Below are 42,487 nucleotides of genomic sequence, written 5' to 3'. Positions count from 1 at the left end.
CGAAGGCCAGCAGCGCCATCGGCATCGACGTGGGAATCACCCGCTTTGCCACGATAAGCGACGGCAGCCATCTGGCGCCGCTCAACAGTTTCAAGAAGCACGAGGCGCGCTTGCGCCGCCACCAGCGTGCGATGAGCCGCAAGGTGAAATTCAGCCAGAACTGGAAGAAAGCCAAGGCCCGAGTCCAGCGTCTGCATGCCCGCATCGGCAACGTCCGACGCGACTACCTGCACCAAGCCACGAGCGTCATCAGCCAGAACCACGCGATGGTGTGCATCGAGGACTTGCAGGTACGCAACATGAGCAAGTCGGCGGCCGGCAGCACCGAGCAGCCGGGCAAGAGCGTTCGGGCCAAGTCGGGACTGAACAAGGCCATCCTCGACCAGGGCTGGTTCGAGTTCCGCCGCCAGCTCGACTACAAGCTGGCCTGGAATGGGGGCCTGCTGATCGCCGTGCTACCGCAGAACACGAGCCGGACCTGTCCGGTTTGCGGTCATGTGTCGGCGGACAACCGACTGACGCAAGCGAAATTCGCGTGCATGCAATGCGGTTACGAGGAAAACGCCGATGTGGTCGGCGCGATGAACATACTGGCGCGGGGACACCGCGTTGCAGCCTGTGGAGAGGCAGTCAGTCAGGCCAGGCCCGCGAGGGCCAGGCGTGCCGCCTCGGCGAAGCAGGAACCCACCGAAGCGACGGAGTCAGGCGCCATGCCCCTCCGCGCTGTAGGAATCCCCTGCCTATAGGCAGGGGAGGATGTCAACAGGTATTCGTAGGCATCGCCCAGCATGTCGGCCTTGTAGAGGTCGGCGTTGCCCAGCCGGTACTGGTTGAAGTGGCGCAGCAGGCGCTGCAGGGTGTGGTCGGACAGCACGCGCTTGTCGCCGTACTGGGTAGCGGTCAGCACATGCTGCAGGTCGGCGCCCTTGACGTTGGCCTCGATGTCGTGGAAGGCCTTGTCCAGCGCCTCGCCGATGTTTTCGGTGCGGGCAACGAGGTGGCCCCAGCGCGCGGTGTAGGGGAAGATGCCCTGGTCTTCGGACACTTCGACCTCGGCCTCGACTCGGCCAAGACCTTCCTCATCCATCAATTTCTGCACGCGCTCCTCGAACACGTCGTTGAAGCGCTTGAGGAACAGCAGGCCGAAGATGTAGTTCTTGAAGTCGGACGAGTCGATGGAGCCGCGCAGGATGTTGGCGGACTCCCAGAGCCAGCTTTCGAGCGTTTCGAGGGTGAGTTGATTGACCATGAGGTCAATTATCCTCACTGGTTAAAACTGGATGACAATTCCGACATGACTCCCTCCCGCCCCACCCTCGTCCTCTACCACGCCGACTGCCCGGACGGCTTCGGCGCCGCCTACTCCGCCTGGCTCGCGCTCGGCGACTCGGCCGACTACCTGCCCTGCAAATACGGCGACCCGGTGCCCGACGTCAGCGGCCGACAGGTCTACATCCTCGACTTCTCCTTCGCGCCCGAGGTGATGGAGCAGATGCGCGGGCAGGCCGAATCCATCACGCTGCTGGACCACCACAAGACGGCGCAGGACCAGCTGCGCTGCCTGAGCTGCGGGCCGAAGTTCTCGCTGCTGTTCGACCTGCAGAAATCGGGCGCGCGACTGGCCTGGGAGCATTTCCACCCCGGTCAGCCTGTTCCCTATCTGATCGCCCGCATCGAGGACCGCGACCTCTGGAACTGGAAGTTCGAGGACAGCCGCGAGCTGCTGTCGGTGCTCGACACGCAGGGCTTCGACTTCCAGGCCTGGCACGCGCTGCGGCTGCGGGCCGAGGACCCGGCGGCGCGGCCTGCGCTGCTGGAACAGGGCCGCGCCCTGCGCCGCCAGTACGAGGGCCTGGTCGCCAGCGTGGCCAAGGGCGCGTTCGAGCTCACGCTGCTCGGGCACCAGACGCTGGCGGTCAACGCGGTGAGCGAGTTCACCAGCGAGCTCGGCAACATCCTGGCCCTGCGCACCGGCACGTTCGCGGTGGTGTTCAAGATCGACAGCGCCCAGTTCGTCAAGGTCAGCCTGCGCTCGCTGCGCAGCTTCGATGTGTCGCCGATCGCGCTGCAGTTCGGCGGTGGCGGCCACCCGCAGGCCAGCGCCTTCAGGCTGCCGATGAGCAGGTTCCCGGAATTCCTGGCGGGTACGCTGGCATGACGCGACGGCTGGCCTGGTCGCGCACGCTGGACTTCCTGGCACGCCAGCTCAAGGGCTGAGCCAGCCGATCAAGTCCTATTCGCCCAGCCCGAGGGATAGCTCAGCGGGCCGGGCCGCGCCGACTGGCAGCTGTGGAGCGTCGATCGCCCGCAGGGCCATCCGGTAGCCCGCCTCGATCAACCGGGCCAGGGTCTTGCCAGAGAAGTCATAACCGCTCGCGGCGGGCTCGCCGGGCACGCTCTCGCGCACGATGCGCGTGATCCGCAAGGGAGCCTGCTGACCCATCAGCTGGATGAAGTTCGGTTGATGCCGGATGCGGTGGGCCGCTGCCGCTGGCAGATCGGCCAGCATGTCCTGCACCAGCTGCTGGAAATCATGCACCAGGGTCTCGGTCTTGAGGTCGTTGCGGATGCGCTCGGCAAACAGGATTTCCTCGCGCCGGGCCATGACCTCGGTCAGATTGGCCGGCAGGGCCTGGGCCTTGTCCGGGTAGAGGTCGACGATGTAGACCTGCTTGCCGGCCGAGCCGCAGCGTTCGACCACCTGCTCCAGCGGCGAGTTGCTCACGATGCCGCCATCCCAGAAATGCCGGCCTCCTATCGTGGTCCAGGGAAACGCCGGCGGCAGGCTGCCGCTGGCCAGGATATGGTCGGCGCCGAGGTCGTCGACATAGCTGTCGAACACCACCAGTTCGCTGGTCTGGACATCCACGGCACTGACGAGCAGCCGGACCGGGCTGGACTTCAGGCGTTCGAAATCGACGTATTTTTCCAGCAGCCGCCGGGCCGGCGACATGTCGTAGAGACTGGTCCAGCGCGAGGGCGATGCATCCTCGCTCCAGAACGGCTTGAGCCAGCCGGGCTGGAAGAACTGCGGGACGCCGAGCAGTGCGACATGCCCGCCCGCGACCATGCGCCGCAACCCTTCGTCGGCCAGTGCCGGTGACTCGGTGCCGAGCTCGCTCCAGAAGGCCTGCAGCTGCTGCGCTGCATGGTCCGGATTGCCCGCGATGATCGCGCTGTTGATCGCACCGATCGAAACGCCGGCCACGACATCGGGACGGATGCCGCGCTCCTGCAAGGCCTGGATCGCACCACATTCGAAAGCGCCGAAGGCACCGCCACCCTGCAGGATGTAGACGGTCTGGTTCGGGATCTGATCGAGCGCGAATCCAGGGTCGGACAGCCGCGGCTTGCTGGAGCGCAGATTGACCCGGTGCTTGATCAGGGTTTCCATCATCCGGGTCTCGTCGGCGGGACGCCCGAGGGAAAACAGGCCCCGCGGCACATCGTCCTGCAGGAAGATCGCGGCGTACGACCCGGCCTCAAGCGAGCCACGGTCTATTCGCTCGTGCCGGGAATCGATGCGCCCGAGCAGATTGAAGCTGAGGTCGAACACATGGCTGTAGAAGTAGCTGACCTCCGAGTAAGGGGTGCGCCGTCCCATCATGTTGCGGGCAGCATGGCGTCCTTGCTTGAAGGCATTGTCCCAGTGCTCGATATGCCGCTGGCAGTTGAAGACGCCATCGAAGAAGTTGCAGACATCTCCGGCCGCATGGATGCCGGGCTGATTGGTTTGCAGAAAGCGATCGACCTGGATCCTGCCCGCGTCAAGCTCGATGCCGCTGCCGCGCAGGAATTGCGTGTTGGGCGTGACCCCCACCCCCAGCACCACCAGGTCGCAGGCCAGGGTCAGGCCACCACTTGTCGTCACGCCCTCGACCCGTGCCTGGCCGTGAAACCGCACCGGCGCGTTGCCCAGCACCACCTCGACGCCATGCCGTTCGAGCGTGGCCCGCAGATGGGATGAGAACTCCGGCAGGGCCAGGCTGTCGAGCAGCCCGCCATGCGCGATCAGCGTGACCGACAGCCCGCGCTGGCGCAAGGCGGCGGCCACTTCGAGTCCGACGAAGCTGCCGCCGATCACCACCGCGCGTCTGGCCATCAGGGCAGTCGCGCGCAAGGCCTGGGCCTCGGCCAGGCTGTGCAGGGTGTGGATGCCAGCCAGCCCCGCGCCAGGAATCTCGAGCCGCTGCGCCGACGCGCCCGTGGCGATCAGCAGTTGGCCATAGGCGAGCTCGTCCTTTGTCCCGACGCAGAGGCGATGGCGTGACGGCTGCACCGAGGTCACGGCAGCGCCTAGCCGGACTTCGATCCCGAGCTTTTCATAGCCGGCCGCGTCCAATACCCAGCGCGCCGATTCGGCGGACGCGCTGGACAGGAAGGTCTTGGACAGCGACCCCCGGTGATAGGGCAGTTGCGGCTCCGCCGCCAGCAGCAGAATGCTGCCCTTGGCCCCTTCGGCGCGCAAGGTCTGGACCGCGCTGGCTCCGGCAACCCCGCCACCGACGATCACATAGTCATAGCTCTGGCTCATGTTCAGATTCTGATAAAAAAGCCCCCTGGCGCCATGCCAGGAGGCTTTAGGGGATCCGGCGCGACCGAGTCGGTCAATCGTGGTGGCGCTCGCCCGGCATCATGCGCGGGCCATGCTGGCGTTGCCCGGCGCTTTCGTCAAGCTTCTTGCGCTGCTCGGGCGTGAGCAGGGCACGCAGCTGGGACTCGGCCTGGGCCTGGCGCAACAGCTGCTGGGCCTGGAGCTGGCCGAGTTGGTCGGCCAGCGGCTTGGCCTTGGCGGCGTCGAAGCCGGGCTCGCGTGCGAGCTGGCGCAGCTCCTCCTGCGCCTTGCGGCCGGCGCGCATCGCCTCGTGCTGCTGGCGCATCTGGCCCTGCATCAGCTCGAAGACCTTGTCGTGCTGCTCATCGCTGAGATTGAGGCTGTGCAGCCCCATTGCGAAGCCGTTATGCCCACCCATGCCGCCCATGCCGGCCATCGGCTGATGGGCTTCCATGCCCGGCATGGCGCCTGGCTCGCAGCCGCCCTGTCGAGGCGCCGCGAAAGCCGACAGGCTCAACGCGGACAGGGTGGCGACGGCGGCGTACTGGAAAGATTTGCGAATGTTCATGGTTGCCATCATAGGGCAGCAATTGCGCAGCGGACCACAGGCCCTATGATCCGATCATGAAACTGCGACACTTCTGCCTGCCCCTCGCGCTCGCCCTGTCCTTCGCTGCCCAGGCGCAGGGTTTCTCCTTCGTCGCGCTCGGCGACCTGCCCTACGGGGCACCGGACAAGTCCTACGCTCCCTACCGGGCGCTGATCGAGCGCATCAACCGGATCGAGCCGGCCTTTTCGGTGCATGTCGGCGACATCAAGTCAGGCTCGACGCGCTGCAGCGACGAGGAATTCTCGGCCCAGCTCGAACACTTCGGCCGCTATGCCGGCGCCGTCGTCTACACCCCGGGCGACAACGAGTGGACCGACTGCCACCGCGCCAACAATGGCGGCTACGATCCGCTTGAGCGCCTGGGCGCGCTGCGCCAGCGCTTCTTCGACGGCCAGCGCTCGCTGGGCCAGCGGCCGATGGCGGTCGAGAGCCAGGCCCGCCTGATGCCCGAGCACGGCGGCTACGTCGAGAACCAGCGCTGGCAGTACCAGGGCGTGCTGTTCGCGACGCTGCACCTGGTGGGCAGCAACAACAACCTCGAGAGCCGCGACCCCCAGGCGAGCGCCGAGTTCTTCGAGCGCGACGCGGCCAACGTGGCCTGGATCAAGGCGGCGTTCGAGCAGGCCGAGCAGCGTCAGGCCAAGGCGCTGGTGCTGGCCTTCCAGGCCGACATGCTGGAGCCGCGGACGGCGTACGAGGATTTCCCCGGTCACTCGGGCTTTCGCCGCAGCGTGGGCCAGACCCTGCTGCCACTGGCCCGGCAATGGGGCAAGCCGGTGCTGCTGATCCACGGCGACAGCCACCGCTTCGTGATCGACCAGCCCTTCACGCTCGACAAGCGGCCGCTGCCCAACGTCACCCGGCTGGAAGTCCCCGGCGCGCAGGATGTGCGCGCGGTGCGCGTCCAGGTCGACGGCGCCAGCTTCGCCTTCGAGCTGGTCGCGCCCTGACGCCCCGAGCCCTTCCCTCGGGCGCTGACCTGGCCGACCGGCCGCCTCAGAAGCGGGCCGCCTTGGAGTTGCGCATGCGCCGCCGCTCGAAATGCTTGAGCGCGACATAGGTCGTCAGGCCGACCAGCGCCGAGCCGACGACGAAACCGCCGTAGGCCACCGGCCAGGGCAGGCCCTGGGTCATCATCGAGAACTCCGACATCCCGCCGATGCCAGCCAGCACGTTGATCGGCATGAAGACCACGCTCAGGATGGTCAGCTGGTTGACTCGCTTGTTCTGGTTGATGTTGATGAAGCCGATGGTGGCATCCATCAGGAAGTTGATCTTGTCGAACAGGAACGCCGTGTGGCTGTTGAGCGAGTCGATGTTGCGCAGGATCTGCTTGGCATCCTCCATCTGCGGCGCGGTCAGCAGCCGGCCGCGCATCAGGAAGTTGAGCGCGCGCTGCGTGTCCAGGATGTTGGAGCGGATGCGGCCGTTCTGATCCTCCTCCTCGGCGATGTCGGACAGGATGGCACCCGCCTGCTCGTCGCTGACCGACTCGTTGAGCACCAGCTTGCCGACCTTGGCCAGGATCGCGTAACTGTTCTCGAGCGAATCGGACGAGCACTCGACATCGGCGCCGTAGAGGTCGAGCAGCACGTCGACCGCATCGGTCACATAGCCCGGCTGGGTCCGGGCCAGGCGGCGCTGCAGCCGGAACACCGGCAGATCCTCCTCGCGCAGCGAGAACAATATGCCCCGATGCAGCACGAAGGCCACCGGCACGCTGCGCGAGTCGCCGGCGCGGTCGAGCAGGAAGTTCGAGTGCAGGTGGATGGCATCGTTGTCCTCGATGTGAAAGCGCGCGCTGACCTCGAGGTCGGTCACGTCGAGCGGGTCGGGCAGCTCGATGCCGAAATGCGCGCCGATGTAGGCCCGCTGGGCCTTGCTGGCGTGGATCAGGTCGACCCAGATCGGACGCACGCCCTCCAGGTCGCGCTTGCCCGCGAATGGCATCTGGCGCAGCTTGCCGTCGACGAGCTCGAAGATGCTGACCTTGCTGCCCTCGATGTCGGGCTCGCGCCCGCCGGCGAGTTCCTGGCGGCGCTCATCCGACAGCTCCCACAGGATGTCGTTGATGCGCGCCTCGGGAATGCGCTGCCAGAGTTCGCGCGCCTGCTCAAGCGTCAGGCCGTCCAGGATCTCGCCGAGCTCGACGGCGGTCTGACCCCTGATCGCATTGGACATCTCGGCCTCGTGCTGCTTGTGCACCAGCACCTCGGCGACCTCGTGCCGCGACATCTTCTGGCTGCGGACGACCTGGTCGACCAGCCGCTGTTTCTCCAGCATTTCCTTGAATTTTTCTATTGACATGGCTCGTGGCGCTTGAGGAGCCGCATGGATGGGGCGGCGCGAAATGACCCAGGACCCGATCGGGCCTGAGCTGGGATTATCGGCTCATGCCGCCGCGATGCAGATCAGCCAGATTGCCAGAGTTCCATGACTGGAACGCGACAGCAGACCCAACGGCCATGACGGCATGGGTCACAATCCGGTGGATTCCGACCTTCCCTCGCCGCATGCCTGAACCGTCCCCAATGCCGCCCGCACCGGCCGCCGCTCCAGCCTCCCTGCTCGCGCTGACCGCCCCGGTCGCGATGGGCTACTTGCCGCTTGGCACCGTCTTCGGCTTCCTGTTCGTGCAGGCTGGCGGCCACTGGTCGCTCGCGCTGCTGTCGAGCCTGCTGGTCTACGCCGGCGCAGCGCAGTACATGATGGTCCCGATGCTGGCCGCTGGCATGCCACTGGCCACGATCGCGCTGGCCACGCTGGTGGTGAACCTGCGCCACCTGTTCTACGGACTGTCGCTGCTTGAGCGGCTGCCAAGGGGAAGGCTGCTGCGCGGCTACCTGGCCTTCGCGCTGACCGACGAGACCTATTCGATCCTGACCACGCTGCCCACCAGCACGCCCGCGCGCCAGATGGCGCTGCTGGCCCTGCTCAACCACGGCTGGTGGATCCTGGGCAGCGCGCTCGGCGCGCTGATCGGCAGCCAGGCCAGGATCGAGCTCGCCGGCCTGGACTTCGTGCTCGCCGCGCTGTTCGCGGTGCTGACCGTCGAGCAGTGGCGCAGCCGGCGCCAGGCCACGCCGGTCTGGGTCGCGCTCGCGTCCTACGCCGTGGCCTGGTCGCTGGCGCCACAGCACGCGCTCGCCATCGCGATCGCGCTGAGCCTGCTCGCCGGCTGCTGGTTCGCGGAGACCCACCATGATTGACACCGGCTACGCACTGGGCGTCATCGCCGCGATGGCGCTGATCACCTTCGCGCTGCGCGCGCTGCCCTTCATCGCCTCGCGCTGGCTGCAGCGCCACGATGTGGTGCGCCGGCTCGGCCGCTTCCTGCCGCTGGCCATCATGACCCTGCTGCTGCTGCACGCCATCGTCGGCTCGGCGCGCGAACATCCAGGCGGCCCCTGGCGCGAGCTGCTCTGCGCGGGGCTGGCGGCGCTGCTGCAGTGGCGCAGCCGCAACCCCCTATTGAGTATCGTGACCGGCACCGGCCTCTATGTGCTGCTGCGCAACCCGAGCCTGTTCTAGTCCCATGACCCAGCGCGGCACCGTTCTCCCCGAGATCGACCTGAAACGCTGCACCGGCTGTGGCTGGTGCGTGGCGGCCTGCCCGCTCGACCTGCTCTCGCTCGAACGCGAGGGCTGGAAGAAGCATTCGGCGCTACACGACGCCGAGCGCTGCACCGGTTGCGCCTACTGCGCGATCCGCTGCCCCTTCGGCGTCATCACCATGCACCCAGCAGCCGGTTCATCAGTAGCTCCGTGAAACCTCCCCCTTCGGGAGGAGGAAAGGAGCGCAGCCGACAGGCTGCACATGGGGTTGAGATTGTTGATATAGTGTGTGCATGAAACGCACACATCTTTTCTTGCCAGAGCCCGTGCTGCTGACTCTGCGCGCCCTGTCCGACAAGACCGGGCTGTCCGTGGCCGAACTGGTCCGTCGCGCCATCGACGAGTACCTCAAGCGCCAATGACCACCCAGGTTTACCGCTACCGCGTCAAGTCCCTCAACGGGCTGCTCAACCAGCAGGCGCGCGCGGTGAACTACGTCTGGAACTTCTGCAATGACACGCAGAAGCACGCGCTCAAGTGGCGCAAGCCTTGGCCCACAGGCTTTGACCTGAACAAGCTGACCAGCGGCAGCAGCAAGGAACTCGGGCTGCACTCGGGCGCCGTGAATGCGGTTTGTGAGCAGTACGCCAAGTCGCGCCAGCAGTTCAACCGTCCGTACCTGCGCTATCGCGGCCGGCGCACGCTGGGCTGGGTGCCGCTCAAGGGTCGGGACTTGAAGCGCGAGGGCGATGCCTTCCGGTTTGCAGGCAACACCTTCCGCGTGTTCAACACTCGCCCGCTGCCCGAGGGCAAGATTAAGGACGGCACCTGCTTCTCGCAGGATCGGCGCGGCAACTGGTTCCTCAACATCGTGGTGGAAGCGGCCGATGTACCGGTTCGCACTCCTGAGCGCGGCGTCGGCATCGACCTCGGCCTGAAGGATCTGGCCACGCTGTCCACGGGGGAGAAGATCGAGCACCCGCGCTGCTTCCGAGAGCTGGAGACCCAGCTCGCCCAGGCCCAGCGGGCGCGCAAGAAGCGGCAAGCGACGAACATCCACGCAAAAATAGCCAACTGCCGGATGGACTTCCTGCACAAGGCCAGCACGGGCATCGTGCGTCGCTTCGACTACATCGCTGTGGGCAACGTCAGCAGCAGCAAACTGGCCAAGACCAAGATGGCCAAAAGCGTCCATGACGCCTCTTGGCATTCCTTCAAGCTGATGCTCGCGTACAAGTCGGTTGCGAATGGCGCGTGGTACGAAGAAGTAAATGAAGCGTTTTCTTCCCAAGTCTGCTCGAACTGTGGCGCTCTGCCCGATTCGAGGCCGAAAGGTATCGCAGACCTTGGAATAAGGCGCTGGACCTGTTCGGCATGTGGCTGTGAGCATGATCGTGATGTGAATGCCGCGAAAAATATCCTGAACAAGTCAAGCGCCCGCTCGGGGCATCGAGCGCCTGCAGAGGGAATCCCCTGTCTTTAGGCAGGGGAGGATGTCAAGAATTCCGGGTTCGGCCTTCGGGACCGGCCTCGACCACCAGCACCGCCTCCAGCATGTCGCCACTGGCGGGATCGAGCGTGCTCAGCGTCATGCCCGCCGCGGACGAAACCTCGTCATCGTCGGGCCAGTCGAGATCCTCGGGTGGACCGTCATACTCGGCCACCAGCTGGTAGAGCTCGCCCACGACCGCCTCGTCGCCAGCGTAGCCCTGGTGATGCAGCGTGAAATTGATGCCGCCCTTGGTGATGACGATGTCGTCCATGTAACGCTCCTTGGGGATCTGTCCCGATGCTTCGCTCATCCTCGAACAAGCGCAAGACGGCGTCAAGCACGGCGGGCACCGGACCACTGGGCTGCAGGGCAGATACCGGCAACACCATCATTTAAATCAGATGATCAAGGGCACCTTATACACATGTCCCACGGCCTGGACCACAAGCGGATAGCGATTTACCCCAATCGGACAAGGAACGATACCCCATCTGCAAGTGGTTGATTGGATTGAACTTTTTTAGATGCCTCTTTTATGGGCAAACCACCTTTGGCGCCTTTTTTCCTAGGGGTGGGACCCAAATCCCACGACTTGCCCACAAATTTATCCACAGAATCTCTGGGCAACTATCGAAACACATGAAAAATCAATGACTTGGAAATAAGTTCGCCATCGGCGCGAAAAGCGGAAAAAAGACCGGCCGGCGCAGGCGGGCACCGGCTGGGGCAAGGCGCAATATCGGGCGACGACCCATGCCAGGCCTGGCCCGCGCCGCCGCGCGCGCCGACATCGGCGTCTATAATGATTTGAATCGGGTGTCACATTGACGAGGCACCCATCAAGCAACCGCGAACCGAACCAGACTAGCCATGGCCAACGAGCTGATCAAACAAGTTACCGACGCAAGTTTCGAAACCGAAGTCATCCAGGCCGGCACCCCGGTGCTGGTCGACTTCTGGGCCGAATGGTGCGGCCCCTGCAAGATGATCGCCCCGATCCTGGACGAAGTCGCCACCGTCTATGCTGGCAAGCTGACGGTAGCCAAGATGAACGTCGACGAGAGCCGCGAAGTGCCGGCCAAGTTCGGCATCCGCGGCATTCCGACGCTGATGGTGTTCAAGGACGGCCAGCTCGCCGCCACCAAGGTCGGCGCGCTGAGCAAGGCCCAGCTGACCGCCTTCATCGACCAGCAACTGGCCTGAGGTCCGACCCCGATCGCTCCGGTGCAACGCCGGAGCGATTTCCTGTCATAATGGCTCATCACAGCGCCTGACAGGCCCTCCCCCTTTCGATGTGACCGCGCCAGCTCAGCCGCGTCGACATCCACCCCCCATCACTTACACGACTCCCGCTGCGGAGTGACGTCCATGCATCTGAACGAACTCAAGGCACTGCACGTGTCTGAAGTGCTCAAGCAAGCCGAAGCCCTGGAAATCGAAAACACCGGACGCATGCGCAAGCAGGAGCTGATGTTTGCGATCATCAAGAAGCGCGCCAAGGCGGGCGAACTGGTGTTCGCCGACGGCGTGCTCGAAGTGCTGCCCGACGGCTTCGGTTTCCTGCGCGCGATGGACACCAGCTTCACCGCCAGCACCGACGACATCTACATCTCGCCCAGCCAGATCCGCCGCTTCAACCTGCACACCGGCGACATGATCGAGGGCGAGGTCCGGATTCCGAAGGACGGCGAGCGCTACTTCGCGCTCAACAAGCTCGACAAGATCAACAGCCTGCCGCCCGAGCAGAACAAGCACAAGATCATGTTCGAGAACCTCACGCCGCTGTTCCCCAAGGAACAGATGAAGCTCGAGCGCGAAATGAAGGGCGAGGAGAACGTGACCGGCCGCGTGATCGACATCATCGCGCCGATCGGCAAGGGCCAGCGCGCGCTGATCGTCGCGCCCCCCAAGAGCGGCAAGACCGTGATGATGCAGCATATCTGCCACGCCATCACCGCCAACCACCCGGAGGTCGAGCTGATCGTGCTGCTGGTCGACGAGCGCCCGGAGGAAGTCACCGAGATGCAGCGCACCGTGCGCGGCGACGTGATCGCATCGACCTTCGACGAGCCGGCCGCGCGCCACGTGCACGTGGCAGAGATGGTGATCGAGCGCGCCAAGCGCCTGGTCGAACTCAAGAAGGACGTGGTGATCCTGCTCGACTCGATCACGCGCCTGGCCCGCGCCTACAACAACGTGCTGCCATCCTCGGGCAAGGTTCTGACCGGCGGCGTCGACGCCAACGCGCTGCAGCGCCCCAAGCGCTTCTTCGGCGCGGCGCGCAATGTCGAGGAAGGCGGCTCGCTGACCATCATCGCCACCGCGCTGGTCGACACCGGCAGCCGCATGGACGAGGTGATCTTCGAGGAATTCAAGGGCACCGGCAACTGCGAGATCCACCTCGACCGCCGCCTGTACGAGAAGCGCGTCTTCCCCTCGATCCAGCTCAACCGCAGCGGAACCCGGCGCGAGGAACTGCTGCTGCAGCCCGAGATCCTGCAAAAGACCCGCATCCTGCGCCAGTTCATGTACAACATGGACGAGGTCGAGTCGATGGAGATGGTGCTCAAGAGCATGAAGCAGACCAAGAACAACCACGAGTTCTTCGACCTCATGCGCCGCGGCGGCTGAGGCTATAATCGAAAGCTTTTGGCGGAAAGTTCATCTGGAATAGGCCGGATGCGGCTGCCGCCGCTGACTACATATCTAGGAAATGCGATGAAAGAAGGCATTCACCCCAACTACCGCGACGTCTGCTTCGTGGACCTGTCCAACGGCTTCAAGTTCGTGACCCGCTCCTGCGCCAACACGAAGGAGATGATCGACATGGAAGACGGCCGCAAGCTGCCGCTGTTCAAGCTGGACACCTCGAGCGAATCGCACCCGTTCTACACCGGCACCCAGAAGTCGGTCGACACCATGGGCGGCCGCGTGGAGAAGTTCCGCAACCGTTTCGCTCGCACCGCCAAGTAATCCTTGGTCGCTGGCGCGCAAGAAGAAAGCAGCCCTCGGGCTGCTTTTTTTCATCCTGGAGCCTTGAGTGTCTGACCTGCAACGCCCCACCCCCGCGATCGTCTCCCAGCTGGCCGCGCGCAGACTGCCGCGCTGGGTGCTGCTGCTGCTCGGCCTGATCTATGTGCTGCCCGGCCTGCTGGGTCGCCAGCCCTGGCGCGGCCCCGACCTGGCCGCCTTCGGCGTCATGCTCGACATGGCGCGGGGTTCGGGCGACTGGCTGCAGCCGCAGCTGCTGGGTGAAGCGGCTGCGGTGCAGGCCTGGTTGCCCTACTGGCTGGGCGCGGCCTTCATCGAGCTGCTGCCCTGGCTGCCGACGGAACTCGCCGCCCGCGTGCCCTACGGCCTGCTGCTGGGGCTGACCCTGGCCTGCACCTGGTACGCGACCTACCACCTCGCGCGCCTGCCCTCGGCGCAGCCGGTCGCCTTCGCCTTCGGCGGCGAGGCCAGCCCGGTCGACTACGCCCGCGCGCTGGCCGACGCGGCGCTGCTCGCGCTGGTCGCCAGCCTGGGGCTGGCCCAGCTGGCGCACGAGACCACGCCCGACGCGGCCCAGCTGGCCTTTGCCTCGCTGTTGCTGTACGCCTGCGCCCGCCTCGCGAGCCCGAACGCGCAATGGCGCTGGCTCAGCGCGTTGGCGTGGTGGCTGGGCGCGGTGGGCCTCGCGCTCAGCGGGGCGCCCTGGATCGGCGCGGTGCTGGGAACGGGTTGGCTGCTGTGGTCGATCTCGGCCTGCCGCCGCCAGCGCCCGGGCACGCGCGACCTGCTGCTGATCGCCTTCTGCGCCTCCGGCACGCTGCTGGCGGGGCTGCTGGCCTGGGAACTCGAACTGCCTCGGCGCCTGGAGCAGCTCAGCGACTGGGCCGCCTGGACCGATCTGGCCCACTGGAGCCGCTTCGGTCGGCTGCTGCTGTGGTTCAGCTGGCCCGCTGGCCTGCTGGCCTTGCTGAGCCTCTGGCGCTGGCGCCGGCGCCTGGGCAACACCCAGCTGCTGCTGCCGATCTGGTTCGCGCTGGTCGGCATGGCTTCTTGCTGGCTGCTCGACGCCAGCGACCGCGCGTTGCTGCTCGCACTGCCGGCGCTGGCCTGTCTGGCCGCTTTCGCACTGCCGACGCTGTCGCGCAGCGTCACGGCACTGGTCGACTGGTTCGCCCTGCTCTTCTTCAGCGGCTGCGCGCTGCTGATCTGGTTCTACTGGGTCGCGATCGAGAGCGGCGTACCGGCCAAGCCGGCCGCCAACGTGCTGCGCCTGCTGCCGGGCTTCAAGCCGGAGCTGGACTGGGCGCTGCTGCTGGCGGCCCTGCTCGGCACGCTGGCCTGGCTGGGGGCGCTGGCCTGGCGCCTCGGGCGCTACCGTCCCGCCCTCTGGAAGGGGCTGGTGCTATCGGCTGGCGGCAGCACGCTGTGCTGGCTGCTGCTGATGACGCTCTGGCTGCCGGCCCTCAACCACGGCCTGGGACAGGAGCCGATCTCGCGCCGCATCGCGGCGCTGACCCCGACCGGCAGCTGCGTGCTGGTGCACGGGCTCAGCCAGTCACAGCTGGCCGGACTGCAACACCATGGCGGCCTCAAGCTGGTACGCGCCCGCCAGGACCAGCGCAGCCAATGCCGGCTGCTGGTGGTGGAGCCACAGGCCGAGGCCACGCTGGCGCGGGCGGTGGATCTGTCGCAATGGCGCGCCCTGCGCAAGGTGCCGCGCCTGCGGGAAAACCGCGACGGCCTGCTGGTCTATCTCAGGCGCTGACGAGCTCCGGCTGAGCCAGGCGGACCCGGCTGGCCGGCAACTCGATGCGGAAGGTCGACCCCTGACCGACCACGCTGTCGATGCGCAACTGGCCGCCGTGGCGCTGCACCACATGCTTGACGATGGCCAGACCCAGCCCGGTGCCGCCGGTCTCGCGCGAGCGGCTGCGGTCCACGCGGTAAAAGCGCTCGGTCAGGCGCGGGACATGCTCAGGCTCGATGCCGGGACCGGTGTCGCTGACCCAGTACTGGGCACCGCCTTGCGGCAGCAGTTGCCAGCCGGCCCGGATCTTGCCGCCCGCGGGCGTGTAGCGCACCGCGTTGCTCAGCAGGTTGGACATCGCGCTGAGCAGTTCGGTGTAGGAACCCGCCAACTCGATGTCCGGACAAGGCTCGGCTTCGATGTCGTGCGAGCCCTCGGCGATCAGGTTCGACAATTCGCGCGCGTCCTCGACCACATGCTCCAGCAGTTCAGGCGCCGACTCCCATTCGGTCCTGCCCGGCGCGGGCGTGCCTTCGAGCCGTGACAGCAGCAGCAGGTCATTGACCAGGGTCTTCATGCGCTGTGCCTGCTGATTCATCAGCAGCAGATAGCGCTCGCGCTCCTCGACGCTCAGGTCGTAGCTCAGCAGGGTCTCGACGAAGCCGCTCAGCACGGTCAGCGGCGTGCGGATCTCGTGCGAGACATTGGCGACGAAATCGCGCCGCATGGTGTCGGCCATCTCCTCGCGGGTGATGTCGCGCGTGAGCAGCAGCCGGTTGCCCGGGCCGTAGGGGTGGAACTGCAGCGAGATGCGCCTGGGTGGACGGCCCGCCGAGGCGCGGCTGGTGATCTCGATCGGATTCAGGTAGTCACCGGAGCGCAGGTAGCTGACGAAGACCGGGTCGCGCACCAGATTGCTCATGTGCTGGCCCAGGTCGCGCTCGGCGTTGAAACCCAGCTGATCGGCCGCCGACTGGTTGCAGATGGCGATGCGCTCGGCGCTGTCGAGCACCAGCACGCCGTGGGGCGAGGCCTGGAAGGCGGCCACCATCTGCTGCTGGCGCGCCTCGGCCTTGGTGGTCTCGCGCTCGAGCAGCTTGTAGCCCTTCTGGCTGCGCTCGACCAGTTCGGACCAGTCATCGGGCAGATCGGGTGCCCCACTGGCCTGTCCGCTGCGCAGCCAGTCGCGGTAACGCCCGAGCCGGTGGTGATCCAGCGCCAGCCAGAGCATGGCCCCGGTGCCGGCGCCGCCGATGATCTGCGCCGGCGCGAGCTCCAGCCCGAGCGCGACCGAGCCACCGATCGCCGTGCAGGAGAGCAGCTCGATCAGGCGACGGATCATGCCGCCTTGGCCGCCTTGAGCATGGCCTGGGCGCTCAGGCGGTAGCCGGCGCCACGCACGGTCTCGATCATCTTGCCAGCCTCGCCCAGTGATTCGCGCAGCCGCTTGACGTGGACGTCGACCGTGCGCTCCTCGATGAACACATGGTCGCCCCAGACCCGATCCAGCAGCGAGCCGCGCGTATGCACGCGCTCGGGATGCTTCATCACGAAATGCAGCAGCTTGAACTCGGTCGGACCGACCTTGAGCTCGCGCCCCTGGTAGCTGACACGGTAGGTGGCGGCATCGAGCAGCAGCTCGCCGACCTGGACCGAATCATTGACGATCTCGGGCGCGCGGCGACGCAGCACCGCGCGGATGCGCGCGAGCAGCTCATGGGTCGAGAACGGCTTGGTGACGTAGTCATCCGCTCCGGCGTCCAGACCCTGCACCTTGTCCGACTCCTCGGTGCGGGCCGTCAGCATGATGATGGGGACCGGCTTGGTGCGTTCGTGCGCGCGCCAGCGCTTGGCCAGCGCGACGCCGCTCTCTTCCGGCAGCATCCAGTCGAGCAGGATCACGTCGGGCAGCACCGCGTCGATCTCGCGCTGGGCCGCGGCACCATCGAACACCACCGTGGGAGCAAAGCCGTTGTGGCGCAGGTTGACGGCGATCAGCTCGGCGATCCCCGGTTCGTCCTCGACCACCAGCACGCGCGGCAACTTCCTCATTTGATGGCTGCCTCCCGCTCCGCCTCGGTGGTGTGGCGTACATCGGCGCCCTTGGCGATGTAGATCACGGCCTCGGCGATGTTGGCGGCATGGTCGCCGACGCGCTCGATCGCGCGCGCCAGGAACATCAGGTTGAGGCCCGAGGTGATGGTGCGCGGATCCTCCATCATGTAGGTCAGCAGCTTGCGCATCAGGCCTTCATGCTCGACGTCGATCGCCTCGTCGCCCTTGATCACGCTCAGCGACGAATGGACGTCCATGCGGGCGTAGGAGTCGAGCGACTGGTGCAGCAGGTCGGCCGCCAGGCTGCCGGCCACGCGCAGCTCGGTCGTCGGCAGCGCGCGCGGCATGCCGTTGTCGAGCGTGGACTTGAGCATCTTGGCGATGGTGCAGATCTCGTCGCCGGCGCGCTCGAGGTTGATGATGATGCGCGCGGTGCCCACCAGCAGACGCAGGTCGCGCGCGGTCGGCTGACGCCGGCTCATGGTCGAGGTGATGTCGTGGTCGATCTCGACTTCGAGGTGGTTGACCTTGTCCTCGATCTCGAGCACCTGCTGACAGGTCTCGGCGCTCAGGTGCGACAGTGCGTAGAGCACCTGCTGCAGCTGGGACTCGACCACGCCGCCCATCTCGAGCACCTTGGTCGAGATGCGGGTGAGTTCGGAGTCGAACTGGCTGGAAATATGCTTGTCTACCATGATCAACCAAACCTTCCGGTGATGTAGTCTTCGGTTTCGCTGCGCTGGGGCTTGAAGAAGATCTGCTCGGTGGTGCCGTACTCGACCAGGTTGCCCAGGTACATGTAGGCGGTGAAGTCCGAGCAGCGCGCGGCCTGCTGCATGTTGTGCGTCACGATCGCGATCGTGTAGTCGTTCTTGAGCTCGTGCACCAGTTCCTCGACCTTGCCGGTCGAGATCGGGTCGAGCGCCGAGGTCGGCTCGTCGAGCAGCAGCACCTTGGGCTTGACCGCCACGCTGCGCGCGATGCACAGGCGCTGCTGCTGGCCGCCGGACAGCGACAGGCCGCTCTGACCCAGCTTGTCCTTGACCTCGGTCCACAGGGCCGACTTGCTCAGTGCCCATTCGACGCGGTCATCCATGTCGGACTTGCTCAGGTTTTCGTACAGCTTGACGCCGAAGGCGATGTTGTCATAGATCGACATCGGGAACGGCGTGGGCTTCTGGAACACCATGCCGACGCGCGCGCGCAGCAGGTTCAAGTCCTGCTTGGCGTCGAGCACGTTGGTGCCGTAGAAGTTGATCTCGCCCTCGGCGCGCTGGCCCGGGTAGAGGCTGTACATGCGGTTGAGGGTGCGCAGCAGCGTGGACTTGCCGCAGCCCGACGGACCGATGAAGGCGGTGACCTTGTTCTCGGCGATGTCGAGGTTGATGTTCTTGAGGCCCTGGAACTTGCCGTAGTAGAAGTTCAGGTTGCGCACCTCGATGGCATTCTTGAGCGCGGGGGTGGTGGCGGTCGTCATTGGCGGGGTACTCGCTGAAGAGGATTCAGGATGAGGATTCGGTTCTGGGCGGCGCGGCGGATCAGCCGGCCACCTTCTCGCGGAAGAAGACGCGGGCCAGGATATTGAGCACCAGCACGGTCAGCGTGATCAGCAGCGCGCCGCCCCAGGCCAGGCGGACCCAGTTGTCGTAGGGGCTCATCGCGAACTGGTAGATCACGACCGGCAGGTTGGCGATCGGCTTGGACATGTCCGAGCTGAAGAACTGGTTGTTCAGCGCGGTGAACAGCAGCGGCGCGGTCTCGCCGCTGATGCGGGCGATGGCCAGCAGCAGGCCGGTCACGACGCCGCTCTTGGCCGCGCGCAGCGTGATGAAGGTCGCGACCTTCCAGCGCGGCGCGCCCAGGCCGAAGGCGGCCTCGCGCAGCGTCGGCGGCACCAGGCGCAGCATGTTCTCGGTGGTGCGGACCATGACGGGAATCGCGATCAGCGACAGCGCGATGGTGCCGGCCCAGCCCGAGAAATGACCGACCTGGGCGACGAAGATCGCGTAGACGAACAGGCCCAGCACGATCGAGGGAGCCGACAGCATGATGTCGGTCACGAAGCGGGTCAGCTCGGCGGTCTTGCTCTGGTCGCCGTATTCGGCCAGGTAGACGCCGGCGAAGACGCCGATCGGGGTAGCGATCAGGATCGTGAAGCCCACGATCAGCAAGCTGCCATAGATGGCATTGAGCAGACCGCCACCCTCGGTGCCAGGTGCCGGGGTGGACTGGGTGAACATGTTCCAGTCCAGCGCCGCGAAGCCGTTGTAGAACAGGACCGACAGGATCCAGAGCAGCACGACCAGGCCCAGCCCCATGGCGCCCATGGACAGGGTCAGACCGATGGAGTTGGCCAGCTTGCGCTTGCGATACAGGAGGGAGGTGTTTTGCATTTCCATGTTTTTTCTCGCTTGCAGCCGGGCTCAGTTGCCCTTGGCCTTCTCGGCGCGGATCAGCATGATCTTGGCGATGGCCAGCACGAAGAAGGTGATCACGAACAGCAGGAAACCGAGACCGAACAGGGCCGACATGTGGAAGTCGGCGGCCTCGCCGAATTCGTTGGCCAGGGTCGAGGCGATCGAGGTGCCGGGCGAGAACAGCGAGGTGCTGAGCTTGTTGGAGTTGCCGATCACGAAGGTCACGGCCATGGTCTCGCCCAGGGCGCGGCCCAGGCCCAGCATGACGCCGCCGACGACACCCTTCTGGGTGTAAGGCAGCACCACGTAACGGACCACTTCCCAGGTCGTGCAACCCAGGCCGTAGGCCGACTCGCGCAGGATGGGGGGAACGATCTCGAACACGTCGCGCATCACTGCGGCGATGAAGGGCAGCACCATGAAGGCCAGCACCAGTCCGGCCGCCAGCACGCCGATGCCGTTCATGGCGCCACCAAAGAAGGCGCCGATCAGCGGCATCTGACCCAGGGTGGACTGCAGCGCGGGCTGGCCGTACTCGGCGAACAGCGGCGCGAAGATGAACAGGCCGAACATGCCGTAGATGATGGACGGCACGGCCGCCAGCAGCTCGACGGCGGTGCCCAGCGGGCGGCGCAGCCAGACCGGACAGGTTTCGGTCAGGAACAGGGCGACGCCGAAGGACAGGGGCACGGCGATCAGCAGCGCGATGGTCGCGCTGGCCAAGGTGCCGACGACGGCAATCGCGGCGCCGAACTCCTCGTTGACGATGTCCCACTCGACACGCCAGATGAACTCGAAGCCGAACTTCTGGAACGCCGGCCAGGCGTTGATGAACAGCGAGACGATGATGCCCAGCAGCGCCACCAGCACGATCAGCGAAAAAGTCAGCGTGACCTTGTGAAAGAAGAAATCCTGGATTTGCTGGCGCTTGACGATGGAGAGCATGCGCTGCTCGTCACGTCCGCCGGCTGCCTCGGGTAGGCTCATGGTGGCTCCCACGCTCATGTTGTCGGTAAGGTTAGGTTGATAAAGGCAGCCATTGCGCCGAAGTGACGGATCACGGACGCAATGGCTGGAGGCGGGAAATCCTTACTTGATCTGCGACCAGACCTTGCTCTGGATCTGGGCCGTCACGGCGTCGGGCAGCGGCACGTATTCGAGTTCGGTCGCCAGCTTCTTGCCGCTCTTGAAGGCCCAGCCGAAGAACTTGATGGCTTCCTGCGAGGCTACCTTGTCTTCCGGGTTCTTGTACATCAGGATGAAGGAAGCGGTCGTGACGGGCCAGCTGTTGGCGCCCTTGGCATCGACCATCGACACGCCCATGCCCGGCGCGCTGTTCCAGTCCACGCCAGCGGCGGCAGCCGAGAAGGTGGAGTCGTCGGGAGCGACGAACTTGCCTTCCTTGTTCTGCAACTGCATGTAGTTCATGTTGTTCTTCTTGACATAGGCGTACTCGACGTAGCCCAGCGCGCCCTTGACGCGGTTGACGTTGGCGGCGACGCCTTCGTTGCCCTTGCCACCGACGGAGGATTCAGCCGGCCACTTGACGGCGGCGCCCTTGCCCACCTTGTCGGCCCAATCCTTGCTGACGGCGCTCAGGTAGTCGGTCCAGTTGAAGGTGGTGCCCGAACCGTCGGCGCGGTGCACGATGGTGATGGACTGGTCGGGCAGCTTCTTGCCCGGGTTCAGCGCGACCAGCTTGGCGTCGTTCCACTTGGTGATCTTGCCCAGGAACATGTCGGCCAGCACGGTGCCGGAGACGCGCAGCTCGCCCGGCTTGAAGCCTTCGAGGTTGATCACCGGCACGGTGCCACCGATGATGGCCGGGAACTGGACCAGGCCATCCTTGTCGAGGTCGGCGCCGGACAGCGGCGCATCGGAAGCACCGAAGGTCACGGTCTTGGCACGGATCTGCTTGATGCCGCCGGACGAGCCGATCGACTGGTAATTCAGGCCGACGCCGGTTTCCTTCTTGTAGACCTCGGCCCACTTGGCGTACATCGGGTACGGGAAAGTGGCGCCGGCGCCAGTGATGTCGGCAGCGGCAGCGAAGGTCGGCAGCGCGAAGCTGGAGACGGCAACGGCAGCGGCGGCGATAGACTTGAGGAAGTGGCGTTTCATGGTCGACATCCTTGAGGATTGAGGAAAGGGATGAATGGGAATTTATGCCCATTGCGTGACATTAATATGACAACCCACCCCTGTCCACCCCGATTGACTCGCCGCACAACAAGCCTGATGCCGCCGTCAGTTGGCGGGGGCGATCAGGTGTTATGCTGGCGCCGAATTTTTCCAATACGACATGCACAACGGAACCTTGCTGGCTGCGGTGGACCTGGGGTCCAACAGCTTTCGCCTTGAAATCGGCCGCTACGACTCGGGCCACATCGAACGAGTCGAATATCTCAAGGAAACGGTGCGCCAGGGCAGCGGACTCGACGAGAACAAGAACCTGAGCCTGGTCGCCATGGAGCGCGGCTGGGAATGCCTGGCGCGCTTCGGCGAGCGGCTGCAGGGCTTCCAGAAGCACCAGGTGCGGGCGGTCGCGACGCAGACGCTGCGCGAGGCCAGGAACCGCGACGACTTCACGCGCCGGGCCGAGGAAATCCTGGGCTTTCCGATCGAGGTCGTCTCCGGCCACGAGGAAGCGCGGCTGATCTATCAGGGCGTGTCGCACCTGCTGCCGCAGTCCGATGAGCGGCGGCTGGTGATCGACATCGGCGGGCGCTCGACCGAGGTCATCCTGGGCCAGGGTTACAGCTCGCACAAGATGGAATCTTACCGCCTCGGCAGCGTGGCCTGGTCGACGCGCTACTTCCCGCGTGGCCAGATCACGGCCCAGACGCTGCAGACGGCCGAGATCGCGGCCAAGGCCGTGCTCGACGAGGCGCTCGACGCCTACCCCGTCGGCAGCTGGGACACGGCCTATGGCAGCTCGGGCACGGCGGGCGCGGTGGCCGAGATCCTGACGCTCAACGGCTGGCCGTCCGGCCAGATCACGCGCGCCGGCCTGGACTGGCTGACCGAGAAGCTGCTGCGCGCCGGTCACCCGGACCACCTGCGGCTCGATGGGCTCAAGGACGACCGCCGCCCGGTCATCGGTGGCGGCATCGGCGTGCTGCGCGCGCTGTTCGACCTGTTCAAGCTCGACACGCTGCACAAGGCCGATGGCGCGCTGCGCCAGGGCGCGCTCTATGACCTGATCGACCGCGAGCACGACAGCACCGACGTGCGCGAACGCACCGTCGGCTGGCTGGCCGAACGCCATGGCGTGGACGCCGCGCACGCGCAGCGTGTCGGCCGGGTCGCGACCGAGCTGTTCGCCCAGGTCGCCGAGCCCGATCCGAACAACGAGCGTTATTCACAGAAGCTGGTCTGGGCCGCGCGGCTGCACGAGATCGGCACGCATATCTCGCACAGCGACATGCACCGCCATGGCGCCTACATCCTCGACCATGTGGACGCGCCGGGCTTCACGCTGCAGGAGCTGCACCGCATGAGCCAGCTGGTGCTGGGTCAACGCGGCAAGCTGCGCAAGATCGAGGACTATCTCGACGACGAGCTGTTCGCCAAGCAGCTGCTCTGCCTGCGGCTGGCGGTGCTGCTGTGCCATGCGCGCCAGGAGCCCGACGTCGCGCCGCTGCAGCTGAGCTACAAGACGCGCCAGTTCAAGCTGGTGGCGACATCGGGCTGGGCGCGCAGCTATCCGCAATCGGCCTGGCTGGTCGAGGAAGAAGTGGCGGCCTGGCAGAAATCGGGCTGGCGCCTGTCGGCCGACCTCGGCTGAGCTTCATGCCTGGCCGCAGGCCAGGCCATGGTCTAGCGGTGGCGGGCCGATTCCGGCCAGCGCCCGTAATCGACGAAGGACGAGGCGACCGATCCCATATGGTGGTGACCGACCGGGTGCGAGGCGGTGGCCACCTCGGGCGAGATCAGGCGGGTGAACCACTGAGACAGGACTTGGAACGCGCGGCTGTTGATGATGGACATGGTGTAGGCTCCCCCTGGAAACTTTTTTAACGGTATATACGGTTTATACCGGAAAAAAAGAAACCCTGTAAGCAAGGGAAAACCCTAGGCCGCGGCAGGCCTTGACCGGCGAGCCCAAAAAAAAGCGCCCCGAAGGGCGCTTTCGCGTGAACCAGCCAGACAGGACCCGCCTGCCCGAGCGGGATCAGAAGGCGTGACGGACGCCGACGGCCAGGGTCTTGATCTTGCCCAGATCGGCGCCGGTGTTGTCGTTTTCCTTCTTGATGTGCTTGTAGCCGACGTAGGCGTCGGTACGCTTGCTCAGCACGTAGTTGGCAGCCAGGGTGTAGCCGGTGGCCTTGACGTCGGTACCAGTGACGGCATCGTACTTGCTGTTGGCCAAGCCGAAGAAGACGTTGATGTTGGAGGCAACGGGAGCCTGAACACCGAAGTACAGACTGTCGTTGTCGCCTTGCTTGACGTTACCAACGGTGATTTCGGAAGCCTGGTAGCCACCGACCAGTTTGGCGACGCCGAAGTCATACGAAGCAGCCAGCAAGTTGTACTTGGTGTTGTCTTTGCCGCCCTTGTCCTTGGCCTCTTCCTTCTGGTAGCCGTAGCCGACCAGCAGCGGACCGTTGGCGTACTGAGCCTTCAGGGAGGTGTGCTGGCTGGATTCGACGCCAGTGGCCTTGTCTTCGTTCAGCGAAACACCGATAGCACCGCTGAAACCGTTGTAGGTCGGGCTGACATAGGCGATGGTGTTGTCGGTCTTGTCGGTGTAGTCGGCCTTGGCGGCCTTGATCGTGTCTTTCACCGGGCTGATGTCGGTGTCACCAATCGGGTTGGTCTTGTTGCGCAGATCGTCGTACGGGGTGGCCATGCGGCCCAGGGCCACGGTACCGAAGTTGCCCGACAGGTTGATGCTGGACTCGCCCTTGAAGTTCACGCCATCCAGGCTGCCGTCGTCGGACTTGAAGCGCTGCTCAAGCTTGAAGCCAGCCTTCAGGCCACCACCCAGGTCTTCGCTGCCCTTGATGCCCCAACGGCTGGACTTCAGGCCACCCGAACCGACCACGGTTTGCTGTTTTGCGGTTGACGACTTGATCGTGTCCTGGCTGGTACCGACGAAGGTATCGACGATGCCGTACAGCTGGACCGACGATTGGGCCATGGCGGCGCCGGAAGCGGCCAGCACGGCCAGGGCGATGAGATGCTTTTTCATGTGAGGAGATCCAACGTTTTAATGGGAGGTGGCCGAATGGCGGCCTGATTATCATGTCTCCCGGCTTGGGTGACCTAGGGATTACCCCACCCGTACATGACAAATCCATGAAAGCAAGAAATGCGTTGCATTCATGCAACACCCGGCGGAAATTCCAGCTGTTTCCGATCAGCTGTCCAGCCAGGACAGCAGATCGAAGCCGGACGCCCCGCGCTTGAAGCCGTCGAGCTCAAGCTCGAGCTCGACCTTCAGCACCAGATGCGTGGTCGCTTGCGGCCCCAGCTCGCTGGCGGCGTTGCTGAGGACTTCGTAGCGCAGCACGATCAGCCCGCGCAACTCCTCCCAGCCGCGCGTCAGGCGCTGCGCCGGCCCCGACGCGGCGGCGGCCTCGTCTGGCCGACGGAAATGCGGAGCCTGCCGGTCGAGCAGGCGCTGCCGGTCGTCAGCCGTCGCGATCGGTGCGTCCAGCAACATGGCGAGCCTGGCGATGCGCGCGTTGAGCTCCCCCAGCGACTGTTCAAACCGCCTGGAGGGACCGAGCAACTCCGTGTTGGCCAAAGCCTGTTTGTTCGAATACATGGTGATGCCCTAGCAAATGGAGTTCAACACGCGAGCCGCCCGACTGCCTCAGCCCATGATGTGCAGGCCGGCGTCGACGTAGATCACGTCGCCCGTCATGCCCGAGGTCGCGCCGCTGACCAGGAAGGCGACCACGCGGCCGACTTCGGCGATGTCGACCAGACGGCGGCCCGGCGAACGGGTCACGGCCCTGTCGATCAGCTCGTCGAAATGGGCGATGCCCGATGCGGCACGCGTGCGCAGCGGACCGGGCGAGACCGCGAAGACGCGGATGTCGCGCTCGCCGAGTTCATTGGCCAGATAGCGCACCGAGGACTCGAGCGCGGCCTTGACCGGACCCATCAGGTTGTAGTGGTCGATCACCTTGTCGGCGCCGTGGTAGCTCATCGTGATCAGCGCGCCGCCCGGGTTCAGCAGCTTCTCGGCGTGGTGCGCCATCTCGATGAAGCTGTGGCAGGAGACCTGCATCGCCTGCAGGAAGCCGGCCTGCGAGCAGTCGGTGATGCGGCCATGCAGGTCATCGCGCGGCGCGAAGGCGATCGAGTGGATCACGAAGTCGAGCTTGCCCCACTCGCTCTCGATGCGTTCGAACACCGCCTGCATCTGGCCGGGCTGCATGACGTCGAGCGGCAGCAGCAAGTCGGCATCGATCTGCTTGGCCAGCGGCTCGACATAGGTCTTGGCCTTGTCGTTGAGGTAGGTCAGCGCGATCTCGGCGCCAAAGGCGCGCAGCTTGGCCGCGCAGCCGAAGGCGATGCTGTCGCCGTTGGCCACGCCGACCACCAGGCCACGCTTGCCCTTGAGCATGTCGCCGATGCGGGTGTTTTCGTCCCAGACCTTGGGCAGGGGATCGTTGGAGTTAGGGTCCTTGAACATATGCGGTTTCCTTGAAAGATGAGGGAGGCGATTCAGAGGGCCGACTCGGCCTCGGCACGGGTTTCATAGATATGCGACGCCAGGCCACGTTCGCGGATCGCGGCGCCGAGCTTGTCGCGCAGGAAGGCGCTGGTGGTGTAGCGCGTGACCTGGCCGTAATAGCGCTCGACCATCTGCGCGACCACCTGGGCATAGGCGTCCATGGCCGGCTCCAGGATCTCGAAGCCGTCGTAGTTGACGACGACATCGACCCGGTGACCGATGGCCTGGCACTGGCGCTCGACCGCGGCCTGCACGTCCTGCGCGTCCTTCGGACTGGACAGCTTCAGACCCTGGAAGTTGAGGAACAGGCGGTTGCGCTCGGGCTGCCAGCTGATGCGTTCGAGCAGCGTGATCGACAGCAGGCTGTCCTTGAGGCCCATCGGCTCGGGACGGAAGATGCGCGCATCCATCAGCGCCGGCTGGCGCACGATCGGACGGAAGGCCATGTGCGCCAGGATGTCGCGCTCGATGTCGACGCCGGGCGCGACCTCGATCAGCTCCAGACCCTCGGGCGTGAGCGCGAAGACGCAGCGCTCGGTCACGTAGAGCACCCGCTTGCCCAGGCGCGCCGCGTATTCGCCGCTGAAGGTGACCTGCTCGATCGTCTCGACGAACTTGCGGTGCTTGCCTTCTTGCAGGATGCGCAGCTCGCCCTGCTCCACCGCCACCTTCAGGCCGCCGGCGCTGAAGGTGCCGATGAACACCACGGTGCGGCTGTTCTGCGTGATGTTGATGAAGCCGCCAGCGCCCGCCAGCTTGGGGCCGAAGCGGCTGACGTTGATGTTGCCGAGCGCATCGCATTCGGCCAGTCCGAGCACGGCCAGATCAAGGCCGCCGCCGTCATAGAAGTCGAACTGCTGGTTCATGTCCAGCTGGGCGGTGGCGTTGGTCGAGCTGCCGAAGTTCAGGCCGCTGCCGGGCACGCCGCCGACCACGCCGGGCTCGGCGGTCAGCGTCATGTAGGACAGCAGGTGCTCCTCGTTGGCGATGTCGGCGACGCCCTCGGGCATGCCGATGCCGAGGTTGACGACCGCGTTGGGCATCAGCTCGAAGGCAGCACGGCGCGCGATGATCTTGCGCTCGTTGAAGGGCATGGGCGGCAGCGCGTCGAGCGGCACCCGCATCTGACCCGACAAGGCCGGGTTGTAACCCGTGCCATAGGTCTGCTTGTGGTACTCGGGGCGGGCCTGCACCACGCAATCGACCAGTATGCCCGGCACCTTGACCTGGCGTGCCGGCAGGCTGCCGCTCTCGCACAGGTATTCGACCTGGGCGATCACGATGCCGCCAGCGTTCTTGACCGCCGTCGCGATCGCCAGCGTGTCCTGCGCCAGCGCCTCGCGCTCGATCGAGAGGTTGCCGTCCGGGTCGGAGATCGAGGCCCGGATGAAGGCCACCTGCGGCTTGGGCACGCGGTAGAACAGCAGCTCCTGGCCGGCCAGCTCGATCACGCTGACCAGATCCTCGGTGGTGCGGGCGTTGACCTTGCCGCCTTGCAGGCGCGGGTCGACGAAGGTGCCCAGGCCGACGCGCGAGATGTTGCCGGGCAGGCCGGCGGCGATGTCGCGGTACAGGTGCGAGATCACGCCCAGCGGCAGGTTCCAGGCCTCGATCCGGTTGTCCATCGCCATGGCGCCGAGCTTGGGCACCAGGGCCCAGTGGCCGCCGATGGCGCGCTTGATCAGGCCATCGATCGCGATGCGGTTGACACCCTGGTCCTTGCCGTCGCCGGGGCCGCCGCCGAAGATCAGGGTCAGGTCGCGCGGCGACTGGGTCGCCTCGAAGCGCTGCTGCAAGGCCAGCAAGAGTTCATCGGGCACGCCGACGACACCGAAGCCCGAGCAGACCAGGGTATCACCCTCATGGATCAGCTCGATGGCCTGTTGCGGGGTAACGACTTTGGACTTCATGCGGACTCCTGCGACTTGCTGCGCGCCGGCTGGCGCGCGGGTTTGGCGGCTTCCAGGGCCTCGGTGGCACTGGCTTCGGACTCGATGGCGGGCACGGCCTGGCCCAGCAGCTGCTCCATGGCTTCGAGCATGTGCAGCGATTGCGGCTCCATGTCGCTGCGGTCGCCGACGATGAAGCGCACCACCTCGATCGCGCGCCGGCGCTGCTCGGGCAGCGGCAGCAGGCGCGGCAGGTTGCGCAGGGCCTGTTCGGGCTCGAATTCGACGATGACGGACTGCTCGTGGATCAGCGCGGCGCGGTGCGTGGCGCTGAGCTGCGCGAACGGCGCCTCGCTGGTCAGCACCTGGGCCGAGCGCTCAAGGCGGTCACGCCGGACCGAACCGCGGCTGTCGGCCAGCAGCACCAGCATGCGGACCACGGCGGCTTCATAGCCGCCATCGTCCATGGTCGACAGCGTGGCCTGCACCTTCGGCAGCCAGCGCAACTCCTCGGGCTTCTTGCGGGTGCGCTCCTTGGCCATGGGCTGGCCGAACCAGTTCATCCAGGGCGAGCCGTAGAGGGACAGGAAGCTCATCTCGTAGGCGCTGTCGCGCAGATCGCGGTACAGGTCCATGCCCTGCGTGATGCCGGCAACCAGGGTCTTTTCCCAGGTCAACCAGGGGTTGGCGGGGTCCACCGGCTGGCGCTGCTCGCGGACCTGACCGGCCAGCGCGCCGACGCCGGCCATGGCCGGGTTCTCGTCCGAGAAGATGCGACGGCTGACGCGGCTGGAATGGGTATCGCGCAGCAGCTCGGCCGATTGCGGGGTCACCAGGGCCTGGACCAGGGGGCGGGCCGTCATCTCGTAGAGGTCGGCGCCCAGGCGCGACAGGCGCGAGACGGCACCAAAGCCGCGTTCGAGCTCGCGGTCGTTGGGCACCACCTGCAGGATGTCGCTCATCTTGCGCTCGTGGAAGCTGACGACGAAGCGCTCGTCGACGCCCTCGCCTTCGCTGTGGTCGATCTTCATCTCGTACAGACCGGGCGCCAGCGACTCCAGGGTCTTGAGCGTCGAGGTGACCTCGGCGTGCTCCTTGCGCGCGATCGAGGACGAGACGAAGATGCCGAGGTGACCGACCTTGTCATGCACCATGTAGACGATGCGCTGGCCGCGGATGCGGATCTCGTTCTCGTCGGCATAGGTGTCGACGATCCAGTTCAGCGCCTGCTGCGGCGGCGTGATGTTGTCGCCCTTGCTGGCGAACACGACGATGGGCGAGCGGATGAACTTGAGGTCGAGGTGACGGCCGGGTTCGAGTTCGGCCTCGCCGCGCGAGAGCTTGTTGCCGATGAAGATCTGCTCGACGATCCAGCGCATCTCGGACTCGTTGAGGAAGTGGAAGCCGCCCCACCAGCGCTCGAACTCGAGGAAGCTCTCGCGCGAATGGTCGACGTTGGCGTAGAGGTCGTAATACTTGCCGAAGTAGTTGCGGCTGGGGTTGAGCTGCTCGAAGTTGCTGACCAGGTGGGCACCGTCGAACTCGCCGTGGGACAGGTCCATCGACAGCAGGGCCGGCGCGATGCCGCCCATCAGGCCACCGCTGTAGCGCATCGGATTGGCGCCGACCTCGCCCGACCAGGTCGAGACGGGCGCGCCGTTGATGACCAGCGGGCCCGTGATGTCCGGGTTGGCCGCCGCCAGCACCAGCGTGGCCCAGCCGCCCTGGCAGTTGCCGAACACCACCGGCTTGGGTGCGTCGGGGTGGCGACGCGAGATCTCGCGCACGAACTCGGCCTCGGCGCGCATCACGTCGGCCAGGGTCTGGCCCGGCTCGGGATGCTGGCGGAACACCACGAAATAGACCGGATGGCCACCGCGCAGCGCGACGCCCACCTGGCTGTCGGGCTTGAAGCCGCCGATGCCGGCGCCGTGGCCGGCGCGCGGGTCGATGATCATGAAGGGACGCTTGGAGTCGATCGTCTCGCCGCCGTCGGGGCGCAGGATCTTGAGCAGCTGGTAGTTGGCCGGGCGATCGAAGTGACGCGCATCGAGCACGATCTCGTACTCGTAGTCGAGCACCGGGGGCGTGCCGGCGTCCTCGTGCAGCTTGTCATTGTTGGCGCGCTCGCGCAGCACGTCGGTGGTCAGCGCGGTGCGCTGGGCCGCATCGATCAGGTATTGCGCGGTATCGGCCGCCAGGGTCGATGCCTGCGTGCTCTGGACCAGGCCCTGCTGGGTCTTGATGCTGGAGCGCCAGAGCGCGAGCGAGCGCTCGGCATGGTTCTGGAAGATCTTTTGCGCATGGGTAGCGCTGCAGCTCAACAGGCGCTGGATCTGAGCCGAATGTTCGGCTTGCTCCTGGGCCAGGCGGGTCGGCAGGTTGGCCGGACTGTAATGGGATTGCATGGCGATCTAGCTCGTAACAGGGAAGTGGAAGGGATTCAGGACAAGGCGGTCAGTTCGGCGGCATGCTCGGCCAGCATGCGCTCCTCGTCGGTGGCCAGCACCAGCACCCGCACGGCACTGCGCGGCAGGCTGATTTCCTCGGCGCCGGCCTGGTTGGCCGACTCGTCGAAATCGACGCCCAGCCAGCCCAGGCCGCTCAGCAGGCGGCTGCGCACCTCGGCCGCATGCTCGCCGATGCCGCCGGTCAGGACCAGGGCGTCGAGGCCGCCCAGGCTGGCGACCAGACCGCCGAGCTCGCGCCGGCATTGCTCGATGAAGTAGTCGACCGCCTCGCGCGCCGACGGCAGGTCGCTGGCCAGCAGCACCCGCATGTCGTTGGACAGGCCCGACATGCCCTTGAGGCCGGAATTGCGATACAGCAGATCGGTCAGGGACTGCACGTTCATGCCACGCTCGCTGAGCAGATAGAGCAGCACGCCCGGGTCGATCTGGCCGCAGCGGGTGCCCATGGCCAGGCCGTCGAGCGCGGTGAAGCCCATGGTCGAGGCGACCGAGCGACCGGCGCGCAGGGCACACATCGATGCCCCGTTGCCCAGGTGCGCGACGACGACCCGGCCCGCCAGCAGGCCGGGATGGCGGCTCTTGAGCTGGCGCGCGATGAACTCGTAGGACAGGCCGTGGAAGCCGTAGCGCCGGATGCCCTGCTCGTAGTACTGGCGCGGCAACGCGAAGGTATCGGCCACGAACGGGTGGCTGCGGTGAAAGGAGGTATCGAAGCAGGCCACCTGCCGCGCCCGCGGGAAGGCCGCGCGGGCCGCATCGATACCGGCCAGGTTGTGCGGCTGGTGCAGCGGCGCCAACGGCACCAGCTGCTGCAGCTGGGCGCGATTCTCGTCGTCGAGCAGGATCGGCTCGACATGCTCGGCCCCGCCGTGCACCACGCGATGGCTGACGGCGGTGACCTCGCGATTCGGGAAGCTCAGGCGCAGCCAGTCCAGCACGCCTTGCAAGGCGGTGCCATGGTCGGCCGGGCCCGAGGCGCCGTCGATCTGCTGCTGGTGGCGCTCGCCCGCCGTGGTGACGGCGGAAAACTGCGCCACCTCGCCCAGTCCCTCGACCTGGCCGACGGCCAGGCGCTCCAGGCCTCGCGAGCGCGCTTCGAACAGCGCGAACTTGATCGAGGACGATCCGGCGTTGAGAGTCAGCAGCAAGCTCATGCCAGCACCTCCGGCTCGACGGCGCATTGCCCGGTCTTGCTCCAATGGTCGTGCAGCAGCGCCAGCGCGCAGGAAGCCAGGCGCGAGCGGTCGTTGTCGGCGCGGCTGGTCAGGATCACCGGCACGCGGGCGCCGAGCACCAGGCCGGCGGCTTCGGCGCGCGCGACGAAGGTCAGCTCCTTGGCCAGCATGTTGCCGGCTTCGAGGTTGGGCACGATCAGCACTTCGGCGCGGCCCGCGACCAGGGACTCGATGCCCTTGGTGCGCGCGGCGTCGAGGTCGATCGCATTGTCCATCGCCAGCGGGCCGTCGACCGTGCCGCCACGGATCTGGCCGCGCTCGGCCATCTTGGACAGCACGGCGGCGTCCAGCGTCGAGGGAATGCTGGTGTTGATGGTCTCGACCGCCGACAGGATGCCCACGCGCGGGCACTCCAGTCCGCAGGCGCGCGCCAGGTCGATCGCGTTTTGCGTGATGTCGACCTTGGTCGTCAGGTCGGGGGCGATGTTGATCGCGGCATCCGAGATGAACAGCAGGTGGTCGAGCATCGGTGCGTCCATCACGAAGACATGGCTCAGGCGGCGACTGCCGCGCAGGCCGCGCTCCTTGTTGACGACCGCAGCGAGCAGTTCGTCGGAGTGGATCGCCCCCTTCATGACCGCACCGACTTCGCCGCTGCGCGCCATCGCGACGGCGATCGCGGCGGCGGCGCGAGAATCGGACTCGTGCACCTGGCGCCAGCACGTGATGTCGATGCCCAGCTCGGCGGCGATGCGCGCCATGCGCTGGGCGTCCCCCACCAGCACGGGCTCGATCAGGCCCTCGCGCGCCGACAGCGCCAGCCCGCCCATGGAGTTGGCGTCCTCGGGACAAACGACCGCGGTCTTGAGCGCGGGCAGCTTGCGCGCGCCATCGATCAGGCGGGCGAAATGGTCCTTGTTGCCCAGGATCAGCGGCGGCAGGTCGCGTGCGACCACTTCCTGCGAGACGCGCGGTGCCTCGACCTCGGCCTCGCCCTCGCAGACCAGCTCGCCGGCCTGGGTGCTGATGCGGGTCGCGAAGCGCGCCAGCGGCTCGGGGCCCTTCTCGATGCAGGTCACGCTGACCTGCAGCCGGTCGCCGACCTGGACCCGGCGATGAAAGCGCAGGTCCTGGCTGCGGTAGAGCGTGCCAGGGCCGGGCAGCAGGTTGCCGAGCACGGCCGACAGCAGCGAGCCGACCCACATCGAGGGGGCCAGCGCGGGCAGCTGCGACTGCGACTGCTCCGCTTCGGGCAAGTTCAGCGGATTGCGGTTGCCGGAGGCGTGCGCGAACAGCAGCAGATCCTGCTCGCTGCAATCGCGTTCAAGGGTAGCGCTGGCACCGAGGTTCAACTCCTGCCAAGTGGTATTTCGTCGGGGTAGGCTCATTGGTGGGTTCTTCCATCTATAAGGGTTAATTCTGACAGCTTATTCATCACATAAGTCAGAACGATTAATTCGACCAGGAAAAAACAAGTAATCTTCAGAAAAATTGTTTATACTGTTTAGATCGTTGGCATCCAATACAACCATGAATTCAAGCAAGAAAGAAGCCAAGGCCGAAGCCGCACCGGGAAAAGAAAAGAAAGCCAAACTGGTGCGCGACAGCTTCACCATCCCGAAGGACGAGTACGCCGCCTTCGACCTGCTGAAGGCGCGCGCCTTGGCCCAGGGCCTGGCGATCAAGAAAAGCGAGCTGCTGCGGGCGGGACTGATGACGCTCTCCAGCCTCGGCGACGCCAGGTTCAAGGCGGCATTGACCGCCGTGCCCACCCTCAAGACCGGCCGCCCGAGCGCGCAGGAAAGCACCGCGGTCGAACCCGCTCGGACCGAAGCCACCCCCACTGTACCCACTCCCGAGCCCGCCCCCGCGCAGCCGGCCAAGACCGCGGCCGCGCGCAAGAGCCGCAAGGCCGGGACCAGCACCCCGACGCCAGAGTCGACAGGCGACCAGCCGGCCCACCGAGCCTGAGCCGCCCGGCCCGAGGTTTCAGAGAAACTCCGGGCTCTGCACCGTCAGGATCACGGTCTGGATCTCGCCATTGCGCTCGCGCTGGTGCAACCACCAGACCGATCCCTTCTTGATCGAACACTCGGACTCGCTCAAGCCCACCAGGCGCGCGACCACCCGCCCCAGCGTGGGCTGGTGCCCGACGATCAGCGCCGGGTGGCGCAACTGCGGCCACTGCACGAGCTGCAGCAGGTCATCCACGCTGGCGTCAGGGCGCAGCGCATCGCTGAGACGGTACTTGCGTCCCAGCGCCAGCACGGTCTGCTCGGTGCGCACCGCCGGGCTCGACCAGATCCGCGCGTCCTCGGGCAGGTTGCGCTGCAGCCAGGCCGACATGCGGGCGGCCTGCTTCTCGCCCTTGGCCGTCAGCCGGCGCGACAGGTCACTGCCGCCGGTTTCCTCGTTGTCGGCCAGGTCCTCGGCCTCGGCGTGGCGCCACAAGATCAGATCCGCGTTCATGCCTTTCCTCCGTAGCGCGCCATCAACTGGGCCTGCGCCGAATGCGCTTGCGCGCGCGTTTTGCCGCTGCCCGCCTGGGCCCGCAGATAGACGCCGTCGGGCTGCAGCAGCCAGGCGTCGGTGTTGTCGGCCAGGCTCGCGTCCAGGCATTCGTCGATGATGCGTCGGCGCAGCGCCGGATCGGTCACCGGCCAGGCCAGCTCGATGCGGCGCAGCATGTTGCGGTTCATCCAGTCGGCGCTCGAAAGCCACAGTTCCTCCTGCTCGCCGTGCTGGAACAGGAACACCCGCGAATGCTCTAGCAGGCGGCCGATGATGGAGCACACCCGCACATTGTCGGTATGACCCGGTACCCCGGCCGGCAGGATGCAGGCCCCCCGCACGATCACATTGACCTTGACACCGGCCTGCGAGGCCAGCACCAGCGCGCGTGACAGCGGCTCGTCGGTCAGCGCGTTCATCTTCAGCACGATGCGCGCCGGCAGCCCCGCGCGCGCGGCGGCCGCGGCGGCCTCGATGCGGTCAAGCATGGCCTTGTGCAGGTGAAAGGGCGCGATCAGGGCCTTTTGCAGGCGCGACAGCCGGTTCTGGCTGGCCAGGTGCAGGAAGATCTGCTCCAGGTCGCCGGTCAGCGCGTCGTCGGCCGTCAGGTAGCTCAGGTCGGTGTAGAGCTTGGCGGTGCCGGGGTTGTAGTTGCCGGTCGAGACCTGGGCATAGCGGCGGATGCGCCCTTCCTCGCGCCGCGTCACCAGCAGCATCTTGGCATGGGTCTTGAGCCCGACGATGCCATAGACCACCTGCGCGCCGACGGATTCGAGCAGCTCGGCGTTGTTGATGTTGGCTTCCTCGTCGAAGCGCGCCTTGAGCTCGACCACGGCCGTGACCTCCTTGCCCCGGCGCACCGCCTCGCGCAACAAGCCGGTCATCTCGCCCTTGCTGCCGGTGCGGTAGAGGGTCTGCTTGATCGCCAGCACGTTCGGGTCCTCGACCGCCTCGCGCAGGAAGGCCAGCACCGCGTCGAAGCTCTCGTAAGGCTGGTGGATCAGCACATCGCCCTGCCGCAGTCGCTCGAAGAAGGACTGGCCCGGCGTCAGCTGAACCGGCCAGCCCGGCTGATAGCGCTCGAAGCGCAGCTCGGGGGCGTCGACCAGGTCGATCAGCTGGGTCAGTCGCACCAGGTTGACCGGCCCGGCCACCTTGTAGAGCGCCTCGGGCGGCAGGTCGAACTGCTGCAGCAGGAAGTCGGACAGGAACTCGGAACAGCCGGCCGAGACCTCGAGCCGCAGCGCGCGGCCGTAGTGGCGGTGCTGCAGGCCCACGCGCAGCGCGGTGCGCAGGTTCTTGACCTCTTCCTCGTCCACCGCGAGGTCTGAATGGCGCGTGACGCGGAACTGCGAGAACTCGGTCACCTGGCGGCCCGGGAACAGGTCGCCCAGGTGGGCCCGGATCACGCTCGAGATCGAGACGAAATGCACCTGGCGCGAGCCCTTGACGCCCGGCATGCGGATGAAGCGCGGCAGCGATCGGGGCACCTTGACGATGGCGACCTCGTTCTCGCGCCCGAAGGCGTCCCGGCCCGACAGGCGCACGATGAAGTTGAGCGACTTGTTGGCCACCTGCGGGAACGGGTGCGCCGGGTCGAGGCCGACCGGCAGCAGCAAGGGCTGGACTTCCTGGGTGAAGAATTCGCGCACCCAGCGGCGCTGGCGCAGGTTGCGCTCGCCGTGCGGCAGGATCTTGATGCCGCGCTTTTCGAGCAGCGGCAGCAACTCGCCGTTGTAGATCGCGTATTGCTGCTCGACCAGGCGATGCACATGCTCGGAGACCTCGGCGTAGCTCTGCACGGTGGCGGGGCCGCGCTGCTCGTTGCTCAGGCGCGCGCTCAGGTGCGGCTCGAAGCGGACCTCGAAGAACTCGTCGAGGTTGGAGGACACGATGGTCAGGTAACGCAAGCGCTCGAGCAGCGGGACCTGGGGCCGGCAGGCCCAGTCCAGCACCCGTTCATTGAAGGCCAGGATGCTCTGGTCGCGATCAAGAAAGGGCACGCGGGACGCATGGGAGAGAACAGTCATGGGGATCAAGATTGCACCAAGGTCAATCTTCCCATTCTGCCCATTTTTTGTGACAAAATGATGACGGCACTTCACGAAATCGTCACTGAGTTGTCATGCCGTCATCCCGGTCAATCGGCCATCGAGGCTTGCGCAGCGATGCGGACCGGCTGCTGCGCCAGCTCATCGGGCCAGTGCACGAGCTCAAGCCGGCCGTCCTGATACTCGACCAGCGCGGTCAGGCTCTCGATCCAATCACCATCGTTGCAATAGAGCGTGCCGTCTATGGTGCGCATCTCGGCGTGGTGGATATGGCCGCAGACCACGCCGTCGAGGCCGCGCTTGCGCGCCTCGGCCGCGACCGCCTCCTCGAAGCGGCTGATGAAGTTGACCGCCCCCTTGACCCTCTGCTTGAGGTACTGCGACAGCGACCAGTAGGGCAGCCCCAGGCGCGCGCGCAGGCTGTTGAAATGACGGTTGAGCCGCAGCGTGAACTCGTACAGCGTGTCGCCCAGACAGGCCAGCCACTTGGCGTACTGGATCACGCCGTCGTAGAGGTCGCCGTGGGTAACCCACAGGCGTTTGCCGTCGGCGGTGGTGTGAATGGCCTCGGTCATGACCTCGACACCGCCGAAATGGTGGTGGACGAAATGGCGCACGAACTCGTCGTGGTTGCCCGGCACGAAGATCACCCGGCAGCCCTTGCGCACCCGGCGCAGGATCTTCTGCACCACGTCGTTGTGCTCCTGCGGCCAGTACCAGCGCCGGCGCAGCTGCCAGCCGTCAATGATGTCGCCGACCAGATACAGGTTATCGCTCGGGTTGGCCCTCAGGAAGGACAGCAGCGCCCCGGCCTGGCAACCCTGGGTACCCAGGTGGACGTCGGAAATGAAGATGCTGCGCAGTCGCTCGGGAGCCTCGCCCTGGCGCTCTTCGGCGGGGCTGGGGTCGGACATGCCACCCAGGCCATCGAACAGAGCGGCGGCACGCATCAAGCCCCCAGGAAATGCTTGCGGTAACGCGGCGGCAGGTCGGCCAGGCGCATCATCATGGGCAGGTCGGCGGAATTGAAGTCGGGGTCCCAGGCCGGCGCGCCCAATACCTTGGCGCCCAGGCGCAGATAGCCCTTGATCAGCGCCGGCGGCTCCACATCCAGGCTGTCATCGAGCTGGTCGACCGGCAGCGGCAGGCGCGGACGGACATGGAACTCGATCGGGGCCAGATGCTTTTCGCGCACCTGACGCCAGATACTGGCCGCCGCGTGTCCGCCGTCCACGACGCCGTGCGGCCCCTCGTGCCGCATCGGGATGCTGGCACAGCCGATCATGGTGTCGAGTTCGTTGCGGGCCATGAAACCGGCCAGCGCGCCCCACAGCGCCATGATCACACCGCCATGGCGGTGCTCGGGGTGGACGCAGCTGCGACCGAGCTCGACCATCTTGTCGCGCAGCAGGCGCAGCCGGGTCAGGTCGAATTCGGTATCGCTGTAGAAGCTACCGACGCGCTTGGCCTGGGCCGGGGTCAGCAAGCGGTAGGTGCCGATGACCTGGCGGGTCGCCACATCACGCACCAGCAGGTGTTCGCAGAAATCGTCAAACAGGTCGATGTCGTGGCCCGGCTCGGTCCTGGGCAGGCGCGCGCCCATCTCGCCCGCGAAGATGTCGTACCTCAGGCGCTGCGCCTCGCGAACCTCGTCCAGATGGCACGCCCAAGAGACTTCGATACCACTTTTGTCTTGCGCGACAGCAGGTTGTAGCGATCCTGGATGAAGTGACCCCCTGGGCAGCGACAGCGGCGAGAGATCCAGCGTGGGGGTGGGCAGTTCCTTCATCATGTACTCCTGTTGGCATTGATTCATGTTGGGCTCATTCTTCGTGGCCCGCATGACGCGCGCATGGCCGGTCGATGAACGATTCATGACAGGACGCCGGGCGATCGACCTTTAACCTTCAGCGCCGGCGCGCGCAGTCTGGCCAGACGCTGTAGTGCAGCCAGCTGACCGTCCAGACGCCCAGCACCATGCCATCAAGATGGTGCGCTCCCGTCTCCTGACAGGCATTGATCTCGTCCCACCACGCCAGCAACGCCCGCTGGAGTCGCCGGCGCAGCCAGGGAAAACCAGCCGCCAGGACAACGACGGTCAATGCGATCTCAACGGACATGTCATGCACCTTTCAAAGTGAGCGGTGACAGTTGTACGCAGCGCTTTTGACAACACCATGAATAGCACCCGCCGACTGCACGACCGCCTGCTGCTGCGGCGGCGAAGCTCGTCCCAGTCCCCGACTTGCAACAAAACCGTCACATCGGCGCCACACAATGCCGGGCATCTTTCATTCCTTCACGGAACCGACATGAACTTGCGTCTGCTCGCCCTCTTCCCCCTGACCGCGCTCGCCGCTGCCTGCGGCAGCCTCGCTCCGCAGCAGGCCGGTCACGGCCCGGCCGTCACCGCCATCACCTTCAGCGAAACCCCCTCGCCCGAGAGCGAAACCGACATGCTGCGCACCTACACCCGCTCGGTCGCCCGGGTGAGCTACGCCGACGGCAGCAGCCGCGAGTTCCCGCTCAGCTACCAGAGCCTGTTCAAGAACACCGACGCCATCAGCGAGGTCAAGGGCAGGAAGTACGCCGCCGCGCAAGCCTTCGACGTCGACATGGCGCCCATCATGGACCCGAACGGCGATGCGGTGATCGCCGAGACGGCCGACGGCAACAGCCTGCACCAGGTCGGCGACAAGGTATTCCTGATCAACCACTGGGAATACGACGACGTGCTGGCCGACGGGCACGAAGCCCGCAAGGTCCCGAGCTGGTACAGCCGCATGCCGATGCACATGAGCCTGTCCGAGATCGCCCAGGGTCGTGACGGCAAGCTTTCCGTCAAGAACCAGAAACCGGTTGATTTCTCCAGCGTCAACGGCGGCTGGATCTTCTGCGCTGGCTCGCTGACGCCCTGGAACACGCATATCGGCGGCGAGGAGGACTACGACCTGTCCTTCGTGCCCGGCGAAAAGGAATACAAGACCACCCAGGCGGCGCTGAAATCGCTCAACCAGGCCTACTTCAAGGGTCGCCAGCAAGCCAACCCCTACCACTACGGCTACGCCACCGAAGTGGCGGTCAGGCCCGACGGTGGCTACGAGGTGTCCAAGCATTACCAGATGGGCCGCGGTGCCTGGGAACTGGCGCGCTTCGCCAACGACGGCCGCACCGCCATCTTCGGCGACGACGGCAGCTACTCGGGCCTGTTCATGTTCGTGGCCGACCAGGCCAACAACCCCAAGGCCGGCGGCAGCCTCTACGCCGCCAAGTGGAAGCAGACCTCCGGTGACGGCAGCGACGGCGACACCCAGGCCAGCATCAGCTGGATCAAGCTCGGCAGCAGCACCCATGCCGAGATCAAGGCCTTGATCGACAAGGGGCTCACCCAGGCCGATATCTTCGAGACCTCGCTGAGCGCCAAGCCAGGCTTCACCGCGACCCGCTCCGGCTCGGCCGAGACCATCTGGCTCAAGCTCAAGCCGGGCATGGAACAGGCCGCCGCCTTCCTGGAGACGCGCCGCTACGCGGCCTATCTCGGCGCCACCACCGAATTCACCAAGGGCGAGGGCGTGGCCTTCAACCACCAGGACAAGAAACTGTACTACGCGCTGAGCTACATCCAGGGTTCGATGAAGGCCAACGACGGCGGTCCGGTCGACCATATCCGCCTCAAGGAGAACAGCGCCGGCGCCACCATGACCTTCGACCTGGCCCAGGGCCAGCGGGACCAGCATGGCCAGCTGATCGCGTCCGGGTACGTGCCGTACCAGGCCCATATCGAGGACAAGCTGCTGGGTCGGCCGATCGCAGCCGACGCCCAGGGCAACACCGCCGACATCCGCTTCACCGCGAACACCGACAACCTCTACTTCTCCGAGAAGATGCGCACGCTGTTCATCGGCGAGGACTCGGGCGCCCATGTCAACAACTACGTCTGGGCCTACAACGTCGACAGCAAGCAGCTGACCCGCATCCTGAACATCGCCGCCGGCGCCGAGGCCACCGGCCTGCAGGTGGTCGAGAACCTCAACGGCCACGCCTACCTCATGGGCAACACCCAGCACCAGGGCGACTGGATCAAGACCCAGAACAAGGAGCTGACCCAGCGCCTGGAAGCCAAGGCGGCCGAACTGACCGGCAAGAACCAGTACGGCGTCTCGAACTACCGCCTGCAGGCGGATGTCGGCTACATCGGCGGCCTGCCGGCCATCCGCTGATCCCTCAGGCCTCGAGCCAGTCGCAGATCGCCCGCCACTGCTCGAGGTCCTTGGCCACCTGGCCCGGCTGGACGTCGAACAGGGTCAGGCCGCGCATGGCGAGCCGGATGTAGTTCTGCGTGTCGCGCAGGTAGCCCAGCACCGGCAGGCCCAGACCCTCGCAGAAGTCGCGCAGGTTTTCCGAGGCGATGGTGCGCTGATCCACCCGCATGCCCACCACGCCGATGTCCAGCCCGGCCGCGCGGCGGCGCTCCTGCAGATCATCGACGAAGGCGCGCGTGGCCAGCATGTCGAACAGGCTGGGCTGCAAGGGGATCAGCAGCTTGTCGGCGCGCTTGAGCACCTCCTTGACCTGCTTGCCATGCAGACCGCCCGGGGTATCGATCACCACATGCGTCGTGCCCTTGGGTGGGCGCAGCCCCTCGGCCGAGGAGGCATCCCAGGACTGGATGGCGCGCGCCTCGGCCGGACGCAGCCCCAGCCAGGCCGTCGAGGACTGCTGGATGTCGGCATCGCCGAGCATCACGCTGTGGCCATGGCGGGCCAGGTAGCCGGCCACGTGGGTGGCCAGGGTGGATTTGCCGACCCCACCCTTGGGATTGGCAACGACGATCACGGTCATGGGGCGGTCCTTCTGGGCGCATGGATCTGAAGCCAAATCATAGGCCCAAAGCAGCGGCCCGGCGACGATCGCGGCACGCCTGTCCTGCCGTGGCCGGATGCCTGACGCCCATTTCCGTCACGGAACTGACATGAAAAACACATACGATGCAACCCACATTTATCCTGGGACCTCGCATGGCTGCCTCCAACCACGAAGATTTGATCAAGCGCATCGAGCGCGACCTGCTCGACAGCTACGATGAAGAGCTGGAACTGGAAATCGAGGATCGCAACCCCGAGGGACTCGGTGTCGACCTCGGCGCCAGCAACACGGACGAGCACAAGGCCTCCCGAATGGCCTATTTCCGCGAGCTGTTCAAGCTCCAGGGCGAACTCGTCAAGCTGCAGGACTGGGTGGCGGCGACCAGGCAGAAGGTCGTGATCCTGTTCGAAGGTCGCGACGCGGCCGGCAAGGGCGGCGTGATCAAGCGCATCACGCAACGCCTGAATCCGCGCGTCTGCCGCGTGGTCGCCTTGCCGGCGCCCAACGACCGCGAGCGCACGCAATGGTATTTCCAGCGCTATGTCGCTCACCTCCCCGCCGCGGGCGAGATGGTGCTGTTCGACCGCAGCTGGTACAACCGCGCTGGCGTGGAAAAGGTCATGGGCTTCTGCGACGACGACGAGTACGAGGAGTTCTACCGCTCGGTGCCCGAGTTCGAACGCATGCTGGTGCGCTCCGGCATCAAGGTCATCAAGTACTGGTTCTCGATCAGCGACGACGAGCAGCACCTGCGCTTCCTGGGTCGCATCCACGACCCGCTCAAGCAGTGGAAGCTCAGCCCGATGGACCTGGAATCGCGCCGCCGCTGGGAGGCCTACACCCAGGTCAAGGAAACCATGCTCGAGCGCACCCACATCGAGGAAGCGCCCTGGTGGATCGTTCCGGCCGACGACAAGAAAAAGGCGCGCCTGAACTGCATCAATCACCTCCTGACACATTTCGAGTACCATGAGATCGAGAAACCGGAGGTCGTGCTGCCGGCACGCGTCCGCAATCCCGATTACATCCGCCACCCGGTGCCCGACTCGATGATCGTGCCCCAGGTGTATTGAGCCCTGTCCAACCGTCCATGACCGATCACCCGCCCATCAACGTCCTGTTCCTTTGCACGCACAACGCCGCCCGCAGCATCCTGGCCGAAGCCATCCTGAGCCACATCGGCAAGGGACGCTTTCGCGCCTTCTCGGCCGGCACCCAGGCCAACGCCGACCACCGGCCGCACCCGCTAGCGCTCGAAGCGCTGCAGAGCGCCGGTGTCAGCACCGCGGGACTGCGCAGCAAGAACTGGGACGAATTCAGCGCCCCCCAAGCGCCGCGGATGGATCTGGTCATCACGGTCTGTGACGATGCGCACGGCGAGACCTGCCCGGTCTGGCCCGGCCATCCGGCG

General features: G+C 65.9%; 43 protein-coding genes and 1 tRNA gene (1 of these 44 cut by a window edge). 18 read left to right on the top strand and 26 right to left on the bottom strand.

Annotated features, from left to right (window positions below; all coding sequences use genetic code 11):
• Nucleotides 1-746, top strand: a 746-nt coding sequence (locus PHR85_RS06485; protein ID WP_300051979.1) for a transposase, incomplete at its 5' end; no start/stop codon positions are given.
• On the opposite strand, the gene PHR85_RS06480 is transcribed toward PHR85_RS06485, so the two are convergent.
• Nucleotides 635-1,249 carry a type I restriction-modification system subunit M N-terminal domain-containing protein gene (locus PHR85_RS06480; protein WP_300051978.1) on the bottom strand — a complete coding sequence of 205 codons (615 nt, stop codon included), beginning with the start codon at nucleotides 1,247-1,249 and terminating at the stop codon, nucleotides 635-637. The two genes, PHR85_RS06485 and PHR85_RS06480, sit on opposite strands and share 112 nt — an antisense overlap.
• A gap of 45 nt (nucleotides 1,250-1,294) precedes the next feature.
• Between PHR85_RS06480 and PHR85_RS06475 the strand changes: the two genes are divergently transcribed.
• Complete coding sequence (locus PHR85_RS06475) at nucleotides 1,295-2,158, top strand: DHHA1 domain-containing protein (protein WP_300051977.1); 864 nt, start codon at nucleotides 1,295-1,297, stop codon at nucleotides 2,156-2,158.
• Nucleotides 2,159-2,233: 75 nt separating this feature from the next.
• Here PHR85_RS06475 and PHR85_RS06470 read toward each other — a convergent pair whose 3' ends face one another.
• Together PHR85_RS06470 and PHR85_RS06465 are read right to left on the bottom strand one after the other, a co-directional pair.
• Complete coding sequence (locus tag PHR85_RS06470; protein ID WP_300051975.1) at nucleotides 2,234-4,534, bottom strand: FAD-dependent oxidoreductase; 2,301 nt, start codon at nucleotides 4,532-4,534, stop codon at nucleotides 2,234-2,236.
• Between the two features lie 73 nt (nucleotides 4,535-4,607).
• A complete protein-coding gene (locus PHR85_RS06465; protein ID WP_300051973.1) occupies nucleotides 4,608-5,123 on the bottom strand; it encodes a Spy/CpxP family protein refolding chaperone in 516 nt (171 codons plus the stop codon).
• A 56-nt stretch (nucleotides 5,124-5,179) separates the two neighbouring features.
• On the opposite strand from PHR85_RS06465, the gene PHR85_RS06460 reads away from it, so the two are divergent.
• On the top strand, nucleotides 5,180-6,115 hold the full coding sequence (locus PHR85_RS06460; protein ID WP_300051972.1) for a hypothetical protein: 936 nt from the start codon (nucleotides 5,180-5,182) through the stop codon (nucleotides 6,113-6,115).
• A gap of 46 nt (nucleotides 6,116-6,161) precedes the next feature.
• On the opposite strand, the gene PHR85_RS06455 is transcribed toward PHR85_RS06460, so the two are convergent.
• Nucleotides 6,162-7,472, bottom strand: coding sequence for a magnesium and cobalt transport protein CorA (locus PHR85_RS06455; RefSeq protein ID WP_300051971.1), 1,311 nt, complete (start codon nucleotides 7,470-7,472; stop codon nucleotides 6,162-6,164).
• Between the two features lie 206 nt (nucleotides 7,473-7,678).
• Between PHR85_RS06455 and PHR85_RS06450 the strand changes: the two genes are divergently transcribed.
• The 5 genes from PHR85_RS06450 to PHR85_RS06430 all read left to right on the top strand — a co-directional run bounded on the left by PHR85_RS06450 (nucleotide 7,679) and on the right by PHR85_RS06430 (nucleotide 10,203).
• The gene (locus tag PHR85_RS06450) at nucleotides 7,679-8,374 is read left to right on the top strand and encodes an AzlC family ABC transporter permease (protein ID WP_300051970.1); all 696 of its coding nucleotides are present in this window, start codon (nucleotides 7,679-7,681) and stop codon (nucleotides 8,372-8,374) included.
• Nucleotides 8,367-8,696: an AzlD domain-containing protein gene (locus PHR85_RS06445; protein ID WP_300051969.1), complete on the top strand. Its 330-nt coding sequence runs from the start codon at nucleotides 8,367-8,369 to the stop codon at nucleotides 8,694-8,696. The genes PHR85_RS06450 and PHR85_RS06445 overlap by 8 nt, the downstream gene beginning before the upstream one ends.
• A gap of 4 nt (nucleotides 8,697-8,700) precedes the next feature.
• Entirely contained in the window at nucleotides 8,701-8,934 is a 234-nt protein-coding gene (locus tag PHR85_RS06440) for a 4Fe-4S binding protein (RefSeq protein WP_300051967.1), read from the top strand.
• Nucleotides 8,935-9,013: 79 nt separating this feature from the next.
• Entirely contained in the window at nucleotides 9,014-9,142 is a 129-nt protein-coding gene (locus PHR85_RS06435) for a CopG family transcriptional regulator (RefSeq protein WP_300051965.1), read from the top strand.
• Nucleotides 9,139-10,203: an RNA-guided endonuclease TnpB family protein gene (locus PHR85_RS06430; RefSeq protein ID WP_300051962.1), complete on the top strand. Its 1,065-nt coding sequence runs from the start codon at nucleotides 9,139-9,141 to the stop codon at nucleotides 10,201-10,203. Before PHR85_RS06435 ends, PHR85_RS06430 begins: the two co-directional genes overlap by 4 nt.
• A gap of 13 nt (nucleotides 10,204-10,216) precedes the next feature.
• Here PHR85_RS06430 and PHR85_RS06425 read toward each other — a convergent pair whose 3' ends face one another.
• A complete protein-coding gene (locus PHR85_RS06425; RefSeq protein WP_300051959.1) occupies nucleotides 10,217-10,483 on the bottom strand; it encodes a hypothetical protein in 267 nt (88 codons plus the stop codon).
• Nucleotides 10,484-11,082: 599 nt separating this feature from the next.
• Between PHR85_RS06425 and trxA the strand changes: the two genes are divergently transcribed.
• The 4 genes from trxA (at nucleotide 11,083) to PHR85_RS06405 (ending at nucleotide 14,968) form a co-directional block, all read left to right on the top strand.
• Nucleotides 11,083-11,415, top strand: a complete 333-nt coding sequence (trxA, locus tag PHR85_RS06420) for a thioredoxin TrxA (RefSeq protein WP_300051956.1) — start codon at nucleotides 11,083-11,085, stop codon at nucleotides 11,413-11,415.
• A 165-nt stretch (nucleotides 11,416-11,580) separates the two neighbouring features.
• Complete coding sequence (rho, locus tag PHR85_RS06415; RefSeq protein WP_300051953.1) at nucleotides 11,581-12,843, top strand: transcription termination factor Rho; 1,263 nt, start codon at nucleotides 11,581-11,583, stop codon at nucleotides 12,841-12,843.
• 87 nt (nucleotides 12,844-12,930) lie between these two features.
• Nucleotides 12,931-13,185 (top strand): type B 50S ribosomal protein L31, encoded by a 255-nt coding sequence (locus PHR85_RS06410; protein WP_300051950.1) that lies wholly within the window; start codon nucleotides 12,931-12,933, stop codon nucleotides 13,183-13,185.
• A gap of 67 nt (nucleotides 13,186-13,252) precedes the next feature.
• Complete coding sequence (locus tag PHR85_RS06405) at nucleotides 13,253-14,968, top strand: hypothetical protein (protein ID WP_300051947.1); 1,716 nt, start codon at nucleotides 13,253-13,255, stop codon at nucleotides 14,966-14,968.
• Here the strand turns inward: PHR85_RS06405 and phoR are convergent.
• From phoR to PHR85_RS06385, 4 genes are read right to left on the bottom strand one after another with little or no spacing between them, the layout of a single operon-like run.
• Nucleotides 14,958-16,292, bottom strand: a complete 1,335-nt coding sequence (gene phoR, locus PHR85_RS06400) for a phosphate regulon sensor histidine kinase PhoR (protein WP_300051945.1) — start codon at nucleotides 16,290-16,292, stop codon at nucleotides 14,958-14,960. The genes PHR85_RS06405 and phoR overlap by 11 nt on opposite strands.
• Nucleotides 16,289-17,002 (bottom strand): phosphate regulon transcriptional regulator PhoB, encoded by a 714-nt coding sequence (gene phoB / locus PHR85_RS06395; protein WP_300051943.1) that lies wholly within the window; start codon nucleotides 17,000-17,002, stop codon nucleotides 16,289-16,291. Before phoB ends, phoR begins: the two co-directional genes overlap by 4 nt.
• Complete coding sequence (phoU, locus tag PHR85_RS06390; protein WP_300051941.1) at nucleotides 16,999-17,700, bottom strand: phosphate signaling complex protein PhoU; 702 nt, start codon at nucleotides 17,698-17,700, stop codon at nucleotides 16,999-17,001. Before phoU ends, phoB begins: the two co-directional genes overlap by 4 nt.
• A 2-nt stretch (nucleotides 17,701-17,702) precedes the next feature.
• Nucleotides 17,703-18,164, bottom strand: a complete 462-nt coding sequence (locus PHR85_RS06385) for a phosphate ABC transporter ATP-binding protein (RefSeq protein WP_300051938.1) — start codon at nucleotides 18,162-18,164, stop codon at nucleotides 17,703-17,705.
• Between PHR85_RS06385 and PHR85_RS06380 the strand changes: the two genes are divergently transcribed.
• A tRNA-OTHER gene (locus PHR85_RS06380) sits at nucleotides 18,132-18,237 on the top strand. The two genes, PHR85_RS06385 and PHR85_RS06380, sit on opposite strands and share 33 nt — an antisense overlap.
• A 306-nt stretch (nucleotides 18,238-18,543) precedes the next feature.
• Here PHR85_RS06380 and pstA read toward each other — a convergent pair.
• The 3 genes from pstA to pstS all read right to left on the bottom strand — a co-directional run bounded on the left by pstA (nucleotide 18,544) and on the right by pstS (nucleotide 21,543).
• Entirely contained in the window at nucleotides 18,544-19,404 is an 861-nt protein-coding gene (gene pstA, locus PHR85_RS06375; protein WP_300051935.1) for a phosphate ABC transporter permease PstA, read from the bottom strand.
• Between the two features lie 24 nt (nucleotides 19,405-19,428).
• Nucleotides 19,429-20,427, bottom strand: a complete 999-nt coding sequence (gene pstC / locus PHR85_RS06370) for a phosphate ABC transporter permease subunit PstC (RefSeq protein WP_300051932.1) — start codon at nucleotides 20,425-20,427, stop codon at nucleotides 19,429-19,431.
• Between the two features lie 84 nt (nucleotides 20,428-20,511).
• A complete protein-coding gene (gene pstS, locus PHR85_RS06365) occupies nucleotides 20,512-21,543 on the bottom strand; it encodes a phosphate ABC transporter substrate-binding protein PstS (protein WP_300051930.1) in 1,032 nt (343 codons plus the stop codon).
• A 181-nt stretch (nucleotides 21,544-21,724) separates the two neighbouring features.
• Here pstS and PHR85_RS06360 point away from each other — a divergent pair, with 181 nt between their 5' ends.
• Complete coding sequence (locus tag PHR85_RS06360; RefSeq protein ID WP_300051928.1) at nucleotides 21,725-23,209, top strand: Ppx/GppA phosphatase family protein; 1,485 nt, start codon at nucleotides 21,725-21,727, stop codon at nucleotides 23,207-23,209.
• A 32-nt stretch (nucleotides 23,210-23,241) separates the two neighbouring features.
• Here the strand turns inward: PHR85_RS06360 and PHR85_RS06355 are convergent, their stop codons facing one another.
• From PHR85_RS06355 to PHR85_RS06320, 8 genes are all read right to left on the bottom strand, one after another.
• Complete coding sequence (locus tag PHR85_RS06355) at nucleotides 23,242-23,412, bottom strand: hypothetical protein (protein ID WP_300051926.1); 171 nt, start codon at nucleotides 23,410-23,412, stop codon at nucleotides 23,242-23,244.
• 184 nt (nucleotides 23,413-23,596) lie between these two features.
• Complete coding sequence (locus PHR85_RS06350) at nucleotides 23,597-24,616, bottom strand: porin (protein ID WP_300051924.1); 1,020 nt, start codon at nucleotides 24,614-24,616, stop codon at nucleotides 23,597-23,599.
• Nucleotides 24,617-24,784: 168 nt separating this feature from the next.
• A complete protein-coding gene (locus PHR85_RS06345) occupies nucleotides 24,785-25,195 on the bottom strand; it encodes a hypothetical protein (protein WP_300051921.1) in 411 nt (136 codons plus the stop codon).
• Nucleotides 25,196-25,243: 48 nt separating this feature from the next.
• Complete coding sequence (gene fabI, locus PHR85_RS06340) at nucleotides 25,244-26,002, bottom strand: enoyl-ACP reductase FabI (protein WP_300051994.1); 759 nt, start codon at nucleotides 26,000-26,002, stop codon at nucleotides 25,244-25,246.
• 101 nt (nucleotides 26,003-26,103) lie between these two features.
• Nucleotides 26,104-28,023, bottom strand: a complete 1,920-nt coding sequence (locus PHR85_RS06335; protein ID WP_300051918.1) for an acyl CoA:acetate/3-ketoacid CoA transferase — start codon at nucleotides 28,021-28,023, stop codon at nucleotides 26,104-26,106.
• The gene (locus PHR85_RS06330; protein WP_300051915.1) at nucleotides 28,020-30,410 is read right to left on the bottom strand and encodes a DUF3141 domain-containing protein; all 2,391 of its coding nucleotides are present in this window, start codon (nucleotides 30,408-30,410) and stop codon (nucleotides 28,020-28,022) included. The genes PHR85_RS06335 and PHR85_RS06330 overlap by 4 nt, the downstream gene beginning before the upstream one ends.
• 35 nt (nucleotides 30,411-30,445) lie before the next feature.
• Nucleotides 30,446-31,627: an acetate/propionate family kinase gene (locus PHR85_RS06325; RefSeq protein ID WP_300051913.1), complete on the bottom strand. Its 1,182-nt coding sequence runs from the start codon at nucleotides 31,625-31,627 to the stop codon at nucleotides 30,446-30,448.
• On the bottom strand, nucleotides 31,624-33,036 hold the full coding sequence (locus PHR85_RS06320) for a bifunctional enoyl-CoA hydratase/phosphate acetyltransferase (protein ID WP_300051910.1): 1,413 nt from the start codon (nucleotides 33,034-33,036) through the stop codon (nucleotides 31,624-31,626). Before PHR85_RS06320 ends, PHR85_RS06325 begins: the two co-directional genes overlap by 4 nt.
• Nucleotides 33,037-33,178: 142 nt before the next feature.
• Between PHR85_RS06320 and PHR85_RS06315 the strand changes: the two genes are divergently transcribed.
• Nucleotides 33,179-33,619, top strand: coding sequence for a hypothetical protein (locus PHR85_RS06315; RefSeq protein ID WP_300051908.1), 441 nt, complete (start codon nucleotides 33,179-33,181; stop codon nucleotides 33,617-33,619).
• An 18-nt stretch (nucleotides 33,620-33,637) separates the two neighbouring features.
• Here PHR85_RS06315 and PHR85_RS06310 read toward each other — a convergent pair whose 3' ends face one another.
• The 5 genes from PHR85_RS06310 to PHR85_RS06290 form a co-directional block, all read right to left on the bottom strand.
• On the bottom strand, nucleotides 33,638-34,117 hold the full coding sequence (locus PHR85_RS06310) for a histidine phosphatase family protein (protein WP_300051905.1): 480 nt from the start codon (nucleotides 34,115-34,117) through the stop codon (nucleotides 33,638-33,640).
• Complete coding sequence (gene ppk1, locus PHR85_RS06305; protein ID WP_300051903.1) at nucleotides 34,114-36,189, bottom strand: polyphosphate kinase 1; 2,076 nt, start codon at nucleotides 36,187-36,189, stop codon at nucleotides 34,114-34,116. Before ppk1 ends, PHR85_RS06310 begins: the two co-directional genes overlap by 4 nt.
• Before the next feature lie 110 nt (nucleotides 36,190-36,299).
• Nucleotides 36,300-37,124, bottom strand: a complete 825-nt coding sequence (locus tag PHR85_RS06300) for a UDP-2,3-diacylglucosamine diphosphatase (RefSeq protein WP_300051991.1) — start codon at nucleotides 37,122-37,124, stop codon at nucleotides 36,300-36,302.
• A 35-nt stretch (nucleotides 37,125-37,159) separates the two neighbouring features.
• Nucleotides 37,160-37,999, bottom strand: a complete 840-nt coding sequence (locus PHR85_RS06295; RefSeq protein ID WP_300051987.1) for a GNAT family N-acyltransferase — start codon at nucleotides 37,997-37,999, stop codon at nucleotides 37,160-37,162.
• A 118-nt stretch (nucleotides 38,000-38,117) separates the two neighbouring features.
• Nucleotides 38,118-38,330, bottom strand: coding sequence for a hypothetical protein (locus PHR85_RS06290; protein WP_300051902.1), 213 nt, complete (start codon nucleotides 38,328-38,330; stop codon nucleotides 38,118-38,120).
• Nucleotides 38,331-38,522: 192 nt separating this feature from the next.
• Between PHR85_RS06290 and PHR85_RS06285 the strand changes: the two genes are divergently transcribed.
• Complete coding sequence (locus tag PHR85_RS06285; protein ID WP_300051900.1) at nucleotides 38,523-40,430, top strand: alkaline phosphatase PhoX; 1,908 nt, start codon at nucleotides 38,523-38,525, stop codon at nucleotides 40,428-40,430.
• Nucleotides 40,431-40,434: 4 nt separating this feature from the next.
• Here the strand turns inward: PHR85_RS06285 and PHR85_RS06280 are convergent, their stop codons facing one another.
• On the bottom strand, nucleotides 40,435-41,052 hold the full coding sequence (locus PHR85_RS06280) for a ParA family protein (protein ID WP_300051898.1): 618 nt from the start codon (nucleotides 41,050-41,052) through the stop codon (nucleotides 40,435-40,437).
• A 176-nt stretch (nucleotides 41,053-41,228) separates the two neighbouring features.
• Between PHR85_RS06280 and ppk2 the strand changes: the two genes are divergently transcribed.
• Both ppk2 and PHR85_RS06270 read left to right on the top strand, forming a co-directional pair.
• Nucleotides 41,229-42,149 (top strand): polyphosphate kinase 2, encoded by a 921-nt coding sequence (ppk2, locus tag PHR85_RS06275; protein ID WP_300051895.1) that lies wholly within the window; start codon nucleotides 41,229-41,231, stop codon nucleotides 42,147-42,149.
• 17 nt (nucleotides 42,150-42,166) lie between these two features.
• Nucleotides 42,167-42,487 carry the 5' portion of an arsenate reductase ArsC gene (locus PHR85_RS06270; protein WP_300051892.1) on the top strand. The gene runs 186 nt beyond the window's last position, so 321 of the gene's 507 nt are visible here — the first part of the coding sequence; its start codon is at nucleotides 42,167-42,169; its stop codon lies beyond the right edge, outside the window.

Source organism: Malikia sp. (genome assembly GCF_028687635.1).
In the GTDB taxonomy this organism is placed as follows: domain Bacteria; phylum Pseudomonadota; class Gammaproteobacteria; order Burkholderiales; family Burkholderiaceae_C; genus Malikia.
This window is presented reverse-complemented; position numbering and strand designations above follow the sequence as displayed.

Coding starts and splice junctions, on each gene's coding strand:
- PHR85_RS06480 (WP_300051978.1), bottom strand. CDS start 1,249: ATGGTCAATCAACTCACCCTCGAAACGCTCGAAAGCTGGCTCTGGGAG.
- PHR85_RS06475 (WP_300051977.1), top strand. CDS start 1,295: ATGACTCCCTCCCGCCCCACCCTCGTCCTCTACCACGCCGACTGCCCG.
- PHR85_RS06470 (WP_300051975.1), bottom strand. CDS start 4,534: ATGAGCCAGAGCTATGACTATGTGATCGTCGGTGGCGGGGTTGCCGGA.
- PHR85_RS06465 (WP_300051973.1), bottom strand. CDS start 5,123: ATGAACATTCGCAAATCTTTCCAGTACGCCGCCGTCGCCACCCTGTCC.
- PHR85_RS06460 (WP_300051972.1), top strand. CDS start 5,180: ATGAAACTGCGACACTTCTGCCTGCCCCTCGCGCTCGCCCTGTCCTTC.
- PHR85_RS06455 (WP_300051971.1), bottom strand. CDS start 7,472: ATGTCAATAGAAAAATTCAAGGAAATGCTGGAGAAACAGCGGCTGGTC.
- PHR85_RS06450 (WP_300051970.1), top strand. CDS start 7,679: ATGCCTGAACCGTCCCCAATGCCGCCCGCACCGGCCGCCGCTCCAGCC.
- PHR85_RS06445 (WP_300051969.1), top strand. CDS start 8,367: ATGATTGACACCGGCTACGCACTGGGCGTCATCGCCGCGATGGCGCTG.
- PHR85_RS06440 (WP_300051967.1), top strand. CDS start 8,701: ATGACCCAGCGCGGCACCGTTCTCCCCGAGATCGACCTGAAACGCTGC.
- PHR85_RS06435 (WP_300051965.1), top strand. CDS start 9,014: ATGAAACGCACACATCTTTTCTTGCCAGAGCCCGTGCTGCTGACTCTG.
- PHR85_RS06430 (WP_300051962.1), top strand. CDS start 9,139: ATGACCACCCAGGTTTACCGCTACCGCGTCAAGTCCCTCAACGGGCTG.
- PHR85_RS06425 (WP_300051959.1), bottom strand. CDS start 10,483: ATGGACGACATCGTCATCACCAAGGGCGGCATCAATTTCACGCTGCAT.
- trxA (WP_300051956.1), top strand. CDS start 11,083: ATGGCCAACGAGCTGATCAAACAAGTTACCGACGCAAGTTTCGAAACC.
- rho (WP_300051953.1), top strand. CDS start 11,581: ATGCATCTGAACGAACTCAAGGCACTGCACGTGTCTGAAGTGCTCAAG.
- PHR85_RS06410 (WP_300051950.1), top strand. CDS start 12,931: ATGAAAGAAGGCATTCACCCCAACTACCGCGACGTCTGCTTCGTGGAC.
- phoR (WP_300051945.1), bottom strand. CDS start 16,292: ATGATCCGTCGCCTGATCGAGCTGCTCTCCTGCACGGCGATCGGTGGC.
- phoB (WP_300051943.1), bottom strand. CDS start 17,002: ATGAGGAAGTTGCCGCGCGTGCTGGTGGTCGAGGACGAACCGGGGATC.
- phoU (WP_300051941.1), bottom strand. CDS start 17,700: ATGGTAGACAAGCATATTTCCAGCCAGTTCGACTCCGAACTCACCCGC.
- PHR85_RS06385 (WP_300051938.1), bottom strand. CDS start 18,164: ATGTCGATCTATGACAACATCGCCTTCGGCGTCAAGCTGTACGAAAAC.
- pstA (WP_300051935.1), bottom strand. CDS start 19,404: ATGGAAATGCAAAACACCTCCCTCCTGTATCGCAAGCGCAAGCTGGCC.
- pstC (WP_300051932.1), bottom strand. CDS start 20,427: ATGAGCGTGGGAGCCACCATGAGCCTACCCGAGGCAGCCGGCGGACGT.
- pstS (WP_300051930.1), bottom strand. CDS start 21,543: ATGAAACGCCACTTCCTCAAGTCTATCGCCGCCGCTGCCGTTGCCGTC.
- PHR85_RS06360 (WP_300051928.1), top strand. CDS start 21,725: ATGCACAACGGAACCTTGCTGGCTGCGGTGGACCTGGGGTCCAACAGC.
- PHR85_RS06355 (WP_300051926.1), bottom strand. CDS start 23,412: ATGTCCATCATCAACAGCCGCGCGTTCCAAGTCCTGTCTCAGTGGTTC.
- PHR85_RS06350 (WP_300051924.1), bottom strand. CDS start 24,616: ATGAAAAAGCATCTCATCGCCCTGGCCGTGCTGGCCGCTTCCGGCGCC.
- PHR85_RS06345 (WP_300051921.1), bottom strand. CDS start 25,195: ATGTATTCGAACAAACAGGCTTTGGCCAACACGGAGTTGCTCGGTCCC.
- fabI (WP_300051994.1), bottom strand. CDS start 26,002: ATGCTCAAGGGCAAGCGTGGCCTGGTGGTCGGCGTGGCCAACGGCGAC.
- PHR85_RS06335 (WP_300051918.1), bottom strand. CDS start 28,023: ATGAAGTCCAAAGTCGTTACCCCGCAACAGGCCATCGAGCTGATCCAT.
- PHR85_RS06330 (WP_300051915.1), bottom strand. CDS start 30,410: ATGCAATCCCATTACAGTCCGGCCAACCTGCCGACCCGCCTGGCCCAG.
- PHR85_RS06325 (WP_300051913.1), bottom strand. CDS start 31,627: ATGAGCTTGCTGCTGACTCTCAACGCCGGATCGTCCTCGATCAAGTTC.
- PHR85_RS06320 (WP_300051910.1), bottom strand. CDS start 33,036: ATGAGCCTACCCCGACGAAATACCACTTGGCAGGAGTTGAACCTCGGT.
- PHR85_RS06315 (WP_300051908.1), top strand. CDS start 33,179: ATGAATTCAAGCAAGAAAGAAGCCAAGGCCGAAGCCGCACCGGGAAAA.
- PHR85_RS06310 (WP_300051905.1), bottom strand. CDS start 34,117: ATGAACGCGGATCTGATCTTGTGGCGCCACGCCGAGGCCGAGGACCTG.
- ppk1 (WP_300051903.1), bottom strand. CDS start 36,189: ATGACTGTTCTCTCCCATGCGTCCCGCGTGCCCTTTCTTGATCGCGAC.
- PHR85_RS06300 (WP_300051991.1), bottom strand. CDS start 37,124: ATGTCCGACCCCAGCCCCGCCGAAGAGCGCCAGGGCGAGGCTCCCGAG.
- PHR85_RS06295 (WP_300051987.1), bottom strand. CDS start 37,999: ATGAAGGAACTGCCCACCCCCACGCTGGATCTCTCGCCGCTGTCGCTG.
- PHR85_RS06290 (WP_300051902.1), bottom strand. CDS start 38,330: ATGTCCGTTGAGATCGCATTGACCGTCGTTGTCCTGGCGGCTGGTTTT.
- PHR85_RS06285 (WP_300051900.1), top strand. CDS start 38,523: ATGAACTTGCGTCTGCTCGCCCTCTTCCCCCTGACCGCGCTCGCCGCT.
- PHR85_RS06280 (WP_300051898.1), bottom strand. CDS start 41,052: ATGACCGTGATCGTCGTTGCCAATCCCAAGGGTGGGGTCGGCAAATCC.
- ppk2 (WP_300051895.1), top strand. CDS start 41,229: ATGGCTGCCTCCAACCACGAAGATTTGATCAAGCGCATCGAGCGCGAC.